Below are 56,138 nucleotides of genomic sequence, written 5' to 3' on the forward strand. Positions count from 1 at the left end.
ACGCCATGCGCGAGCTTGCGCTGTCGGCCAGCGCCAAGCACAAGAAATCCGCGCGCACCGTGGGCGACGTGCTGGGCAAGTTTCATCCCCACGGCGACAGCGCCTGCTACGAAGCCATGGTGCTGATGGCCCAGCCGTTTTCCTACCGCTATCCGCTGGTGGACGGCCAGGGCAACTGGGGCAGCCCGGACGATCCCAAATCGTTCGCCGCCATGCGCTACACCGAGGCCAAGCTGTCGAAGTTCGCCGAGGTGCTGCTCGCCGAGCTTGGCCAGGGCACCGTGGACTGGTCGCCCAACTTCGACGGCACCATGCAAGAGCCGGACGTGCTGCCCGCGCGGCTGCCGCACATTCTATTGAACGGCGGCACCGGCATCGCCGTGGGTATGGCCACGGATATCCCGCCGCACAACGTGTCTGAGGTGGTCGAGGCGACCTGCCATCTGCTGCGCCACCCCGAGGCGACCACCGCAGACCTGCTGGACTACCTGCCGGCGCCGGATTTTCCCACCGAGGCGGAAATCATCACCCCGCGGGCGGAGCTGGCCAAGCTTTACGAGGCCGGGCGCGGCTCGGTGAAAATGCGTGCGCGCTTTGCGCGGGAAGATGCCAGCATCGTGGTTACCGCGCTGCCCTATCAGGTCAGCGGGGCCCGGGTGCTGGAGCAGATTGCCTCTCAGATGCAGGCCAAAAAGCTGCCCATGGTCGCCGACCTGCGCGACGAGTCCACCCACGAAGAGCCCACGCGGCTGGTGATCGAGCCGCGCTCGGCCCGAGTGGACGTCGAGGCGCTGATGGCGCATCTGTTTGCCACCACGGATCTGGAAAAAAACGTCCGCGTCAATTTCAACGTCATCGGCCTGGACGGTCGCCCCCAGGTGATGGCGCTGCCGGAGATTTTGGGCCAGTGGCTTGCGTTTCGCCGGGCCACGGTGCGCCGTCGGCTGGAGCACCGACTGTCCAAGGTAAATGACCGCCTGCACCTGCTGGAAGGGCTGCTGGCTGCCTTTCTCAACCTGGACGAAGTGATTCGCATTATCCGCGAAGAGGATGCGCCCAAGCCGGCGCTGATCGCCGCGTTCCGGCTTTCCGAGCCCCAGGCCGAGGCGATTTTAGAGCTGCGCCTGCGCCATTTGGCCAAGCTCGAAGAGATGAAGATTCGCGGCGAGCAAGACGAGCTGGACAAAGAGCGCAAGCGCCTTGAAGGGCTTTTGGGCAGCGAGGCCAGACTGACCACCCTGATGGAAAAAGAGCTCCGGGCGGCAGGTAAAGAGCACGGCGATGCGCGCCGCTCGCCGCTGGTGGAGCGCAAGGAAGCCCGGGCGCTTTCCGAGGTGGAGCTGCTCGGTGCTGATCCGATCACCGTGGTGCTGTCCGAGAAAGGCTGGATCCGCGCCGCCAAGGGCCACGAGATCGACCCGGCGGGGCTTTCCTACAAGGCCGGCGACCGCTTTGCCCTGGCCGCACGGGGCAAGACCAACCAGCCGCTGGTGCTGCTGGACGACACCGGGCGCGCCTATACGCTGGCCGCACACAATTTGCCCAGCGCCCGGGGCCAGGGCGAGCCGGTGACCGGCCGGGTCAACGTGGCCGCCGGTGCACAGATGGCCGGCGTGCTGCTGGCGCCGCCGGCGCAGCGTTTTTTGCTGGCCTCGGACGGCGGCTACGGTTTTATCACCGAGCTTGAGCGTTTGACCAGTAAAAGCAAAGCCGGCAAGGCCGCGCTGACGCTGCCCAAGGGCTGTAGCGTGCTGGCGCCGGTGGCGCTGCCGGCAAGCGAGGCGCCGTGCTGGGTGGCAGCGGTTTCCAACGAAGGGCGGCTTTTGCTGTTTGCGCTCGACCAGCTGCCGGAGATGACCCGGGGCAAGGGCAACAAGATGCTCGATATTCCCGCTGCCCGGGCGGCCAGCCGAGAAGAGTTCGTCCGCGATATCGCCGTGCTCACCGAAGGTGACGCCCTTGTTGCCTATGCCGGCAAGCGCAAGCTCACGCTCAAGCCCGCCGATCTTGACTACTACCGCGGCGAGCGCGGCCGGCGCGGCAACAAACTGCCCCGAGGCCTGCAGCGCGTCGACCGCCTGCAGCGCCAGCCAGCCGATCAACCCAAAGGATAACCCCATGAACCGTAATGCACTGGTGTTAACGCTGCTGGGCGAGTCGCTGCCCGAGGCGCTGATGGCCCGAGTAGACACGCTGGTCAGCCGCTACGCGCTATACGCCTCGGCGCACCGCTGGCTACGCCATGACACCGCCGCCGCCCCGGGCCGCGCCGCCTGCCTCGCCGTTGAGCTTAGCGGGCCGGCGCTTGCCGGCGGCCGCGTGGACGTAGAGGCGCTGCGGGAAGAGGCGCTGGCGCTGGGTCGCGAAGAGGGCGTCGACATCGCCATCCAGGCGGCGGACGAATGGCGCGGGCACCGCCGACTGGTGTGCTTTGACATGGACTCCACGCTGATCAAGACCGAAGTCATCGACGAGCTGGCACGCCGCCACGGGGTAGGCGATGAAGTGGCGGCCATTACCGAGCGTGCGATGCGCGGCGAGCTGGATTTTCAGCAGAGCTTTCGCGCGCGCATGGCCCGGCTTGAAGGGCTGGATGAGGCAGTGCTTGAAGACATTGCCGCTACCCTGCCGCTGATGGACGGGCTGGAGACGCTGATGGAAGGCCTTGCGCGCTACGGCTACCGCACAGCGATTATCTCCGGCGGCTTTAGCTACTTTGCCCGGCACCTGCAAAAGCGCTTCGGCTTTGATGAGGTGCACGCCAACGAGCTGATCATCGCAGACGGCCGGGTGACCGGTGAGGTGCGCGAGCCGATTGTAGACGCGGCGCGCAAGGCTGAGCTGCTCCAGGAGGTCGCCGCGCGCCACGATCTCAAGCTAAGCCAGACCGTGGCCGTGGGCGACGGCGCCAACGATCTGGAAATGCTCGCCCGTGCCGGGCTTGGCATTGCCTTTCGTGCCAAGCCGCTGGTGCGCCAACAGGCCCGCCAGTCGATCACAACGCTGGGGCTGGACGCCGTGCTGTTTCTTATGGGCCACGGTTGCGCGGAGCGGGCGGATACGCCGGCCGGTTAGCTGTCGCCTTTGCCCGGGTGCGGTACGGGGTTGTCGCCGACTTCTTCGTCGCGCAGCTCAAGCGGCTCGCCTCGGGTTTTATCGGCGCGTTCAAGCTTCATGTGCAGCCCGGTTTTGGCCAGCAGGTGGGCGCTGACCGGGGCTGTGATAAACAAAAACAGCGTAATCAGCATTTCTTGAACGTCCGGTGCGCCGTGGCGATGCCAGAAATACAGCATCGAGGCCATCAGCATGCAGCCGATGCCGATTGTGGTGGCCTTGGTCGGGCCGTGCAGGCGCATGTAGAAATCCCGAAGGTGCGCCATGCCCAGCGAGCCGATAAAGGCGAACACGCCGCCGGCGACCAGCAGCAAAGATGCGGTAAATTCGACCAGAGTGCTCATTCGATGATGTCTCCGCGCAGAATGTACTTGCAAACCGCCACGGTGCTGACAAAACCCAGCATGGCGATCAAAAGCGCCGACTCAAAGTACGTTTTGCTGTCCAGCCACAGCCCAAGCAGGACGATCAGCGCAATGGAGTTGACGTACATGGTGTCCAGCGCCAGCACGCGATCGGGCAGGCTTGGCCCCACCGCCAGCCGATACAGGTTCATCAGCAGGGCCATGATCACCAGCGCCAGCGTAACGGGAAGCGCGATGCTCAGCATTCGTAGATCTCCTTGAGCGGTGCTTCGTAGCGCGTGCGAATCTGTGCCACCAGGGCCTCCGGATCGTCGATGTCAAGGGCATGGATCAAAAGCGACTTGCCGTCCAGGCGCAGGTTGGCCGACACCGTCCCCGGCGTCAGGCTGATGGTGCTGGCCAGCAGGGTGATGGTAAAGCGCTCTTCCAGCATCAGCGGGTATTCCACAAAGTGCGGGCGCATCTTGCGCCACGGGTTGATGATCAGATAGGCGACCTGGAAGTTGGCAACGACGATATCGCCCAGTACCCGCAGCACAAAGCGCAGCAGCCGCCAGGGCTTTTGAATATGCGGCCGGCGATCCATGAAGCGATAACACACCAGCGGAATCACCACGGCCAGCCCGCCGCCCAGCAGTATGTGCCCCAAAGCGATGCTGCGCGTCAGCAGCAGCCAGACGACCAGCAAAAGCATAGAGAGAAAAGGCGTAGGTAGAAAGCGGCGTGACCGGATCATGGGCGATCTCCTGTGGCGGGCAGCAGCGTATGAATAAGAACGTCGGGATTGGCCAGCTGCTGGGCGGCGGCCCGGGTGTAGTCGCTTACCGGCCCGGCAAACGCCACCAGCACCACCGGCGCGACGGCCACCAGCAGGATAACGCCGGCCCACTGGGCTCGGTGCAGAGCCTCGCCGCCGGGCGTGCCGCGGTGGCTGGCCCAGAAAAACGTCGACCCGGCGCGGGAAAGTGCCACCAGAGAGGCAAGCCCCGCCAGCAGCAAAAGCGGCCACAGCCACAGCCGCTCACTGCCTTCGGCGGCGTTGAGCAAAAGCGCCTTGCCCAGCGCGCCGGAGAGCGGAGGAATGCCGGCCACGGTTACCCCGCCGATGAAAAACAGCAGGGCCAGTCCGCCGCCGGCCGCCATGGGCCGGCCCTTGACCAGCCGGGTGCCGGCTTTGCCGCGCTGGGTGCCGATCATCGCGGCCAGCAAAAACAGCCCGCCGGTGACCAGGGTGGTGTGGACCAAGTAGTACAGCAGGGCAGAAACGGCCTCTGGCGTACTCATGCCCACGCCGGCCAGCAGCGTGCCGACCGAGATGAGCACCAGATAGGCCACCATCAAGCGCAAGTCCCGGGTGGCAAGCACGCCCATGGCGGCCACCACCAGCGTGCCCAGGCCCAGCCACCAGACCCAGGGCTGCTCCAGGGCGGCAAGCCCGCCGGCCTGCTCGCTGAAGATCAGCGTATACACGCGCAGAATGGCGTAAATGCCCACCTTGGTCATGATGGTAAACAGCGCCGCCACCGGCGCCGGCGCGTAGCCGTAGGCGCGCGGCAGCCAGAAATACAGCGGCAGCATGGCCGCCTTTAGCCCGAACACCACCAGCAGCATTAGCGCGCCGGCGGTGACCAGCCCTTCGCGCTCGGCGGGCAGCTCGGCTATGCGCAGCGCCATATCAGCCATGTTGAGCGTGCCCGTGGCGCCGTAGAGAAGGCCCACGGCAATAAGGAAAAGCGACGAGCCGGCCAGGTTGAGCACCACATAGTGCACGCTTGCCTGAATCTTGGCCTTGCCGCCGCCGTGGAGCAGCAGCGCGTAAGAGGCCAGCAGCAGCACCTCGAAAAACACAAACAGGTTGAACAGATCCCCGGTTAAAAAGGCGCCGTTCAGGCCCATCAGCTGCCACTGGAAAAGGCCGTGGAAATTGCTGCCCTTTTCATCGTCGCCGCCGCAGGAATACACCACAGCACCCAGGGCAAGCACAGAGGTGGTCGCCACCATCAGCGCCGAAAGGCGGTCAAGTACCAGCACGATGCCAAAGGGCGGCTGCCAGCTGCCCAGCGCGTAATAGGTCACCCCGTCCGTGGCTGCCCGGTAGAGCAGCATGGCGGATACCAGCACAAGCGCCGCCGTGGCCGCCACGCTAATGAGGCGCTTGACCTGGCTTACCCGGCCCAAACGCTTGTAGAGCAAGAGTATCCCCGCCACCAGCGGCAGCACCACGGGCAGAATAATCAGATGCTGGGTCATTCGTGATCGTCCTTTTTACCGTCAACGTGGTCGTTACCCACTTCGCTGCGCGCCCGCATGGCCAGAATGACCACAAAGGCGGTCATGGCAAAACCGATGACGATCGCGGTGAGCACCAGCGCCTGGGGCAGGGGGTCGGCATAGTCTTTGGCCCCGTTGATAATCACCGCGCCGTGCGTTGTCAGCCCGCCCATGGAAAAAAGAAACAGGTTGACCGCATAGGAAAGCAGCGTCAGCCCCACCACCACGGGAAAGGTGCGTCCGCGCAGGGTCAAATAAAGGCCACAGGCGGTGAGAATGCCGGTGGCAATGGCGTACAGCGCTTCCATCAGGAATCCTCCTTGCCCTGGGCGGGCGTGGTGGCATCGGTATGTCGTGCCGGGGCATCGGGCACCGGGCGATAGGGCGTGGTGACCTTGCCCAGATTGGCCAGAATCATCAGCGTGGCGCCGACCACGGCCAGATACACCCCAAGATCAAACAGCAGCGCTGTGGCCAGCTCGAACCCGCCGATCAGCGGCAGCGAAAAGTGGCCGAACGCCGAGGTGAGAAACGGCTGGCCAAAGGCCCAGCTGCCAAGCCCGGTCAACGTTGCCGTGGCAACGCCGATCACCGCGACGGGCTGGAAGGGGAAGTCCAGACGGTGCTGGGCCCAGTCCACGCCGCGCGCGATGTAGATCAAAATCAGCGCCACGGCGGTTACCAGTCCGGCAATAAAGCCCCCGCCGGGCTGGTTGTGGCCGCGCAGAAAGATAAACGCAGAGACCAGCAGCGCCAGCGGCAGCAGCGTCATGGCAATGGAGGTGAGAATCGGCGGGTAGCGATCCGGCGACCACAGCCGGCCTTCCACGTCGCTGTGGGGCATGAACAGCCGCAGGCGGTTGAGCAGCTTGAAAATCGCAAGCCCGGCCAGCGCCAGCACGGTAATTTCGCCCAGGGTATCGAAGCCGCGGAAATCCACCAGAATCACGTTGACCGCGTTGTGGCCGCCTCCGCCGGGCACGCTGTTGTGGAGGAAAAAATCAGAAATCGATGCCGTAGCCCGGGTCAGCACCGCGTAGTTGAGGCTCGCCACCACCAGCCCCAAAGCGCTTGCCAGCAGAATATCGCGGACGTTGCGCATCGGGGTTGAATCACGCGGGGTGCGCTGGGGCAGAAAAAACAGCGCCAGCATCAGCAGAATCATGGTGACCACTTCTACCGACAGCTGGGTCAAGGCCAGATCCGGCGCCGAGAAGCGAGCAAACGTCAGCGCCACAAACAGCCCGACAATGGACAGCATCAAAAGCGAAATCAGCCGGAAGCGATGGGTCGCGGCGGTGGCGATGCCGCCAAAGATCAGCATGGCCGCGCCAAACAGCACCACGCCGTCCACCGGCTGGTTGCCAAGCGCGCCGGTCAGCGGGGCAATTTTTGCCAGCCCGATGACCCCGCCGACCACCGCGGACAGCAGCAGAAACGCCATATAGCGCTGCAAAGAATGGCCTTCCAGCCAGTCAAGCGTGCGCTCTGAGCCGTGCTTGCAGGCCAGTATCCCGCGTTCGAATACAAAGCGTGCGTCCAGGCTGCCAAACTGGCCAAGAAAACGGCGCATGTCGTCGTGACGCCAGTACATCAGCCCGCCGCCGGCCAGCGCCACCGCGCTCATCGCCAGGGGCAGATTGAAGCCGTGCCACACGGCCAGATGGAAATTCAGCGGCTCAAGCAGCACCGCCCGGGTAGCCAAATCCAGCAGGCCGCCGGCGAAAAACGACGGAAAAATCCCCACCAGCACGCACAGCGCCACCAAAAACTCCACAGGCACGCGCATCAGCCGCGGCGGCTCGTGGGGCGGTTTGGGCGGCATCTTGCGCGGGGGTTTGAAAAACACCGCCCAGGCCAGGCGCAGCGAATACGCCACCGAAAGCACCCCGCCCAGGGTGGCCAGCACCGGCATAAGCCAGCTCAGCCCGGCGAGAACCGGCGTGTTGAGCGCCTCGGCAAAGAGCATTTCCTTGGAGAGAAAGCCGTTGAGCAGCGGCACGCCCGCCATGGCCGCGGCGGCCACCGACGTCAGCACCGCCATTACCGGCATGGTGGTGCGCAGCCCGCCCAGGCGCTTGAGCTCTCGGGTGCCGGTTTCGTGGTCGATAATCCCCGCGCTCATGAACAGCGCCGCTTTGAAAGTGGCGTGGTTGACGATGTGAAACAGCGCGGCAAGGATCGCCATGGGACTGCCGATGCCCAGCAGCATGGTGACAAGCCCCAGATGGCTTACGGTAGAAAACGCCAGAATGCCCTTGAGATCGGTTTTGAACAGGGCAAACCAGGCCCCGTATAGCAAGGTGACGGCACCGGTGAGCGAGACCAGCACGGTCCACAGCGCGTCATCACCGATGGCCGGGTGCAGCCGCGCCATGAGAAATATGCCGGCTTTTACCATGGTGGCCGAGTGCAGGTACGCCGACACCGGCGTGGGCGCGGCCATGGCGTGGGGCAGCCAGAACTGGAAGGGGAACTGCGCCGATTTGGTAAACGCGCCCAGCAGCACCAGCACCAGCATGGCCGGATAGCGCGGGTCGGCGGTGATGACCGCCCCACGGCTGAGCACTACGTTCATGTCGAAACTGCCGGCAATATGTCCCAGCAGCAGCACCCCGGCAAGCAGGGCAAGCCCGCCGGCGCCGGTTACCGTCAGCGCCATGCGCGCGCCTTTGCGCGCCGCGCTCTGGGTGGTCCAAAAGCCGATCAGCAGAAAAGACGCCAGGCTGGTGAGCTCCCAGTAAAGCCACAGCAAAATCAGATTGTCGGCCATGGCGATGCCCACCATGGACGCCATGAACAGCACCATAAAGGCGTAAAAGCGCCCGAACGGCTCGTTCTGATCAAGGTAGAAATGGGCGTAAAGCAAAATCAACAGCCCAATGCCTAAAATCAGCAGGTTGAACAAAAGCGTCAAGCCGTCCAGCCGCAGCGCCAGATCAAGCCCCAGCTGGGGCAGCCAGCTTGCACTAAAGCGCAGCGACTCACCGTCGGCAAGCGCGGGCACCTGTAAAAGCGTCAAGGCAAGTGCAAGGGCGGGTAGAAGGGCAGTGGCAAGCGTGCAGGCCGTACGCCCGTAGCGCGCGGTGAGCACAGGCGCCAGCACGCCGGCAAGCGGCAGTAAAGCGATCCATAGCAGTGTCATGAGGTAATCCAGCGGTTAAGTATCATCGTGGCGGCCGGGTATAGGGCGTGGTGACATGGAATAGATGACATAGATCGATAACCTGACGTTAGTGACAGAGCCAAAGGGCCTTGTCAGCGGCTTTATGGCGCAAACCCTTAAGCGTATCAGCTGAGCTACGTTTGGGGAATTTTAGGCGCAGGGTTTGTTCTGCACGGGGCGAACGCCCGAGCCGCGGACAGCCGCGGGCCACAGGCGTTGACAAAATCTGCCGGGGCTGATTGTCTAAGGATATGCACACTGCCATGACGCCTATCTTACTGGACCTACGACTACTGCGCGCTCGTCTCTGACGATATCGGAGGCGGGCCGCGCCGCGTGCGCTTTTTACACGCACTGTTTACACGCACTGTTTACACGCACTGTCGTTGGTGGTTACAAGGTAAAATCGTCATGGAGTTCAAAACGTTGCACCCCTGTCCGAGTACGTCTTCCTGCACGCGCCGTAAAAAAGCAGCCCACGCCTTTTGGCGGCGCGCTGCAGCCGCTGTATCCGCCCTTGCCGAAAGCGTCGCGCAGGCAAATGCACGCCTTAACGCCTCTTCAGCCTTCGCGTTGAAGAGGCGTTTTGCGTGGACACTCGCCCGCACCGGCTATACTTGCGGTGCCGTTTTTCGTTTGTTTTTCTTCCAGGAGAGCCGCCATGATGTTGTCTGATCCCGCGCAAAAATACCGCCCGTTCGTCGCCGTCGACCTGCCGGATCGCCGGTGGCCGTCCCGGCGCATTGAGCACCCGCCCATCTGGACAAGCGTCGATCTGCGCGACGGCAACCAGTCGCTGATTGACCCCATGGATCACGAGCGCAAGCAGCGGCTGTTCGATACGCTGGTCAAAATCGGCTTCAAGGAAATCGAGGTGGGGTTTCCCTCGGCTTCGCAGACCGACTTTGACTTCGTGCGCTCGCTGATCGACGAGGGCAAGGTGCCTGACGACGTGACCATCCAGGTCCTCACCCCGGCGCGCCCGCATCTGATCGAGCGCACCTTTGAGGCGCTCAAGGGCGCGAAAAGCGCCATCGTCCACGTGTATAACGCCACCGATCCGGTGTTTCGTCGCGTGGTGTTCAACGTCGACAAGGAAAACTGCGTCAAGATCGCCCGGCAGGCGACCCGCCAGATCCGCGATGCCATGAACGCCGCGCCGGAAACGAACTGGACGTTTCAGTACTCGCCGGAACTTTTCACCACCACGGAGCTGGATTTTGCCGTGGAAATCGTCGAGGCGGTCATGGACGAATACCGGCCGACCACGGCCCAGCGTATGATCGTCAACCTGCCGGCCACGGTGGAGTGCGCCACGCCCAACCACTACGCCGACCAGATCGAGTGGTTCTGCCGCGAGGTGAAAAACCGCGACGCGCTTATTATCAGCCTGCACCCGCACAACGACCGCGGCACCGGCATTGCCGCCGCCGAACTTGGCCTGATGGCCGGCGCCGACCGGGTGGAAGGCACGCTGTTCGGCAACGGCGAGCGCACCGGCAACGTGGATCTGGTCACCGTGGCCATGAACATGTACACCCAGGGCGTGCACCCGGGGCTGGATTTTTCCAATATTACGCCGATCATGCGCGAAGTGGAGCACTGCAACCAGCTGCCGGTGCACCCGCGCCACCCCTACGTGGGCGATCTGGTGTTTACCGCGTTTTCCGGCTCCCACCAGGACGCGATCAAGAAGGGCATGGCCGAACGCCGGGCCAACCCCGACGCCGTCTGGGAAGTGCCGTACCTGCCCATCGACCCGCTGGACGTGGGCCGCAGCTACGAGGCGGTGATCCGCGTCAACAGCCAGTCGGGCAAGGGCGGGGTGTCCTACCTGCTGGAAGAGGAGCACGGCGTGGTGCTGCCGCGCCGGCTGTCCATGGAGTTCAGCCAGGTGGTGCAGGAAGTCGCCGAGCGCACCGGCCGCGAGATCACTTCCCAGATGATCTACCAGGCCTTCAGCGACGAATACCTGGAGCGCAGCGCGCCGTTTGCGCTGGCCAGCCACAGCATGGCCTCCGAGCCGGACAGCCCCCGGGTCACGCTGCAGGCCACGGTGGACCTTGACGGCGAGCGCAAGACCCTGGCCGGCGAAGGCAACGGCCCGCTGGCCGCCTTCGTGCATGCCCTGGCCGGTGCCGGCCACGAGGTGGAAATCATCGACTATCACGAGCACTCCCGGGGGCAGGGCACCGACGCCGAGGCCGTGGCCTATGTGGAAGTGCGCGTGGGCGGCAGCGCCGTGTTCGGCGTGGGCATTGATGAAAGCATCACCAGCGCTTCGATGAAGGGCGTGCTCAGCGCCATCAACCGCCACCGCTCGACCAGCGCGCCGGCGGCCAACGTTACCGCGGAAACCCTGGTGTAGCTCAGACTCGCCGGGCCTGCCATATCAACCGGTGCTCGTTAGCGGGCGCCGGTTTTTGTATGTTTACCGTGTAGTTGGCTACTGCTGTTTGCCTGCGGGCTACAGCGGCGTTTTGCTGGGCTCGCCGGGGATCTCGCGCACCAGCCTGGGCATTAAAAAGCCCGGCAGGCGCTCGCGCAGTTTATCCACGAGTTCGCGGGCCTCGTTGTCGCTGACGTCAAAGTGCGCCGCTCCGGCCACCGGATCGAGCACGTGCAGGTAGTAGGGCAGAATGCGCGCGTCGAACAAACGCTCAGAGAGCGCTTCCAGGGCGGCCACGCTGTCGTTGACTCCGCGCAGCAGCACGCTCTGGTTCAAAAGCGTCACCCCGGCGCGCTGCAGCCGGGCGCAGGCGTCGATCACCGCACTGTCGATTTCTTTGGCATGGTTGATGTGCAGCACCATTACGGTTTGCAGCCGGGTGCTGCCAAGCCAGCCGAGCAGGGCGTCGTCGACGCGGTCGGGGATGACCACCGGCAGGCGGGTGTGAATCCGCAGCCGCTTGATGTGGCGGATGCTTTCCAGTTCGCCCACCAGCCACGCAAGCTGTTTGTCATTGGCCGCCAGCGGATCGCCGCCGGAGAAAATCGCCTCGCGGATGGAGGCGTCTTCGCGCAGATAATCCAGCGCATCCTGCCACTGGGCCCGGGACGGGGCGTTATCGGCATAGGGAAAATGCCGGCGAAAGCAGTAGCGGCAGTTCACCGCGCAGGTAGGGCTTGCAATCAGCAGCGCGCGGCCGCGGTATTTATGGATCAGCCCTTGGGCCGGGCGCTGCTCGGCTTCTGCCAGCGGATCGGTGACAAAGCCCGGCGCGGCGCGCGCTTCTTCGCCCAGGGGCAGCACCTGGCGCAGCAGCGGATCACCCGGGTTGCCGGGCGCCATGCGGGATAAAAACGCCTCGGGCACGCAGGTTGCAAACAGCGCATCCCCGGCCCCGGCGCCGGCCAGCCAGGCGTCATCCAGCGCAAGCCGGCGGCACAGCTCGGCGGGGTCGCGCACGGCCTGAGAAAGCTGGCGCTGCCAGGTGCTGCTCGCCGCCAAAGCCTCGGCGCTTTCGTGGGCAATCAAGGTGTTGTCCTGCAAAAAATCCCTCCTTCGGGTTATCATGCAAACGCCGGTCAGGCAATCGCGCTGACGCTTTCATTCATACGTAAAACGCAACTCAAGAGGCACCATGGCCAACTATTCTACCAACGAATTCAAGGGCGGTTTAAAAGTAATGCTTGACGGCGATCCGTGCTCGATCGTCTCCAATGAGCTGGTCAAGCCCGGCAAGGGCCAGGCGTTCAATCGCGTCAAGCTGCGCAACCTGATGACCGGGCGCGTCTGGGAGCGCACGTTCAAGTCAGGTGAGTCTCTGGAAGGCGCCGACGTCATGGAGCTGGAAATGGAATACCTCTACACCGACGGTGATATGTGGTATTTCATGCAGACCGACGGCTCCTTTGAGCAATACGCAGTAGAGAAGCGCGCGCTGGGCGACGACGAGAAATGGCTCAAAGAGCAGGTGGTCTACACCGTGACGCTGTGGAATGACAACGCCATTCAGGTAACGCCGCCCAACTTTATCGCACTGGAAGTGGTGGAAACCGATCCCGGCCTCAAAGGCGATACCGCCCAGGGCGGCTCTAAGCCGGCCAAGCTGTCGTCGGGCGCGGTGGTGCGCGTGCCGCTGTTCATCAACGAAGGCGAAGTGCTCAAGGTGGATACCCGCACCGGCGAGTACGTATCGCGCGCCTGATGGGCGATGCGTTGCCCTGTGCCCGCTGGCAGCCCACGGCGGATATGGCCACGCTTCGCGCCCGCGCCCGGCTGATGGCCCGGGTGCGGGCGTTTTTTGCCGAGCGCGACGTGCTGGAAGTCGAGACCCCCATACTCGGCCAGGGCGGCAGTACCGATGTGCATCTGGCTTCGCTTTGTACACAGGCGCGCACCCCGGCCGGCCGTCAGCGCCTGTGGCTGCGGACTTCGCCGGAGTTTCACATGAAGCGCCTGCTCGCCGCCGGCAGCGGGCCGATCTACCAGCTGGCGAAAAGTTTTCGCGACGGTGAGGTGGGCGGGCGCCACAACATCGAATTCACCATGTTGGAGTGGTACCGTCCGGGCTTTAGCCTTCCGGCCCTGATGGAGGAAACCGCAGCGCTGATCCGGGAGCTTTTGCCCGATACCTTGCTGCCCGACGGGCAGGGGCTGCTGCGCTGCTGCGCCTACCGCTCGCTGTTTCATGAGCACCTGCAAATTGATCCGTTCAGCGCGCCGCTGACGTGCCTGCGCCGGCTCGCCGCCGAGCGCGGCGGGATGCCCGAAGGCGCGCTTGACGACGAGCCGCGCGATACCTGTCTGGATCTGCTGATGAGCCTGGTCATCGAGCCTGCCCTGGGCCGAGGCGCGCTCACCGCGGTGGTGGACTACCCGGCCAGCCAGGCCGCTCTTGCCCGACGTCATACAGATGCTTTGGGTGACGAGGTGGCCTCGCGCTTTGAGCTTTATTTCAACGGCGTGGAGCTTGCCAACGGCTACGATGAGCTCACCGACGCCGCCGAGCAGCAGGCTCGCTTTGACGAAGACAACGCCGCGCGGCGCCGGCTTGGCTTTGCCCCGGTTGACGTGGATACGCGCCTGGTCGCCGCGCTTGCCCACGGCCTGCCCGAAGGCAGCGGCGTGGCGCTGGGGCTTGACCGGCTGCTTCAGCTGGCACTTGGCAAACCTCGGCTAAGCGATGTGCTGAGCTTTGCCACGCCAAGCTGCTGAATCACTTTGTATCCTCTGCGGATTCATCACAGGCGTCGTCGGGCGATGCGCTTTTCAATTCGAACGCTCGTCTGTCGTCGGGCAGGCGTACGATATCGTCAAGTGCCAGCTTGCCGTGCTGCGTTAATCGCTTGCCGTGGGGGTCGATAATGGCGGCGACCGTGCCGATGCTGACCCGGTCTTTATAGGCCTCGACCTTCACTCGCACGTTAACGCCCTGATAGTGGCCGGAAACGATGCTGCCGGGGTGCGGTTCGCTATAGCTTTCGGGGTGCTGGGTATAGTAGGCGATAACGCTTTGCGCCTCGGGCGCGTCCCATTCGATATGTTTGTGCACGGGTTTCTCCTGCTATGCGTTTTCGGATGTTTCAACCTGTATCAGCGCCGGATCGTCGGCGTGGTCAATCAGCATACGGCGTACGCGCGCCTGCCACAGCCGGGCAAATTCGCTCTGCTGGGCGGGCGTTTCGCTTCCCTGAACGATCGCCTGGAGGCGTTCGCGCTGCGTCGGGTCGGCTGGGATGTAGCGGTGGTTAAACGTGACGCGAACGCTTTGGCCGGTATCCAGTCGGGTAAAGCGTATGGCACCGTGCCGGTCCGGGGTGTCGGCAAAGTGTAGCCGGCCGTGGCGGGCGAAGCGCTCGCCGATGCCCTTGAACCCGCCGTCGCCGGCAGCGCCGGTCATCAGCGTGAGCACCTGCGCGGTAACGCCGACGGTGCCCTCGTGCTCCGGGTGGGGCATGTGCACGGCGATGTTGCCGCGTTCAGGCAGCGAGGCGGGGTAGAGCGCCTTCAGCGCGGCGCGGGCGGTGAGAAAGGCACCGGCCACGGTGGGGCAGGAGTGCCCGGTCAGGCGAACCGCATCAGCGTAGCGGTAGTCCATGATGCCGTCGTCGGCACTGCCCAAAAGCGCGGCCAGCGGGTCGCGCAGCCGAACGGTTGGCGCCTGGTCGAAAAAGTCGGGAAAAGCCATGGTTGTTTCCTGGGCCCGCGTAGAGCGGGCATAGCGTCAAGTGTCAGCGCCCGATTTCAGCACAAACAAACAGCGCGGCTTCGTCGCCGCCGGGCGCCAGCGGTCAGGCTAGGCAAAAACGCCGATGGGGCTAAACGATACCGCGCAATAAAGCCCCACGCCGGCCAGGGCAAAGCCGGCCGCTCCGGCGGGGCGGGCAAACATTGCCGGCAGCCCGGGCCATATCGCTTCGCTGTGCACAACCTTGCGATAGTAGTCGTGGTTGGCGATCCGGGTGCAGATAATCGGCGTTGGCAGCCAAAACACTACCCCGGGAATATGCCCGCCGGTCAGCGCATCAAGCACCGTCACCAGGGTATAAAACGAGAAAGTGGCGCCGATGATAAACGCGCCCTTGAGCCACATACCCTTGCACAGGTAGTACACCCAGTCGAAGAAAAAAGCCCAGGGATTCAGCGAGACCCTGAGTTTGTCCCGGAGGCCCAGCGCCCTGTATTCGGGCGAGCGTATGAGGGCATACACGCTGCGGCTGTCGGCGCCCAGCTTGTGCAGCAGGGCAAATCGAGCCTGCCAGGCGTGGCTCAGGGAGCGGTGAGTGCGGTGCGTCATGGCTATGGCCTCGTGTCAGGAAGGGGCGTGGCCCAGGGTTTCCCCCATCTGCACCTTGGCGCCGGCTGCAAAGGCGCTGAAGTCGATCGCGCCGGCGCTGCACATCACCACCGTAGAGCCGAGCTTGAAGCGGCCGAGCTCCGCGCCTTTTGCAAGCGTTACGGGCTTGTCCAGCCGGGTGCGCTGGGGCGTGCCGGCAAGCGGGGTGACCTGCCCGGCCCAGACGGTTTCAATGGCGGCGACGATCATCGCGCCGACGAGCACCACGGCCAGCGGGCCGTGCTCGGTGTCAAAAATACACGCCAGCCGCTCGTTGCGGGCAAACAGCCCCGGCACGTGGTTCGCCGTTGCCTGATTGACCGAAAACAGCCGCCCGGGCACGTAGATGGTCTCGCGCAGGGTGCCGGTGACCGGCATGTGCACGCGGTGATAGTCCCGGGGCGAGAGGTATATCGTGGCGAAACTGCCGCCGCTGAAGGTGTCGGCCAGGGCGGCGTCGCCGCCCAGCAGCGCCCGGGTGGAATAGCGATGCCCCTTGGCCTGAACGAGCTCGCCGGCGGCCATGCGGCCGAACTGGGAAAGCGCGCCGTCGGCGGGGCTGATAACCCCTTCGCCGACGGGCCGGGCGTCGTCTTTCAGCGCTCGGGTAAAAAAGTCGTTGAAGGTGGCGTAGGCGCGGTAGTCGGGCTCTTGGGCCTGGCGCATGTCCACCTGGAAGCGCTGAATAAAAGCGCGGATCAGCGCGTTTTTAAGCCCCGGGGCGCGGCATTCGGCCAGCTGCCCCACCAGCCGCGAAATGGCGCGGTGGGGCAGCGGGTACTGCATGAGCGCAAAGGCTTTTTGGGAAAGCGTCACGTATGTTGGTTCCGTCAGGTGTTGTCGGGTCAGGTCTCAACCGGCGTGTCGTCGCGGTTGCCCCACTCGTTCCAGGAGCCGGCGTAGCCGCGAATGTTGAAGCCCAGCGCTCGGCCCACCAGCCAGGTAAAAGCGCTGCGGTGGTGGCCCTGGCAGTGGGTCACAACGTCCATGTCCTGGGTGATGCCCAGCGTATCCAGCTCGTTGACCAGCTCGGCGTAGCCGCGGATGCGCAGGTTGCGCTCAGGGTCCATAGCACGGGTCCATTCCATGTTGACCGCGCCGGGAATATGACCCAGGCGTTTGTTCTGGCCTGTCTCGCCGCGGTATTCCGCCGGCGAGCGGGCGTCCCAGATGGCAAGATTTTTCTCACCCAGGCGCTCTTTGATTTCATCGGCGGTAATGCGCGTTTCCGGGTTCAGGATCTCGGCGTGATACGTGGACGGCGTGGGCGTGTTGGGCTCGGTTTGCACGGCCAGACCGGCGGCGCGCCAGGCGTGAATGCCGCCGTTAAGATAGGAATAGCGGGGGTGGCCGATCAGCTCCAGCGTCCACAAAAGCCGCGCGGCAAAGCCGCCGCCTTCGTCGTCGTAAGCTACTACGTGGGTGTCTCGGGTCAGGCCCAGCTCGCTGAACAGGGCAGAAAGTGCGGCCACGTCCGGCGCCTCGCTGGGAAGCGGCGCCTGGCCGTTCATCAGCCGGCGGCTTTCCAGAAATATCGCCCCCGGCACGTGCCCTTGGGTATAGCTGCCGGAATCCTTGGGCACGTCAATGATCAGCAGCTGCGGGTCGTCAAGGTGTTCCTGCAGCGTTTCCGGCTCAACGATCAGCGGCAGTATATTGGCTTCCGAGCTTTGCTGTGGGGTGCGCATGACAACTCCTTGCGTTGGCGTGGCGTTTAGGTGTCCAGGCTGGCGAGAATCCGCCGATAGCTGGCAAAACGTTGAGGGTGGATATTGCCTGCCTCCACCGCGGCAAGTAAAGCGCAGCCCGGCTCTGCCCGATGGCGGCAGTCGCGAAAGCGACAAAGGCCCAGATGCGGGCGGAATTCGACAAAGCCGTCGGTGACGGTGTCGGCGTCCAGATGGGTCAGGCCGAATTCGCGTATGCCGGGCGAGTCGATGAGTACGCCGTCGGCGTCCGGCATGGCGTAGAGCCGGGCGGTGGTGGTGGTGTGGGTGCCCTTGCGCATGTCTTCGGACAGCGCGCCGATGCGCAGAGTTTCATCGGGCAGCAGACGGTCGATCAGCGACGACTTGCCCACCCCGCTCTGGCCGACGAGCACCGAGGTGCGCCCGGCAAGCTGGCGGTTGAGCGCATCAAGCCCTGCGGGCTGTTCGGTTGAGGCGCGGACCACCGGGTAGCCCAGCGCCCGGTAGCGCTCCAGCAGCTGGCCAAGCTCGCCGTCGTGGTCGGCCAACAGGTCTACCTTGTTGAGCACCAGCACCGGCGCGATGCCGGTGGCCTCGGCGGCGACCAGGTAGCGGTCGATGAGGTTGGCGTGGGGCGTGGGTTCCACGGCAAAGACGATCAGGATCTGATCGACGTTGGCGGCCACGGGCTTGAGCCGCCCCTGCGGGTCCGGGCGGGAAAGCACGCTTGCCCGCTCGGCGGCGGCGACCACCACGCCGGAGCCGTCTTCGCCCTTGCGCCAGATCACCGTATCGCCGGTGACCAGCCCCTGCAGGTTGGCGCGCAGATGGCAGCGCACCGCGGCGCCGTCGGCCCCGCGCACTTCCAGCGTGCGGCCGAAATGCGCGATGACCCGGCCGCTCTGTTCGGCGCCGTATTCCCCGGCGGCCAGCTGCTCGGTCTGGCGGGCGCTGTGTTTGGCGGCGCGCTTTTCGCGCTCGGCCTGGACTTTCTCCACGCGCCAGCGCTGCTGACGGGTCAGTTTACGTTTGCTCATGGCACCTGTCGGTTGCAACGGTTGAACGGTACACTGGCGTATTTGCCGTAGCGTTATGGCATCGCCTGTGATGAGGCTGCCCAGTGTAACGGGTTTGGCGTCGGCAGGTGAGCGGCCTGACGCTACGGTGGCAAGGCAACCAAGGAGCCACCATGAGCGAAACCTCGCCACGCAGCGACCTGCTGATCTGGATTGATCTGGAAATGACCGGGCTGGACCCCAACAAGGAGCGCATCATCGAGGTGGCCACGCTGGTCACCGACGGCGAGCTCAACACCGTGGCCGAAGGCCCGGTGATTGCGGTCAAACAGCCGGATAGCCTGCTTGAGCAGATGGACGACTGGAACCGGAAAACCCACGGCGAGTCCGGGCTGGTCAAGCGGGTGCAGCAAAGCCGCACGGATACGGCGGCCGCGGAGGCGAAAACGCTGGACTTTCTGCGCGAATACGTAGTGCCGGGCACCTCGCCGATGTGCGGCAACAGCATTCATCAGGACCGGCGTTTTCTGGAGCGCGAAATGCCCGAGCTGTGGGCGTTTTTCCACTACCGCAATCTCGACGTGTCCACGGTCAAGGAGCTGGCCAAGCGCTGGAACCCGGAGGCCATCAAGGGCTTTAAAAAGCGCAACGTACACCTGGCCATGGACGATATCAAAGAGTCCATCGGCGAGCTTGCCCACTATCGCCGCACGTTTTTGCAGGCGGCCACCAGCGCTGAAGACCTCTACGGCGAGGAGGAATAGCCAAGGGTGAGGCGTTAGCCGGCGGTGGCAATGCGCTGCCGGCCTTTTTCGCGCTGCTCGCCAAGCGCCCAGGCGACGTGTTCGCGCACCAGCGCGCTGGGGTAGGCGCGCCGGGCCATCAGCGCGGCGATCACCGCCTCGCTGTACGGCGCGTTGCCCAGCGCCACGGCAATGTTGCGCAGCCAGCGGACGTAGCCGATGCGGCGAATGGCGCTGCCGGCGGTCTTGTCGAGAAACTCCTGCTCGCCCCAGCCGAACAGCGTCACAAGCTCGGCGCGGTCGAGATCGTGGCGCGGGTAAAAATCGTCTTCCCGGGTGGGCTGGGCAAAGCGGGTGAAGGGGCAGAAAAGCTGGCAGTCGTCGCAGCCGTAGATGCGGTTGCCCATGGCGCGGCGATGCTCTTCGGGAATCGCACCGAAAAGCTCGATGGTGAGATACGAAATGCACTTGCGCGCGTCCACCACGCCGTCGTCCACAATCGCCCCAGTGGGGCAAACGGTCTGGCAGCGGTTGCAGCTGCCGCAGTGGTCGCGCTCGAAAGGCGCATCCACGGGCAGCGGCAGGTCGGTGTAGAGCTCGCCGAGAAAAAACAGCGAGCCGGCCCTGGGGTTGAGCAGCATGGCATTTTTGCCAAACCAGCCAAGCCCGGCCTTTTGTGCCAGAGCGCGCTCCATGACCGGGGCGGAGTCGACAAAGGCGCGATAGCCGATCTGGCCGGCCCGCGTCTCGATGCGCTTGGCCAGCGCGGCCAGGCGCTTGCGCATCAGCTTGTGGTAGTCCCGGCCCAGCGCGTAGCGTGATACGTAGGCGCTGTGCGGGTTTTGTAACACCTCCATGCTTGCCGTGTCCGCCGGCAGGTAGTCCATGCGCACGCTGATGACGCGCACGGTGCCGGGCTCAAGCTCCGCCGGGCGGGTGCGCTTGGTGCCGTGCTTGGCCATAAAGCCCATTTCGCCGTGGTAGCCGTTATCCAGCCACTCGTTCAGCCGCTGTTCATGGAAGGCAAGGTCGGTATCGGTAATGCCGAGCTGCTGAAAGCCCAGCGCCTCGCCCCAGGTCTTGATGTCCTTGGCCAGCGTGGCCAGCTCAGGCGTTGGGGCGGTATCGGGAACGGAGCGGGACATGACAGGTCAACTTAAAGGCGAAAGAAAACCGCTATGCTACCGTATCCTCTATCCGGGCCAAAACGTTCAGCCGCGCCGTCCCGTGTTCAAGCCGGAACGCGCCCATGCCAGAAGGAGACACCGTGACCGCTGCAACTCAGCCCCAGCATCACCCGCTGTATACGGCGCGCCAGGTACGCGAGCTTGACCGGCGCACCGTCGCTGCCGATATCGCCGGCTTTGCGCTGATGCAGCGCGCCGCTGCCAGCGCCTGGCGTTGCCTGGGCGAACGCTGGCCTCGCGCGCGCAGCCTGAGCGTGCTGTGCGGCGGCGGCAACAACGGCGGCGACGGCTACGTTATTGCCGCGCTGGCCGCCCAGGCCGGTTTGCAGGTGCAGTGCCTGGCGCTCAAGCCGATAGCCGAGCTGACCGGTGATGTCGCCCGCGCCGCGGCGCTTGCAGCCGCGGCAGGCGTGGACGGTAAAGCGTGGGAAGACGACACCCGTCTGACCGGCGAGGTGATTGTCGATGCGCTGCTGGGCACCGGCCTTTCCGGCGAGGTGACGGGGGCCTATCGTCAAGCGATCGCCACGGTGAATCGCGCCGGCCGGCCGGTGCTGGCGGTGGATATTCCTTCAGGGCTTGCCGCGGATACCGGCGCGCGGCTGGGCTGCGCGGTGCGCGCTGACGCGACGATCACGTTTATCGGCGACAAGCTCGGACTCCATACCGGCAGGGCGCCTGAGCATACCGGCGAGGTAACGTTTTGCCCGCTGGGCGTTGACGCCGAGGCGTTTGACGATATTGCGCCGCGCGGCGTTTTGCTGCACAAAAGCGCGCTCAGCGGCGCCTTTGGCCCGCGCCGGCGCACCGCCCACAAGGGGGATATGGGCCACCTGCTGGTGCTGGGCGGCGCCCCGGGCATGGGCGGTGCTGCGCTGATTGCCACCCAGGCCGCCGCGCGGCTGGGGGCGGGCAAGGTAAGCCTTGCCACCGCGCCGGAACACGTCAGCGCAAGCCTGATCCGCTGCCCGGAAGTCATGGCCTGCGGGGTACGCGGCAGTGCCGACGTTGCTGAACGGGTGGAGCAAAGCGACGTCATCGTTGCCGGCCCCGGCATCGGCTGCGGCGCCTGGGGCCAGGCCATGCTGGCCGCAGCGCTGGAAAGCGGCCGGCCGCTGGTGCTCGATGCCGACGCGCTCAACCTGCTGGCCGAGCGCTTTACCGGCGAACGCCGGGACAGCTGGGTGCTGACGCCGCACCCGGGCGAGGCAGGCCGCCTGCTGGGGATCACCGCCGCCGAAGTGGAAGCCGACCGCCCGGCCGCAGCGCTGGCGCTGCGCGAGCGCTACGGCGGCTGCGCGGTGCTCAAGGGGGCGGGCACGCTGGTGGCCGGCCCTCAAGGTCTGGCCGTGTGCCCCTACGGCAATCCCGGCATGGCAAGCGGCGGCATGGGCGATGCGCTGGCCGGCATGCTGGGCTCGCTTGCCGGCCAGCGCGGCCTGAGCGAGCAGACCGTGCGGCTGGGCGTGCTGGTTCACGCGCTGGCCGCGGACGCCGCCGCCGCCGAGCACGGCGAACGTGGTTTGCTGGCTGGCGATCTGGCATCCTGTGCGCGCCGGCTGGTCAACCCCGGGTTTGAATAATTTGTCATCAAGGTAATAGCCGCCCATGCAGATGCAACCCATGCAGGTGCAACTTCCCGACGAGCACACCCACGTCGCGTTTGGCGAAACGCTTGGCCGCCTGCTTCAGGGCCGCGGCCGTCTTTATCTTCACGGTGATCTGGGCGCGGGAAAAACCACGCTGACGCGCGGCATACTGCGCGCCTACGGCCACCGGGGCGCGGTGAAAAGCCCCACCTATACCCTGATTGAGCCCTACGCGCTTGCCGGCAAGCGCGTCTATCATCTGGATCTGTACCGGCTGGGTGATCCCGAAGAGCTTGAGTTTATCGGCGGGCGCGACGTGTTCGCCGACGACGCCCTGTGCGTGGTCGAATGGCCCAGCCGCGGCGCGGGCTGGCTGCCCCCGGCCGATATCAATCTGACGCTTGAAGTAGCCGAGCCGGGCCGGCGTGCCCGCCTGGCCAGCGCCACACCCCGCGGCGCGGCGCTGCTGGCCGCCCTGTTTGAAAACGCCCCGGGGAGCGGCAGATGAGGGCGGCGCGGGGCGCTCGACCCGGGCGGCGCCTGGCCGTTGCGCTGGCGGCGGGGCTGGCCTGGCTGGCAACGACCGGCACGGCAGCGGCGGCCACGGTTGACAGCATGCGCCTGTGGGCTGCGCCGGATCACGCCCGGCTGGTATTTGATCTCTCCGCGCCGGCCACGGCCAAGGTTTTTTCGCTGGAGTCGCCGTCGCGGCTGGTGATTGATCTGGCCGACAGCCGCCTGGAAGCCAACGCTCAGGACCTGCCCCTGGAAGGCAGCGCGATTTCGGCGGTGCGCACCGGCGTACGCAAAGGCGACGACCTGCGCGTGGTGCTGGAACTCAGCCGCGAGATCGAGCCCCGCCACTTTAGTCTGGCGCCCAACCAGGAGTACGGCCATCGGCTGGTGGTGGATCTGGAGTACCCCGGCGAAAGCGCGGTGGAAAACCCCATTGATCCTATCGAATCGATGATCCGCGAGCAGGAAATCGCCGCTGCGCGGGCCACAGCCAAGGCCAAGGCGCTGGGCAAGACGCCGGAGAAAACCTCCGTTGTCGAACAGGCCGAACCGCACCCCAAACGCGATATCATCATTGCCGTGGATGCCGGCCACGGCGGCGAAGACAGCGGCGCCATCGGCCCCGGCGGCACCCGGGAAAAAGACGTGGTGCTGGCTATCAGCCAGCGGCTGGCCGGCCGCATCAATGCCGCTGAGGGGTTCAAGGCGGTGCTGATCCGCGACGGTGACTACTATCTGGGCCTGCGCCAGCGTACCCGGCTGGCCCGGGAACAGAAGGTTGACTTTTTTGTCTCGATCCACGCCGATGCCTTCACCAGCCCGCGGCCCAAGGGCAGCTCGGTCTACGCGCTGTCCCAGCGCGGGGCCACCTCGGAAACCGCCCAGTGGCTGGCCGACAGCGAAAACCGTTCGGATTTGATCGGCGGGGTGGACGGCAATCTGTCGCTGCGCGACAAAGATCAGGTGCTGCGCGGGGTGCTGCTGGATTTGACCATGACCGCCACGCTCAACGACTCGCTGACCATCGGCGGGCAGGTGCTCGACCAGCTGGGGCGGATCAACCATCTGCACAAGTCCCGGGTGGAGCAGGCCGGCTTTGTGGTGCTCAAGTCGCCGGATATTCCCTCGCTGCTGGTGGAAACCGGGTTTATTTCCAACCCGACCGAAGAGCAGCGCCTGGCGGCACCCTCGCACCAGGAAAGCCTGGCCAAAGCCGTGTTTACCGGCATTCGCAAGCACTTTGAGCGCAACCCGCCGCCTGCCAGCCTGCTGGCCTGGCTGCGCGATCACGACCGCCGCCCCGGCAGCGACGAATACCGCATCCGCGCCGGCGATACGCTGTCTGCCATTGCCACGCGCCACAACGTCTCGGTGAACCGGCTGCGCCGGGCCAACGAGCTCAGCGGCGATGTGATTCGCGTCGGCCAGGTGCTGCACATTCCCTAATGCTGACGAGGTGACCTTTGGACGATAACGCGGCGGCGAGCGCAAAAATTCACGTGCTGGACCCGCGCCTGGCCAACCAGATTGCCGCAGGCGAAGTGGTCGAGCGCCCGGCGGCGGTGGCCAAAGAGCTGATGGAGAACGCCATTGATGCCGCTGCCCGGCGCATCGAGGTGGAAACAGAGCAGGGCGGTGCCCGGCTGATCAAGGTGCGTGACGACGGCACCGGCATCGCCGAGAGCGATATGGCGCTGGCGCTTTCCCGCCACGCCACCAGCAAAATCGAGACATTGGATGACCTTGAGGGCGTAAGCTCGCTGGGTTTTCGCGGCGAGGCGCTGGCCTCGATCAGCTCGGTGTCCAGGCTTTCGCTGACGTCCAATGCCCTGGACGACCCGCGCGCCGGTTTTCGCGTGACGGCCGAAGGCCGCGGCATGGAGGCCCACGTGACGCCGGCGCCGCATCCGCGCGGCACCAGCGTGGAAGTGCGCGATCTGTTCTTTAATACGCCGGCCCGGCGCAAGTTTCTGCGCACCGAAAAAACCGAGTTTGCCCATCTGGAAGAGGCGTTTCGCCGCCAGGCGCTGTCCCGCTACGACGTGGCCTGGACGCTGCGCCACAATGGCAAGACCGTCCACCGGCTGCCGCCGGGCGATTCTCCCGCCGCCCGGGAGCGGCGCATTGCTTCGCTGCTGGGCAAGACGTTTATCGAGCACGCCCGCTATATCGAACGTCAGGTAGGCGCGCTGCGCCTGTCCGGCTGGGTGGGGCTGCCCACCCACTCCCGGGCCCAGGCCGACCAGCAGTATTTCTTCGTCAACGGCCGGGTGGTGCGCGATCGCCTGGTGGCGCATGCCGTGCGCCAGGCCTACCGCGACGTGCTGTACAACGGGCGTCATCCGGTGTTTGTGCTCTATCTCGACGTTGATCCGGAAGTGGTGGATGTCAACGTTCATCCGACCAAGCACGAAGTGCGTTTTCGCGACGGGCGCACGGTGCACGACTTTTTGTTTTCCAGCCTGCACCGCTGCCTGGCCGACACGCGTCCCGACGCGGTGGCCGAGCCGCCGGCTGACGCCGCGCTGAGTGACGGCCCGCACGCCTCGCCCGGCAGAGAGGCAGAAGAAAACGGGCGCTTCGAGCAGCAGGGCATGGCGCTTGCGCCGACGCCTGATCACGGCGGCGGGCCGCAGCCGGCAGGCGGCCATCCCGGCGCGGCCAAGGTGCGCCGCTTCATGCAGGGCTATCAGGCCCTGCATCCCGACCACGAAGACATGCTGCTCACCCCGCGCTCGCCGGAAAACGACGCCGGAGAGGTGCAGGAAGTGCCGCCGTCATCCGGCCGTTGGGCCGCGCCGCAGCCCGCCATGCCCGCCGACGACCCTACCGCCGCGCCGCCGCTGGGCTATGCCCTGGGCCAGCTGCACGGGGTGTTCATTCTGGCGCAGAACGCCGCCGGGCTGGTGATCGTGGATATGCACGCCGCCCACGAGCGCATTGTCTACGAGCGCATGAAGCGCCAGCTGGAAGCCGCCGGCGTTGCCACGCAGCCGCTGCTGGTGCCGGTTTCGATTGCCGCCAGCCGCCACGAGGTGGCCACCGCCGAAAGCGAGGCCGAAGCCATCCGCCGGCTGGGCGTTGAGCTGGACATGGCCGGGCCGGAAACGTTGCTGGTGCGCCAGCTGCCGGCGCTTCTGGCCGGCGCCGACCCGGAGGCGCTGGTGCGCGCCATGCTCGAAGAGCTGGAGCGCTACGGCCGCACCCGCCAGGTCGAGGCGCGCATTCATGCGCTGTTGTCCACCATGGCCTGCCACAGCAGCGTGCGCGCCAACCGCCGCCTGACCGTTGACGAAATGAACGCGCTGCTGCGCGATATGGAGCGCACCGAGCGCAGTGACCAGTGCAACCACGGCCGCCCGACCTGGACCCAGATGGACATGCAGGCGCTGGATCGACTGTTTTTGCGCGGCCAGTAAACGGCCAGCCGCCCCGAGAAAAAGGAGCTCGCCCGACCCATGAGCGATTCACGCCCGCCGGCCATTTTTTTGATGGGGCCCACCGCCTCCGGCAAAACCGATGCGGCGATTGCCCTGCACGAGCGGCTGGGCTGCGAGATCGTAAGCGTCGATTCCGCCATGGTCTACCGCGGGCTGGACATCGGCAGCGCCAAGCCCGATGCCTGTGAGCTTGCCCGGGCGCCGCACCGGCTGATCGATATTCGCGACCCGGCGGACCCGTACTCGGCGGCGGACTTTCGCCGGGATGCGCTGGCCGCGATGCGTGAGATCACCGCCCGAGGCAAGGTGCCGCTGCTGACCGGCGGCACCATGCTGTACTACAAGCAGCTGGTGGACGGCGCCGATAACCTGCCGCCGTCCGATCCGGCGATTCGCGCACGGCTTGAGGCCGAACAGGCCCGGGACGGCCTGGCCGCGCTGCATGCCCGCCTGGGCGAGGTAGACCCGGCGACGGCGGCGCGCCTGCACGTTAACGATACCCAGCGCATACTGCGCGCGCTGGAAGTCTTTGCGACGAGCGGGCGCACGCTCACCGAGCTTTGGGCCGAACAGCGCCGGGAAACCTTTCCCTGGCGGGCGGTGTCCATAGCCTTGGCGCCTGCAGACCGCGCCGTGCTGCACCGGCGAATTGCCGAGCGTTTCACGGCCATGCTCAACAAGGGGTTGATTGATGAGGTCGCCGCCCTCAGAAAGCGGGGTGATCTGCATGCCGAGCTGCCGTCGATGAAAAGCGTAGGCTATCGTCAGGTATGGGCCTATCTGGACGGCGACTACGACCGTGAAACCCTGAGCCAGCGGGGTATTATCGCCACGCGCCAGCTGGCCAAGCGCCAGCTGACCTGGCTGCGCCGCTGGCCGGAGCTGCACTGGGTCGAGGCGGCGTCTGCCGATGCGCTCAGCCATGTGCTGGCGCTGGCCGAGCACAGGGCCTTTTAAGCCCGTGCGTGAGCGCGACGCTTAGCGTAAGATAAGCGTCTTACAGCGAGGCCGTCGTCATTGGCCTTTGCGATCAGTTTTACCGTCAGTGTTTTCGAGCGGCCGACAATCGGTCTTTCGGGTACCCTCTGCTGCAGGGCGCAAGCGGCGCACTTTTAATAACCAACTCTAACGACAGTTTAGGGAGAGCACCATGTCCAAAGGGCAGTCCCTTCAAGACCCGTACTTGAACATTCTGCGCAAGGAGCGCATTCCGGTTTCCATTTTTCTGGTGAACGGCATCAAACTGCAAGGCCAGGTCGAATCGTTCGACCAGTTCGTCATTTTGCTGCGCAACACCGTCAGCCAGATGGTTTACAAGCACGCGATCTCGACCGTTGTGCCCTCGCGCAACGTGCGCCTGCCGGCCGCGGATGCCGATGACGCCGAGGCCTGATGCCGTGCACACGCTAAGTCATGAGGTTTTGATTGTTTTTTGAGCGCCCCGATGCCGGTGAAACGGCCGTTCTTGTTCACGTTGACTTCCCCGACGAGCACGCCCGTGAAGATCCGGGCGAGTTTCTCGAACTGGTGCGCTCGGCCGGTGCCGTTGCGGCCACGCTGCTGACGGCCAGCCGCAGCCGCCCGGATACCCGTACCTTTATCGGTTCGGGCAAGCTTGTAGAGCTGCGTGCCATGCTGGTGGCGCACCAGGCCGAACTGGTGATTTTCAACCACGGGCTTAGCCCGTCTCAGCAGCGCAACCTGGAAGGCGAGCTCAACTGCCGGGTGCTGGATCGTACCGGCTTGATTCTGGATATCTTCGCTCAGCGCGCCAGAACCCACGAAGGCAAGCTGCAGGTGGAGCTGGCCCAGCTTGAGTACGTCTCGACGCGGCTGGTGCGCGGCTGGACGCACCTGGAGCGCCAGGCCGGCGGTATCGGCGCGCGCGGTCCCGGTGAAACCCAGCTGGAAACCGACCGCCGGCTGCTGCGCGGCCGGATCAAGGCGATTCACAAGCAGCTCAGCAAGGTGCGCCGCCAGCGCGAGCAAAATCGCCGTGCCAGAGCGCGGGCAGAAATCAACAGCGTCTCGCTGGTCGGCTATACCAACGCCGGCAAGTCAACGCTATTCAACGCATTGACGACCGCTGAGGTGTATGCCGCCGATCAGCTTTTTGCGACACTGGACCCGACGCTGCGGCGTCTTGAGGTTGACGACGTGGGGCCGGTGGTCATGGCCGATACCGTCGGCTTTATTCGCCATCTGCCGCACAAGCTGGTCGAAGCGTTTCAGGCCACGCTGCAAGAGGCGGTAGACGCGGCACTGCTGGTTCACGTCATTGACGCCGCCGACCCCGACCGGGAGCTTAACGTCGGCCAGGTCAACGACGTGCTTGAAGAAATCGGTGCAGATCGAGTGCCCATGCTCAAGGTCATGAACAAGATTGACCGGCTGGACAGCGCGCCGCGCATTGACCGCGACGGTAACGGCATGCCCGAAACCGTTTGGCTGTCTGCCAAGGACGGCCGCGGGCTGGATCTTTTGCACCAGGCGCTGAGTGAACGCCTGGCCGATGATGTGATCGATTTTTCATTGAGCCTGGAGCCGCAGCAGGGCAAGCTGCGCGCCGGGCTGCACGAGCTTAACGCCGTGCGCGCCGAGCATTTTGACGAAAACGGACGCCCGATACTTGACGTACGCCTGCCGCGACGCGACTTTAATCAGCTGATGGCAAGGCTCGGCGAACGCGCCGATACCTACTTGCCCGAGGCGCTGCAGGTGCCGGCCGAGTGGTAGGCGTCTCGGCCGGCCACAACGCAAGCCAGACACGGCAAACACAACGGGATGAACCAGCGCGGCGTCGCGATCAAGCGTCTCGACCCGGCGCGGCGATCAATACCCTGAGGGAGACGAAGTATTATGGCCTGGAATGAGCCTGGTGGTGGCAACCAGCATGACCCCTGGAGCGGGGGCGGTCGGCGCAAGGGCGGCGACAGCGGCGGCAACCGCGGTGGCGGTGGCAATAACGGCGGGCCGCCGGATCTGGACGAGGCGCTGAAAAAGTTTCAGCAAAAGATCAACGGCATGCTGGGCAAGAAAAAAGGCGGCGGCCGCAGCGGCGGTAACGGGGGCGGCGGCGACAAGTCGCGCAGCGCCTTCACCCTGCCGGGGCTGCTGCTTGTCGTGGCGCTTGCGGTCTGGGCGGCGTCGGGCTTTTACCTGGTCGACCAGTCCGAGCGCGGCGTGGTGCTGCGCTTTGGCAAGTTTCAGGAAATCGTCACGCCCGGTTTGCAGTGGAATCCGCCGCTGATCGATGACGTGCGCATGGTCAACGTGACCCGGGTGCGCTCCTTGACGCAAACCCAGTCGATGCTGACCCGCGACGAAAATATCGTCAGAGTCGAGATTTCGGCCCAGTACCGCGTGTCTGATCCGGCCAACTACATGCTCAACGTGCGCGACCCGAACCTGTCGATCGAAAACGCGCTGGATTCGTCGCTGCGTCACGTGGTTGGCGGTACCGACATGATCGATATTTTGACGTCCGGCCGTGAAATTCTCGGTAGTTCCGTGGCCAGCCGGCTGCAGACCTACCTGAACAACTACGACGTGGGTATTCAGCTGCAGACCATCAACATCGAGTCGACCTCGGCACCCGAGCCGGTTATTGACGCCTTTGACGACGTTATCCGCGCCCGGGAAGACCGCCAGCGTACGATCAACAAAGGCATCGCCTACGCCAACGCGATTATTCCCGAGGCCCAGGGCCAGGCTCAGCGCCTGATCGAACAGGGGCAGGGCTATCGCGAATCGGTTGTCGCCGAGGCGCAAGGTCAGGCCAACCGCTTTTTGTCGCTGCTTTCCGAGTATCAGAACTCGCCGGAAACCATGCGCGAGCGGATGTATATCGAGGCCATCGAGGATGTCTTCGGTGCCACACCGAAGGTGCTGCTGGATAGCGGCGACAACGCACCGCTGATGTATTTGCCCCTGGACAAGCTGGGCGGCAAGAAAAGCGGTGCGTCCGCCGACGGCGGCGACGCGGAAAGCCTCAATCCGCGCGTGCTGAATAACCTGCCGTCAACGTCTTCGAGCAGCAGCGCCAACAATCGCTCCAGTAATCGAACGTCCATCCGCAGGGAGGGCCGGTAAATGATCAATAATCGATCCCTGCTGATTGTCGGTGGCCTGGCCGTGGTGGCCTGGCTGGCGAGTAACAGCCTGTACGTCGTGGATGAAACCGAGCGCGCAGTCAAGCTGCGCTTCGGTGAAGTCATCGAAGAAAATATCGAGCCTGGGCTGCACGTCAAGGTGCCGATCACCAACACCATCCGCAAGTTTGATACGCGTCTTTTGACCTTGGATACCGACACCAGCCGCTATCTGACCCGGGAGCAGAAGGCGGTCATCGTCGACTCGTACGTCAAATGGCAGGTGGTCAATCCGACGCTTTACTACGAGGCCACCGCCGGCGATGAAATGATGGCCGTGCGCCTGATTCAGCCGCGGGTGGATGAAAGCCTGCGTAACGCCTTTGGCCGGCTGAACCTGCAGCAGATCATCGCCGAGCGCCGCGACGATCTGATGACCGGCCCCACCAAGGAGCTCGACAAGCTCATGCGCGACGAGCTCGGCGTGGCGATTCGCGATATCCGTATCAAGCGTATCGACCTGCCCGAAGACGTCTCCGCGGCGGTATTCGAGCGGATGCGCTCCGAGCGTGAACGCGAGGCCCGCGAGTGGCGTGCCCAGGGTCAGGAAGAGGCCGAGCGGATTCGCGCCAATGCCGATCGCCGCCGCCAGGTGCTGCTGGCGCAGGCCCGGGAGCGGGCGGAAACCCTGCGCGGTGAAGGCGACGCCGAAGCGGCACGGATCTATTCCAACGCCTACGAGCAGGACGCTGAGTTTTTCGCTTTCTGGCGCAGCCTCAACGCGTACCGCAAAAGCTTCGACAACGGCGAAAACCTGATGGTGCTCAAGCCGGACAGCGAGTTTTTCCGCTATCTCAACAGCGCCATGCCCGGCGCCGATAGCGCAGCGGGCGCAGACGCCGCCGGCGCACAATAAGCACGGCGCGCCGGATGGACAGGGTTCATCCGGCGGCCAAACATGATAGACTCGATAAACCGGGCGTTGCCCGGTTTTTTTGTGGCCTCACGCCGGCGGATTTGTCGCTATGCCGGTAGATCTTCGGCCGAGGCTTTCACCGTCGTCTCGCAGGATTGTTGACATGACCATCGCTGACCGCTGGCTGCTGCCCGACGGCATGGATGAAGTGCTGCCGCCGCAGGCAAGCCGCATGGAAGAGCTTCGTCGTAGGCTGCTGGATCTTTATTACCGCTGGGGATATGACCAGGTAATGCCGCCGCCCGCTGAGTTTCTCGACTCGCTTTTGACCGGCACCGGCACCGACCTCGACTTGCAAACCTTCAAGCTCACCGATCAGCTGACCGGGCGCATGATGGGCGCGACCGCCGACGTAACGCCCCAGGTGGCGCGGATGGATGCCCACTCGCTGCGCCGGGAAGGGCCTGTGCGGCTTTGCTACTGCACCAGCGTCATGCGGGCCAGCGCCGACCCCTATCAGGGCGGGCGCAGCCCGGTGCAGGTGGGCGTGGAGCTTTTTGGCCACGCCGGGCTGGGTGCCGACAGCGAAATCATTCATCTGGCGCTTGCAAGCCTTGCCGCCGCCGGCGCCGATGAAATGCATCTGGCGCTTGGCCACATTGGTATCTACCGCAGCCTGGTGGAAGCGGCCGCGCTGGATCGCGACCAAGAGCGCGCGCTGTTTGCCGCGCTGGCGCTGAAATCCCCCGGTGAGATCGAGCGGGTGGTGACGGCCAGCGTCAGCGACCCCGCCCTGGCTGCCATGCTCATGGCGCTGGGCGAGCTGCACGGCGACGTGAACGTGCTGGAGCGGGCCCGCGACGTTCTGGCCGGCGCGCCGGCCACGGTGACGGCCGCACTCGACGAGCTCGATGCGCTGCAGCGAGGCGTACGCGCGCGCTTTGCGGTATCGCTGTACGTCGATCTGGCCGAGCTGCGCGGCTATCAGTACCACACCGGCATGATGTTTGCCGCCTACGTACCGGGCTACGGCCACGCGCTGGCCAAGGGCGGGCGCTATGACGATACCGGCCGCGCTTTCGGCCGCGCTCGCCCGGCCACCGGCTTCTCCATGGATTTGAAACAGCTGGCGACGCTGGCCGAGGCAACGCCCGCGCCGGGGGCGATTCTGGCACCGGCCGTGGCCGACGACGCCCTGCGCGATGCGGTAAGTGCGCTGCGCCAGCAGGGCGAACGGGTGATCCAGGCGCTGCCCGGGCAGCGCACCGGGCCGGCGGCGCACGGCTGTGATCGCCGGCTTGAGCTTATCGACGGTCGTTGGCAGCCAACGGCCCTGACACAAGAGACGAGTGCATAATGGGTAAGAATGTCGTAGTACTGGGCACCCAGTGGGGTGACGAAGGCAAGGGCAAGATCGTGGATCTGCTCACCGAATCGGCGTCAGCGGTGGTGCGCTTTCAGGGCGGCCACAACGCCGGGCATACGCTGGTGATCGACGGCGAAAAAACTGTCCTGCACCTGATTCCTTCGGGCATCCTGCGTGACGACAAGACCTGCGTGATCGGCAACGGCGTGGTGCTCTCGCCCGACGCCTTGCTTGACGAAATTCACGAGCTGGAAGCCAAGGGCGTACCGGTGCGCCAGCGCCTGCGCCTGTCGCCGGCCTGCCCGCTGATTTTGCCGTACCACGTGCGTCTGGATCAGGCCCGGGAGAAGGCGCGGGGCGTGGCCAAGATCGGCACCACCGGCCGCGGCATCGGCCCGGCCTACGAGGACAAGGTGGCCCGCCGCGGTCTGCGCCTGGGTGATATGCTGCATCGCGAACGCTTTGCCGCCAAGCTCGGTGAAGTGCTGGACTACCATAATTTCGTGCTCACGCGCTATCACGGCGAGCCGGCGGTAGATTTCCAGGAAGTGCTGGACAGCGCCATGGCCATGGCCGACGAGCTGCGCCCGATGGTCAGCGACACCGTAAGCCTGGTGCACGGCCTGCGCAAAAACGGCGAGAATATTCTCTTCGAGGGTGCTCAGGGCTCGCTGCTGGACATCGACCACGGCACCTACCCGTTTGTTACCAGCTCCAACACCACCGCCGGCGGCACCGCAACCGGCTCCGGGGTGGGGCCTTTGTACCTGGACTACGTGCTGGGCATTACCAAGGCCTACACCACGCGGGTGGGGTCCGGCCCGTTTCCCACGGAGCTGTTTGACGATTACGGCCGTCACCTGGCAGAGAAAGGCCACGAGTTCGGTGCCACCACCGGGCGCGCACGGCGCTGCGGCTGGTTTGACGCCGTGGCGCTGCGCCATTCCGTGCAGATCAACTCGATTTCCGGGCTGTGCCTGACCAAGCTTGACGTGCTGGACGGGCTGGAAACCATTCGGGTGTGCGTGGGCTATCGCAGCAAGGACGGCGACGTGCTGGATAACCCGGTGGACTGCGAGGGCTATGAGGCCATTGAGCCTTTGTATCAGGATCTGCCGGGCTGGCAGGCGTCGACCCTGGGCGTCAAGCGCGTCGAAGACCTGCCGGCCAACGCCCGGTCCTACATCAGCTTTCTGGAAGAGCAGATCGGCACCAGTATTGATGTGATCTCCACCGGCCCGGACCGCGTGGAAACCATCGTGCTGCGTAACCCTTTCGGCGAGTAGGCGACACGGCGCCGGACAGCCGCGGCCCATCAGAAAAGCCGGCCTCGCAAGAGGCCGGCGGCGTATGGGGCGACCAGCGAGGCGCGTCTGCCGGTTTAGAAGTCAATGCCTCGCCGGGCCTGAATACCGTCGCTAAAGGCATGGCGTACTTCCTGCATGTCGGTGACGGTATCGGCCATGGCGACAATATCGCGGTGGGCGTTGCGCCCGGTGACGATCACGGTTTGTTCACGGGGGCGGTTTTTTAGCGCCTCCCTGACGGTGTCGATATCCAGATAGCCGAACTTGAGCATGTAGGTAATCTCATCGAGCACCACCAGATAGACTTCGGGGTCGGCCAGCATCCGCGCGGCGTCCTCCCAGACTTCCTTACAGGCCTGGGTGTCGGCGGCGCGATTCTGGGTATCCCAGGTAAACCCCGTGGCCATGATGGCGATGTCAAGATTGGGGTCGTCTTCCAGGCGGTTGCGCTCGCCGCACTCCCAAAGCCCTTTGATGAACTGCACCACGCCCACCCTGTAGCCATAGCCCAGTGCCCGGGTCACGGTGCCCCAGGCGGCGGTGGTCTTGCCCTTGCCGTTGCCGGTGTTGACGATGATCAGGCCGCGCTGCTCGGTGGCGTTGGCGACTTTTTCGTCCACCCGCGCCTTGAGTTTTTGCATCGAGGCTTTATGGCGCGTATCGCGATCGCTCATGGTGTCTCCAGGTGATGGTGGTTGGGCGCCGTAGCCTAGGCCATGCACGCGTGCTGGACAAGGTTTGTATAATCGCTGCCGGCCAACCGATAGACAGCTAACGAAATTGGCAGGCAGCAGGGCGGCTGCTCTAGAATGTGAAGCCGCCTCTTTTCAGGAATACCGTATGCCCTCGTTTGATATCGTATCTGAGTTTGACCGCCACGAAGCCACCAACGCCGTGGACCAGGCCAATCGCGAAGTCCAGACCCGCTTTGATTTTCGCGGCGTGGACGCCCACTTCACCCTTGAAGGGGAAAGCGTGGCGCTTGAGGCCGAAGCCGACTTTCAGCTCCAGCAGATGCTGGATATGCTGCGCGGCCGGCTGATTGCCCGCGGCATTGACGCGCGCTGCATGGACGTCAAGGAGCCGGAGCTGTCCGGCGTCAAGGCGCGCCAGACTGTCGAGCTCAAACAAGGGCTTGAGCAGGCCGATGCCAAGGATATCGTCAAGCGCATCAAAGCAACCAAAGCCAAGGTGCAGGCCCAGATTCAGGGCGAGAAAATCCGCGTGACGGGCAAAAAGCGCGACGATTTGCAGGGCGTCATGGCGCTTCTGCGCAGCGAGGAAGGCCCCGATTTGCCGCTGCAGTTCGACAACTTTCGTGACTGAGACCTGCCCGCTGCTGCCGCGCTGTCAGCGGCGGCGCTTTTGTTTGCCGATTTTTTTCACTACCACTGCATTGCCGTCGGCTATCTTTGGTCGGTGCCAACAAGGAGTCATTCGCTATGTCACAGCCGCAGCCGGTTTATTTAAGCGACTATCAGCCGCCCGCCTATCGCGTAACCCACACCGCGCTGACGTTTGACCTTGACCCTGCCCGCACCTGCGTAGAGGCGCGCCTGACCGTTGAACGCCACCCGGATGCCGAGGCCGGCACGCCGCTTTATCTCCACGGCGAGCAGCTCACGCTTGAAGCCGTATCCATCGACGGCGAACCTCTGGCCGACGACGCGTACCGCCAAAACGACAAAGGCCTGACCATTGATGCGGTGCCCGCGGCGTTTACCCTGGAAACCCGGGTGCGCATAGCCCCCGAGGCCAACACCGCCCTGGAAGGGCTCTATCAGTCAAACGGCATGTACTGCACCCAGTGCGAGGCCGAGGGCTTTCGCCGGATTACTTTCTATCCCGACCGCCCGGATGTGATGGCCGTGTTTCGCGTGACCGTGATCGGCGACGCCCGCCGCGAGCCGGTGCTGCTGGCCAACGGCAACCCGGTGGAGCGCGGCGAGCTTGACGGCGGGCGCCACTTTGTCACCTGGGAAGACCCGCACCCCAAGCCTGCGTACCTGTTTGCCTTGGTGGCGGGGGATCTTGCATGCGTGGAAGACCGCTTTACCACCATGAGCGGGCGCGACGTGACGCTGCAGATCTGGGTGGAAGAAGAAAACCTGGGCAAGACCGACCACGCCATGGCCTCGCTCAAGCGCGCCATGCGCTGGGACGAAGAGCGCTACGGCCGTGAATACGATCTGGACCGCTTCATGATCGTCGCCGTCAACGACTTCAACATGGGCGCCATGGAAAACAAGGGGCTCAATATCTTCAACGCCGCGGCGGTGCTGACCCACCCGGACACCGCCACCGACGGTGCTTTTCAGCAGGTCGAAGGCATTGTCGCCCACGAGTATTTCCACAACTGGTCGGGTAACCGGGTAACCTGCCGCGACTGGTTCCAGCTGTCGCTGAAAGAAGGCTTTACCGTCTTCCGCGATCAGAGCTTTACCGCGGACAGCAACTCGTCCGCGCTCAAGCGCATTCAGGACGTGGCGTTTTTCCGCACCGCCCAGTTTGCCGAGGACGCCGGCCCCACGGCGCACCCGGTACGCCCGGAAAGCTATATCGAGATTACCAACTTCTACACCCTGACCGTGTACGAAAAAGGGGCAGAAGTGGTACGCATGCTGAAAAACCTGGTGGGCTGGGACGCCTTCCGCCGGGGCAGCGACCTGTATTTCGAGCGCTTTGACGGCCAGGCCGTGACCATCGAGGACTTCGTCGGCTGCATGGCGGAAACCTCGGGCCAGGATTTATCCCAGTTCATGCGCTGGTATCAGCAGGCCGGCACGCCGGAAATCGACGCCCACGGCGAGTACGACTACGTCAACGCCGAGTACCGCCTGACCCTGCGCCAGCGCACGCCGGCAACGGCCGGGCAGCAGGCGCCGGAGCCGCTGCACATTCCCGTGCGCATGGGGCTGATCGGCACCAAGTCGGGCCATGATCTGACGCTCACCCTGGACGGCGAAAAGCGCGGCTGCGATACGGTGCTTCATCTGCGTGAGCCCGAGCAGACCTTTGTCTTTACCGACGTGGCGGAGGCGCCCACGCCGTCGCTGCTGCGCCATTTTTCAGCGCCGGTGAAGCTGCACTTTCCCTACTCCCGGGAAGACCTGGCGTTTTTGCTCACCCAGGACAGCGACGGCTTCAACCGCTGGGAAGCCAGCCAGCGGTTGGCCATGCTGGCGCTCAACGACTTGATTGCCGCCCATCGCAACGGCGTGGAAAAGGTCATGGACAGCCGGGTGGTTGACGCCTACCGAACGCTGCTTGACGCGCCGGCCGCTGACAAGGCGGTGCTGGCCGAAATGCTGCGGCTGCCGTCCGAGGCCTACATTGCCGAGCATCAGCCGCTGGTGGACGTGGACGCCATCCACGCCGCCCGAGAGTTTGTGCGCCAGTCGTTGGGCTTTGCCCTGCGCGACGCGTTCGAGACGCTGTACCGGGCCAACCAGTCGGATGAGCCCTACGCGCCGACGCCCGAGCAGATCGGCCGGCGCAGCCTGAAAAACGTAGCGCTTGGCTATCTGATGGCCGTTGAAGACGAGGCGGGCATCGCGCTTTGTCAGGCCCAGTTTGACGCCGGGCACAACATGACCGACGTGCGCCAGGCGCTGACGCTGCTGGTGCACTCCGGCCGCGACGACCTGTCCGCCCCGGCGCTCAAGGCATTCGGCGACAAGTGGGCCCACGACCCGCTGGTCATGGATCAATGGTTCAGCCTGCAGGTATCGCGCCCTCAGGCTGAGGTGCTGGATCGGGTCAAGTACCTGATGGCGCATCCGGCGTTCTCGCTGAGAAACCCCAACAAGGTGCGCGCGCTGCTGGGCACCTTTGCGCAAAACCGCGTCAACTTTCACCGCCTGGACGGCGCGGGCTACACGTTGCTGGCCGATGCGGTGATCGAGCTTGACCGGCTGAATCCGGAAATGGCCGCCGGGCTGATGACCCCGCTGACGCGCTGGCGTCGCTTTGACGATACGCGCCAGTCGCTGATGCGAGCCGAGCTTGAACGCATCAAGGACCGCCCGCTGTCGGCCAACGTCTTTGAGATGGTGAGCAAAGCGCTGGGCTGAAGGCCAAAAGCCGCAGGCGGCAGGGCACAACAAGAACACAAAGGTGAAACAGGCCACCGTGAGTGATATCAATCGGCGTTACGTACTGGTAGTAAACGGCAAGTCTGCCGGTGACCCGGCGCTGCGTGCCGCCGTCGCGAAAAAGCGCCGGGCGGGCATGGCGCTGATTGTTTATGCCACCTGGGAGGCCGGCGACGCGGGGCTGTTTGCCGAGGCCTCGGTAGACCACGGCGCCACCCACGTGATTGCCGGCGGCGGCGACGGGACGGTGAACGAAGTGGTTAACGGCCTGATGCGCCTGCCCCGGGAAAAGCGTCCGGCGCTGGGCATTGTACCGCTGGGCAGCGCCAACGATTTTGCCCGCTCGCTGGGGCTTCCGCTGGAACCCTACGCGGCGCTGCAAAAAATCTGCCGCTGGGATACCCAGCCGGTGGACGTTGTGCGGATTTCGGCTGCCGGCCGGGGCAAGGGCGTTGACCAGTACTACCTCAATATGGCCACCGGCGGCTTTGGCGCCGAAGTGACCTCAAGCACGCCCAAGCTGCTCAAAAAACTGCTGGGCGGGGCGGCCTACTCGGTCATGGGCGCTTTCAAGACCTGGCGCCACCGCAGCTATGAGGGCACGCTGAACTGGGACACCTGCGAAGAGAAGGCGGCTTTTTTGCTGGTAGCGCTGGGCAATGCGCGTCAGTCCGGCGGCGGCCAGGTGCTGGCCCCCCGGGCGAAAATCAACGACGGCTATCTGGATATGCTGCTGGTCAAGAACTTTACCTCGTTTCAGGATCTGCCGCAGCTGATCCGCGAGCTGCGCCAATTCCCTGCCCGGGGGCGGTTTGTGCGCTATCTGCCGGTGTCCAAGCTTTCGGTCAGCACCGACCCCAGCCATCCCGCCTGGCCGCTGACGCTGGACGGCGAAGCACACCGCTTCGACGCTTTTTCTGCTGAGGTGGTGCCGCTGGCGCTGCGCCTGGCCATGCCCGAAGACTCTTCGCTGCTGGTAGCACGCACGCCGGCTTCTCTGGCCGATAACGACGACGGCGACGATAGGCCACAAAAGCCAATGCCGGATACGCAAACGGATGCCAGCCTTGACCATAGCGCGGCAGATACGCAGCGCGACCCCTCTTCACTTTTCGCACGGTAAGGAGAATACCGCCATGTCAAACCGTTTTTGGATGCCTGCGCTGATCACCGCGGCGCTGCTGCTGAGCGCCTGCAGCGATGAGCAAGCGCCCGCGCCCGGCGCCGGCGACGAGACGCCGGCGCAGACAAGGTCCGATAAGGCCACAAAAGCCAGCGACGCTGCGCAAAAAAGCGACGCGGCGCAGGCCGGCGACGCATCAGCCCCCCAGAAAGGCGCTGTAGCAAAAGCCAACGAAGCCGGCGATGCCGGCCGCGGCGCTGAAATGCCGGCAGAAGACGTCAGCGCCGATGACGACACGCTGTCGGCGGATCCGGACGCCGTGCTCAACGATGAAGACGCCACCCTGCCGGGCGAAGTCACGGCGTCTGACGTAGACGAGGTCATCAGCGATATTGACCGGCGCTTTGAACAGGCCGAGCAGGAGCTGAAAGCGCAGTTCGAACAGGCCGAACAGCAGGCGCCGACGGTGGAACCACTGCCCGGCGAAGCCGGCGCTGCGGGTGACAGCGGCATGCCCGTGGAAAAGGACGTCACCCTGCCCGATGAAGAGCTCAGCATCGAGCCGACAACCGCGCCGGGCACGCTTGACGGCGAGCTGGGGACCTCCGAGGTGGACAAGCTGATCGAAGACGCCGAGCGGCGCTTTGAAAAAACCCAGAAGGAGCTGCAAAAGCAGTACGAGCAGCTAGAGCAGCAGGACGTGGAAACGGCCAAGGATCCGGCCACGCCGACCGTTGGAGACGGCGCGCGCAGGGCCGAGTGACGTGAATGGGAAACGGTAAAAAAAAGCCCGCCGGAAAGGCGGGCTTGTGCAATGTCGGGGCGTTTGCAGGCGCTTTGTTTCTCAGGCGTCAGCCCGGGAATCAGTGGGCCTGAATGTTTGAGGCCTGCAGGCCTTTTTTGCCCTGGGTGACTTCAAAGCTGACTTTCTGGCCGTCCTGCAAGGACTTGAAGCCTTCAGCCTGAATTTCAGAAAAGTGGGCGAACAGATCGTCACCGCCGTCATCCGGAGAGATGAAGCCGTAACCTTTGGTGTCGTTGAACCACTTTACAGTACCGGTTGCCATTATCGATTTCCTTGCATGCTGAGTTATCCGGCGAAGGCGCTTTTGCCTTATCGCCAAATCCAATGTAGAGGTAAAAGGCCAAGACGTAAAGTGCCTGCAAAACGATTTTGGCATGCCACACGGGAGGCGTTGAGATGGCGAGTTGGGGGCTGATTGACGGGCAGTTCGGCGCTTTTGTGGTGGCCATCACCTTGCTGTCGCTGACGCCCGGCGTGGATACGCTGCTGGTCATCCGCAATACCGCCCGCGGCGGCGTCGGGGACGGGGTGGTGACCAGTCTGGCCATTTGCTGCGGGCTGTTTATTCACGCGGCGGTGTCGGCGCTGGGCATTTCCCTTGTGTTGCTGCAGTCGGCGACGGCGTTTGCCGCGCTGAAATGGGCCGGGGCGGCGTATCTGGTGTGGCTGGGCATGAACAGCCTGCGTGCCGTGCGCCGAGGGCAGGCCCTGGCGCCGGCCGGCAGCGTCGGTATGCAGGGGTCGGCCAAACGCCGGCAGTCAGCGCGCGAAGGGTTTGTGTCCAACGTCTTGAACCCCAAGACCGTGGTGTTTTACATGGCGTTTTTACCGCAGTTCATCGCGCCTGAAGACCCGGCGCTGGCCAAGTCGCTGTGGCTTGCCGGCGTGCACTTTATGATTGCCAACGCCTGGCAGATTACCGTGGCGCTGCTGGTGGGCCGCGCCGGGCGCTTTCTGGCAAGCGCGCGCGTGGCGCGCATGCTTAACGGGCTGACCGGCAGCGTGCTGATCGCCTTTGGCATCAAGCTGGCGCTTGAGCGGCGCCCGGTGTGAGCCGGGCGTCACAGGCTAGCCGTTGTCGGCGGCGATGAGCGAGGGGTGATAGCGCGCCTGTTTTTCTGCCGGATGCAGCAGGGTCGCGCCGTCGTCAGCGTCCTGGGCTAAGTGCTGAAAAATGACCCGGTAGGTCAGCACGGCCTGAACGTAATGGCGCGTTTCGCGATACGGAATGGCCTCGACAAACAGATCAAACGACTCGGCGCGGTGTTCATCCAGCCAGAGATCCACCCGGCCGGGGCCGGCATTGTACGCAGCGATTGCTGCCAGCCGGTTGCCCCGGTAGCGGGCAAGCGTCTCGCTGAAGTAGGCGCTGCCCAGGCGCACGTTGAGGGCCGGGTCGAGCACATCGTAGGTATCCGGGGCGTCAAGGCCCAAAGCGCGGCTAACGTCCCGGGCGGTGCCGGGCATCAGCTGCATCAGGCCCAGCGCCCCGGCCGGCGAGCGCACGCGAGGGTTATAGGCGCTTTCGCGCCGGGCAATGGCCATCAGCAGGTAGGCATCCACGTTGTTGTGGCGGGCTGCGCGGGTGAAGGCGTCGTTGTATGCCCGGGGAAAGCGCCATGCCAGCGCGTCCCACATCTCGCCGGCGATGGTGGTCTGCACCAGCCGCGCCGGCCAGCTCTCGTGGCCCGTGCGCGCCTGCTGCGCGGCGTAGGCCCCAAGCGCTCGGGCGCGCTGTGGCGAGGCGCGGCGTACGGCGTGCAGCCACTCGCTGGTGGCAAGGCCCGGCTCGCTAATGTCCATCAGCGCGTGGGTGCGCTGCACCATCGGCAGGGCGGCGATGCGTTCGCGGGTGGCGTCGTCAACGTCGTAGCGCGCCATATTGAAAGCGTAGGGCTGGCCCAGCCGGTCGGCGGCGGCAAAGCCGTAAAAGTTGCGCTCGCCGGCGGCACGTCGGTAGTGCGCTTGCGCCGCGGCGTTATCGCCGAGCTGTTCGCCGGCCCGGGCCAGCCAGTACTGCCAGCGGCTTTTTTCTCGCTCGTCGGCGGGCATTGAGTCGATCCAGCGGCGCACGTCGCGCCAGGCGCGCTCGGCCAGCGCCCGGCGTACGCGCAGTTCGCGCAGCCGTTCGCTGTCCAGGGTGGGCAGCACGCTATCTACCCAGTCAAGCGTGCCGGGCGTTTCGCGCACCAGCGCATAAAACGCCAGCTCTTCTTCAATGGTGCGCCGTGCGGCGGATGTGACGGTGATGCGCGAGGCGATGCTGTGCCAGCCGTCAAAGGCGGCCTGGGTGTCGTCACGGATCAGACGCGCCATGGCGGCGCGATAAAAGCCGTCCGTGGCCGCGCAGCGAGGCCCCAGGCAGTCCGGCGCCTGGCGCAGGCGTCGGGGCGTTTCCCGCGCCTTTTCTGCCGTGGTGACGGCGGTGTGCCAGCGCTTGTCGAGCATGGCCAGCAGGTAGTCCATCAATCGGCTGTTGCCGGCCTGCCAGGCTAGCATGGCGCGTTCCCAAACGGCTCGGGCGTCGATCACGCCGCGCGCGCGCAGGCGGTCAAACAGCGGGTCACAGGCGGCCGGGCGCGAGTGGCCGGTATGCCACAGGGTGCGGCCGCCTTCATGGGCCCGGGTCGCGTCGTTTTCCAGCAGCGCGGTATAGTAGTGGCAGCGCCGGGTTGCGCCGGCCGGCTCGCCGTCGGCCACGGCAAGCAGCGCGTCGAACTGCTCGGCCTCGCCGTAGGCGGTAATGGCCCGGCCGCGCATCCATTCAGCCAGCGGCGAGTCGGCGTTATCCGCAATAAAACGGTTGACCCGCTCGGGAGAAGCACCGGGCAGGGCGGCGCGCAGCCGGTGATAGTCGATGTAGCTGCGCAGCCTGTGCCCGGCCACGGCGCTGGCATCAATGGCGTCAAACCGCTCTTCCCGGGCAGCCGCCAGCGCTTCGCGCATGGCGGCGTCAGAGGTAGCCTGCGCCGGTGCGGCTAAGCCGGCCAGCAGTAGGGCGGCAAGCCCGACAATCGGGGCGCGGTCGGAAAGGCAGCGTCGTAAAGCGTGCATGGGGCTCCTTGCATCAAAAACCGGGGCTTGCGGTGACGTTAAAAGCCACCGAGGCACAGCCGGCAAGTTGGCGGGTAGGCTACCCGGATCATACGGCGAGACGCGCCGGCATGCGAAGGCCGGCCGTCGTCGATTACCACCAGGAGATGGCAGATGGCATTTTTATCCCCCAACCGCTGGCGCCGGCTGAAGTCCCGGGCCTGGATACTGCCACGCATTGCCCGCGGGCTGCGGCTTTTCATGCCCATGACCTGCGACGTGCTGGCCGGGCGCTACCGTCCGGTGCCGTGGAAGGCGTTCGCGCTGATGCTCGGTGCGGCGGGCTACCTGCTGATGCCGTTTGACCTGGTTCCGGATTTCATCCTGCCGTTTGGCCTGGTGGATGACGCGCTCATCGTCAGCTGGCTGCTGGCGCGTATCGATGAGCAGCTGGAAGCGTATCGCGCCTGGCAAGCGCGGTCATAGGCAAACCGGGCACGCAGCGAAAAGTGTCTTGAAAACCGGCTGGCCAGCCCCATATCTGCGTCACACCTTTTCCATGCCGTGCGCCAATCGCGCGGCCGGTTGAAACGACAGCGATCCGAGGGCTGACAATGACCACCGCAACCAGAGAAGAAACGCTGGGCTTTCAGACAGAAGTCAAGCAGCTGCTGAACCTGATGATCAACTCGCTTTACTCCAACCGCGAGATTTTTTTGCGCGAGCTGATTTCCAACGCTGCCGATGCCTGCGACAAGCTGCGCTACGCCGCGCTTGACAACGATGCGCTGTACGAAGGCGACAGCGAGCTGCGCATCGAAATCGAGCACGACAGCAACGCCGGCACCGTCACCGTGCGCGACAACGGTATCGGCATGGATCGCGACGACGTGATCAATAACCTGGGCACCATTGCCAAAAGCGGCACCGCGGAGTTTTTACAGCAGCTTTCCGGCGAACAGCAAAAAGACGCGCGGCTGATCGGCCAGTTCGGCGTGGGCTTTTATTCCAGCTTCATCGTCGCCGATGAAGTGACCGTGCGTACCCGCAAGGCCGGCACCGACGCTGCAAAAGGCGTGGAGTGGCGCTCGGCCGGTGAGGGCGAGTTCACCATCGGTGAGCTTGAGCGCGAAGCGCACGGCACCGAAATTGTCCTGCACCTGAAAGACAACGCCCGGGAATTTGCCGACGATTCCCGCCTGCAGCACCTGGTACGCACCTACTCCGATCACATCGAAGTGCCGGTGAAAATGCCCAAAACGGAAACCGCCAAGGACGACGACGGCAACGACGTCGAGGGCAGCGAAGTCACCACCTGGGAAACCGTCAACGAAGCCACCGCGCTGTGGGTACGGCCCAAAGGCGAGATCACCGACGACGAGTACAAGGCGTTTTACAAGCACGTCGCCCACGACTTCTCCGATCCGCTGACCTGGAGCCACAACAAGGTCGAAGGCAAGCTGGAATATACCAGCCTTCTGTACGTGCCCGGTCGCGCGCCGTTTGACCTCTACGAGCGTGACGGCGCCCGCGGGGTGAAGCTCTACGTTCAGCGCGTGTTCATCATGGACGACGCCGAGCAGTTCCTGCCGCTGTACCTGCGCTTTATCAAGGGCGTGCTGGACACGCGCGATCTGTCGCTCAACGTCTCCCGGGAGATCCTCCAGCAGGACCCCCAGGTCGACAAGATCAAAAGCGCGCTGACCAAGCGCAGCCTGGACATGCTGAAAAAGCTGGCCAAGGATAGCAAGGATAGCGAGGCCTACCAGACGTTCTGGAACACCTTTGGCAGCGTGCTCAAGGAAGGGCCCGGCGAGGACCCGAGCAACCGCGAAAAAATCGCCGGCCTGCTGCGCTTTTCTTCCACCCATACCGACAGCGCCACTCAGGATCAGTCCCTTGCCGACTACGTTGAGCGCATGAAGGAAGGCCAGCAGAAGATCTACTACATTGTCGCCGACGGCTTTAACGCGGCGAAAAACAGCCCGCACCTGGAAATCTTCCGCAAAAAGGGCATTGAGGTGCTGCTGCTTTCCGATCGCGTTGACGAGTGGCTGATGAGCCATCTCACCGAGTTTGACGGCAAGTCGCTGACCGACGTGGCCAAAGGCGAGCTGGATCTGGGCGAGGTGGAAGACGAAGAGGAAAAGAAAGCCCAGGAAGAAACCGCCAAGGCCAAGGAAGAGCTGGTCAAGCGCGTGCAGGAAGCGCTGGGCGAAAGCGTCCAGGAGGTCAAGGTCACCCATCGCCTGACCGCCTCGCCGGCCTGCGTGGTGCTGCCCGAGCACGAGATGGGCTTTCAGATGCGTCGCATCATGGAAGCCGCCGGCCAGCCGCTGCCCGAGGTCAAGCCCATCCTTGAGCTCAACCCGGATCATACGCTGGTAACGCGTCTGGAAGGCGCTGACGGCGATACCTTTAACGACTTGGCGCATATCCTGCTGGATCAAGCGATTATCGCCGAAGGCGGCCACCTGGATGACCCGGCGGCCTACGTGAAGCGGCTCAACGCAGTGCTGACCGCGTAAACTGCTTGATGCTAAACGCGGCCCGTCAGGTGTTCCTGGCGGGCCGTTTTTTTGCCGACGCGCCGGCTCGGCGCGTTTGTTACAGTGTTGAGCCACGACAACTGCGCTAGGACACCTTTATGGCAGAACAGCAAATCAAGGTCGCGGTGCTGGGCGGCGGCAGCTTCGGCACCGCGCTATCAAGCATCGCGGCGGACAACGGCGCCGCGGTGCGCCAGTGGATGCGCGACGCTGCACTGGTCGAGCAGATCAATCGCGAACACCGCAACGGGCGCTATTTGCCCGACTATGCCATCAACCCGGCGGTGCAGGCGTCCACCGACATGCAGGCGGTGCTGGAAGGGGCCGAGCTGGTGCTGATCGCGATTCCTTCCAAGGCGTTTCGCCAGGTGGTGCAAACCGCCAAACAGTGGCTGCGCCCGGAGCAGATTCTGGTGAGCACCACCAAAGGCATCGAATCTGACAGCTTCATGCTCATGAGCCAGGTGCTGGAGCAGGAAACCGGCTTTGCCCACATCGGCGTGATTGCCGGGCCCAACCTGGCCTCGGAGATTGCCGACAAGCAGCTTACCGCCACGGTGGTAGCCAGCGCCGACGCCCAGACGCGCACCCGGGTGCAGCAGGTGCTCAGCTGCGGGTATTTTCGCGTCTACGCCAGCAGCGACCGCCACGGCGTGGAGCTTGGCGGGGCGCTGAAAAACATCTACGCCATTGCCGCGGGCATGGCGGCGGCACTGGGCATGGGCGAAAACACCCGCAGCATGCTGATGACCCGGGCGCTGGCGGAAATGAGCCGCTTTGCCGTGGCCCAGGGCGCCAACCCCATGACGTTTCTCGGCCTTTCCGGCGTGGGTGATTTGATCGTGACGTGCTCGTCGAGTTTGTCGCGCAACTATCGCGTGGGCTACGCCATGGGCGAAGGCCGCACGCTGGAAGAAGCCGTGGATGCTCTGGGCCAGGTAGCCGAAGGGGTTAACACCGTGCGCCTGGTGTGTGCCAAGGCCGCGGAAATCGGCGTGTATATGCCGCTGGCCGAAGGGCTGGAGCGCGTGCTGTTTCAGGGCGTGCCGGCCAAGCAGATGGCCGTGGGGCTGATGACCGGCGAGCAAAGCTCTGATGTGGAGTTTGTGCTGCCGCGCTCAGAAGTGAAAAAAGCGCATCAGCGTTCGGCCGGCAGCGAACATAAAGGAGAGAGACCATGAGTCGACTATGGATCATGCGCCACGGCGAAGCCGGCGATACAGCGCCGGACAGCGCCCGCGAGCTGACGCCGCACGGCAAAAGGCAAGTAGCGGATATGGCAGACCGGCTGGCCCGGCGCTGTGAGACACAGGCCTTGCCGGTGACGCGCATCGTCACCAGCCCCTACGTCAGAGCGCGGCAAACGGCCGCCGTGATGGGGCAGGCCCTTGGCGTGGCCGTGGAAACCCTGTCCGGGATTACCCCGGAAGATTCGCCCCGGGCGTTTTGTGACTGGCTGGCCAACCAGCCGGGCAATCTGCTGGTGGTAAGCCACATGCCGCTGGTCGGCGCGCTGGCCGGGCTTTTGGTGGAAGGCCGTGAAGATCAGGGCCGGGCGTTTCCCACCGCCGGCATCGCCGAGCTTGATGCCGACGTCTGGGCCGCCGGCTGCGCCCGGCAGGTGACGTTCAGCGCGCCGTAAGGGTTATCGCCGCGCGTCGAGCTTTTCGGTCAGCCGCTGGTTGACCTGCTGAGGGTTGGCCGTGCCGCGCGAGGCCTTCATGACCTGGCCGACAAAGTAGCCGATCATCTTGCCGCGCTTGTCAGGCTCGGCCTCGACGTACTGGGCCACCTGTTTGGGGCTTGAAGCGATCACCTCGTCGATCATTTTGTCTATCGCGCCGGTGTCGGTGACTTGCTTGAGCCCTTTGGCGTCAATGATGTCATCGGCGCTTTGGCCCTGGCCGTCCCACAGCGCCTGAAACACCTGCTTGGCGGCCTTGCCGCTGACGGTGGCGTCTTTCACCCGGGCGATCAGCTCGCCGAGCTGGCGGGCGGTTACCGGGCTTTGGGCCACGTCCAGATGTTCGCGCTTGAGCGCGGCGGAAAGCTCGCCCTGCACCCAGTTGGCCGCCTGTTTGGCATCGCCGCAGACGTGCATGGCCTCTTCAAAGTAGTCGGCCATGGCCCGGCTTGAGGCAATGACCCCGGCATCGTAGGCGGAAAGCCCAAGTTCGCCTTCAAAACGCGCGCGCTTGGCGGCGGGAAGCTCCGGCAGGGTGTCGCGCAGCCGGTCGATATAGGCCTGATCGAGCACCACGGGCAAAAGGTCCGGGCAGGGGAAGTAGCGATAGTCGTTGGCTTCTTCCTTGGTGCGCATGCTGCGGGTTTCGTGGCGGTCGGGGTCAAACAGGCGGGTTTCCTGTACGACCTCGCCGCCGTCCTCGATCAGCTCGATCTGGCGCTCCGCTTCAAAGGCGATGGCCTGCTCGACAAAGCGGAAAGAGTTGACGTTTTTGATTTCCGCCCGGGTGCCGAAGGTGGCTTGACCCTTGGGGCGCACCGAGACGTTGACGTCGCAGCGCATGGAGCCTTCGGCCATGTTGCCGTCGGAAATGCCCAGATAGGTCACAATGGCGTGGATGGCTCGCAGATAGGCCGAAGCCTCTTTCGCCGAGCGCATGTCCGGCTCGGAGACGATTTCCAAAAGCGGCGTGCCGGCGCGGTTTAAATCGATGCCGGTCATTTCCCGGCCGGTCTCGTCGCTGAAGCTTTCATGCAGCGACTTGCCGGCGTCTTCTTCCAGATGCGCGTGATGAATGCCGATGCGCCGGGTGACGTCGTTATCCAGGGTGATCTCCACCTCGCCGGAACCGACGATGGGGTGATACATCTGGCTGGTCTGATAGCCCTTGGGCAGATCGGCATAGAAGTAGTTCTTGCGGTCAAACACCGACGTCTCGGCGATCTCGGCGTTGATGCCCAGGCCAAACTGCACGGCCATGGCCACGGCCTGTTCGTTGAGCACCGGCAGGGTGCCGGGCAGCCCCAGATCCACGGCCGAGGCCTGGCGGTTGGGCTCGGCGCCGAAGGCGGTGGAGGCGCCGGAGAAAATCTTCGAGCGCGTGGCGAGCTGGACGTGGACCTCAAGTCCAATCACGGTTTCCCATTGCATCAGACGATCTCCTTGGCGAAAGCGGGACGCTGCCGGTGCCAGTCGGTGGCCTGCTGAAACCGATGGGCGACGTTGAGCAGCCGGGCTTCACTAAAGTGGGCCCCGAGAATCTGCAGGCCTACCGGGCGGGCGCCGGAAAAGCCGGCCGGCACGCTGATGCCGGGAATGCCCGCAAGGTTGACAGCGATGGTGTAGATATCCTGCAAGTACATGGATACCGGGTCTTTCTGCGCGCCGAGATCAAACGCCGGGGTGGGCGACGTCGGCCCCATGAGCACGTCGACCTGGTCAAAGGCGTCGAGAAAATCCTGGCGGATCAGTCGGCGGACTTTCTGCGCTTTAATGTAGTAGGCGTCGAAGAAACCCTCGGACAGCGTATGCGTGCCGATGAGGATGCGCCGCTTGACCTCTTCGCCGAAGCCTTCGGCCCGAGAGCGCTTGTACAGATCGATCAGGTCTTCCGGGCTGTCGCAGCGGTGGCCGAAGCGCACGCCGTCAAAGCGTGCCAGGTTCGACGACGCCTCCGCCGGGGCGATGACGTAGTAGGCCGAGGTGGCGTAGCGGGTGTGGGGCAGGCTCACGTCGCGCACCGTTGCCCCCAGCGATTCATAGACCTTGACCGCCTCGTTCACCGCATGAGCGGCCGCCGGGTCCAGCCCGTCACCGAAGTATTCCCGGGGCAGGCCGATTTTCAGCCCGGTAAGCGGGGCGTCAAGCTCGGCGGCGTAGTCGGGTACCGCGTGGGGCGCGCTGGTGGAGTCGCGCGGGTCGTGGCCGGCGATGGCGCCGAGCAGGTGGGCGCAGTCCTCGGCGGTGCGGGCCATGGGCCCGGCCTGATCCAGACTCGAAGCGTAGGCGATGATGCCGTAGCGCGAGATGCGCCCGTAGGTGGGTTTGAGCCCGGTAATGCCGCAAAACGCCGCCGGCTGGCGGATCGAGCCGCCGGTGTCGGTGCCAAGCGTTGCCGGGACAAGCCCCGCCGCCACGGCCGCGGCGCTGCCGCCGGAGGAGCCGCCGGGAACGGCGGTGAGATCCCAGGGGTTTTTCACCGCACCGTAATAGCTGGATTCGTTGGACGAGCCCATGGCGAACTCGTCCATGTTGGTCTTGCCAAGGCTGACACAGCCGGCAGCGTCAAGCTTTTGTACTGCGGTGGCGCTGTAGGGGGCGATAAAGTTGTCGAGCATCTTCGAGCCGCAGGAGGTTTTGACGTCTCGGGTACAAAAGATGTCCTTGAACGCCAGCGGCACGCCGGTAAGAAAGCCGGCGCGACCGTCGGCCCGGGCCCGGTCGGCGGCATCGGCGGCGGCCAGCGCCTGCTCGGCGGTGACGCTGATGAAGCTGTTCAGCGCAGGCTCGGCCCGCTCGATACGCTTGAGGCAGTCGGTGGCAAGCTCGCGGCTTGAGACGTCACCGCGCTTGAGTGCGGCGGCAAGCGAGGTGACGGTAGGCGCAAAGGGGTCAGCAGTGTGGTCAGACATGGCCCACAAACTCCGTTGAGAAAAAGGTAACGGGGTGACAAACGGGGTGCAGCAGGGCTATTCCACCACCCGCGGCACCAGATAAAGGCCGTTTTCCGTGGCCGGTGCCAGGCGCTGGAAGCGCTCGCGCTGGTCGCTTTCGGTAACGTCGTCGGCGCGCAGGCGCTGCGTGGCGTCAAGCGGATGCAGCAGCGGGGCGACGCCTTCGGTGTCGATGCTTTGCAGCTGATCGACCATGTCAAGCATGCGGCTCAGGTCGTCTACAAAGCGCTCGGCCTGAGCGTCGCTTATATCGAGCCGGGCCAGGTGGGCCGCTCGGCGTACATGGGTGTGTTGCAGTGCCATGATCAAGGTGTCCTCATGCAACGAGATGACGGCGCGCGGCTGCGCGGCCGGATGGCGAAGCGGTATTGCCCGGGCGGCAAGCACGTCTCGCCCGGGTACCGAAGTGGCGCAAAAGGTAGCATATCTGGGGGCCGGCGGGCAGTGGCGGGACGCTGCGCTGTTGCCGCCACGGGGATGCGGTGATACCGTTTGCCCCCGCACAGGGTTCCCGGTCAGCACTAGGTAATAACATTCATGTTCAAACGTTTGAGGGGGCTGTTTTCCAGCGATCTGTCGATCGACCTGGGTACGGCCAACACACTGATTTATGTACGCGGGCGCGGCATCGTTCTCGATGAGCCATCCGTCGTCGCCATTCGCCAGGCCGGCACGATGCGCAGCGTGGCCTCCGTCGGCGCCGATGCCAAGCGCATGCTGGGGCGTACGCCGGGCAATATTACCGCAATCCGTCCGATGAAGGACGGCGTCATTGCCGATTTTACCGTCACCGAGCAGATGCTCCAGCACTTTATTCGCAAGGTGCACCAGAGCACGTTTTTGACGCCGAGCCCGCGGGTGCTGGTATGCGTGCCGTGCATGTCGACCCAGGTGGAGCGTCGCGCCATTCGCGAATCCGCCGAAGGCGCCGGCGCCCGGGAAGTGTTTCTGATCGAGGAGCCCATGGCGGCGGCTATCGGTGCCGGGCTGCCCATTGAAGAGGCCCAGGGCTCGATGGTGGTCGACGTCGGCGGCGGCACGACCGAAATTGCCATCATCTCGCTTAACGGCGTGGTGTATTCAGAGTCCATTCGCGTGGGCGGCGACCGCTTCGACGAGGCGATTACCGGGCATGTGCGCCGCTACTACGGCAGCCTCATCGGTGAAGCGACCGCTGAGCGTATCAAAGAAGAAATCGGCTGCGCCTATCCCGGCAGCGAGCAGCGCGAAATCGACGTGCGCGGGCGCAACCTGGCCGAAGGCGTGCCGCGCAGCTTTACGCTGAACTCCCACGAAATCCTCGAAGCGCTACAGGACACCCTGGTGGCGATTGTCTCGGCGATCAAAAGTGCGCTGGAGCAGTCCCCGCCGGAGCTGGCCTCGGATATCGCCGAGCACGGCCTGGTGCTCACCGGCGGCGGCGCCATGCTGCGCGATCTGGATAAACTGATTGCCGAAGAGACCGGCCTGCCGGTGATTATTGCCGAAGACCCGCTATCCTGTGTGGCACGCGGCGGCGGCAAGGCGCTGGAAATGATCGACCAGCACACCTTCGAGCTGTTGTCGAGCGACTAGTCGCGTCGGCGTCTGCGCGGAGGGCTGTTTTATCAAACCGCTGTTTTCCGACGGGTACATACCGGGCTACCGGCTGTTTTTTTGCGTGCTGGCGGCAAGCGCGCTGATGTTCGCCGATCAGCACTTTACCCGTATGGAAACCCTGCGCGCCCAGCTTTCTACCGTGGTGGCACCGGTGCAGTGGGTTGTAAGCGTGCCAAGCGATCTGCTCAGCTGGGGCACCGTGGCGTTTTCTGAACAGCAGGCGCTGATGGAGGAAAATCGCCGGCTGCGAGAAAACATGCTGACTTTGTCGCGTCGCGCCCAGCGCATGGCGAGCCTCCAGGCGGAAAACGCCGAGCTGCGCCGTTTGCTGGACGCCGCGCAAAAGCGCGACATCGCCTATATGACCGCTGAGCTTATATCGCTGGACAGTGACCCGTTCAGCCAGCGCATGGTGGTCGATCGCGGGCGGCGCAACGGGGCCTATGTGGGCCAGCCGGTGATTGATGCCACCGGCGTGGTCGGCCAGGTGACCTCGGTATCGGCGTATTCCAGCCGGGTCATCCTGCTTGCCGATGCCAGCCATGCGCTGCCGATACGGGTCAATCGCAACGGGCTGCGTTTTATCGTTCAGGGCACCGGCCGCTACGGTACGGTCAAGGTGCTGCACGTGCCCGATACCGCCGATATCCGCGAAGGGGACCTGCTGACCACGTCGGGTTTGGCCGAGCGTTTTCCCAAAGGCTACCCGGTAGCGCGGGTAACCGAGGTGTTTCATGACCCGGGCCAGCCTTTTGCCCGGGTGACGGCGCGCCCGCTGGCGCGCCTGGAGCGCTCCCGCCATTTTCTGATGCTGTTTCCGCCGCCGCCGAAAAGCCGGCTGCCAAGCCTTGGGGGCGATGGCCTGGCCATCAGCGAGACGGCGCTGGGCAGCGCCTACCGGGTGGCCGCCGCGCTGGAGTCGGCGGACGCTTTGAGGAGACCTTGATGGCGCGCGCCTTTGACGTATCGCTCCCTGTGATCTGGCTTTTTCTGCTGCTGGCGCTATGCCTGCAGGTCATGCCGCTGGCGGAAGGCTGGCAGCTGTACCGGCCGGACTGGGTGGGCCTGATGCTGATCTACGGCTGCATGTACGCCCCGGGGCGCGTGGGCGTGCTGCACGGGTTTGTGCTGGGTATTTTACTGGATTTGATGCAGGGCAGCGTGCTGGGCCAAAGTGCGCTGGTGTTGTCGCTGCTGGGCTTTCTATGTGCGCTGGTCTACGCGCGTTTTCGCGCGTATTCGCTTTTGCAGCAGGCCGTGCTGATTTTGGTGCTGCTGGGCATTGTGCAGCTGGTGGACCAGTGGATCAGAACCCTTTGGGGCGACTTTGCCATTCATCTGGCTTTCTTGCTGCCGGCGCTGTCCAGCGCTTTGCTGTGGCCCTGGCTTGCCACGCTGCTGGACGCTGTTACCGGCCGCAGGAGAACGCCATGAGCGCCGCTGACGCTGTGCTGTGCTTGGCCTCGGCATCGCCGCGCCGGCGTGAGCTGCTGGCATCGCTGGGCGTGCCGGTCACGGTGATACCCTGTGATATTGACGAGACAGCCCGGCCCGGAGAGGCGCCGGACGCCTACGTGCGCCGCCTGGCGATGGCCAAGGCCGAAGCCGCCAGCGGCCGGAGCGCGCTGCCCACGCTGGGATCAGACACGGCCGTGGTGCTGGACGGCGCCATTCTGGGCAAGCCCCGGGATGAGCGCCACGCCGCCGACATGCTCAGTGCTCTGGCCGGCCGCGAGCATCAGGTGCTGACGGCGGTTGCCGTGAACGGCCCGGCCGGCAGGCACAGCGCGTGCGTGAGCACCCGGGTGGCACTGCGCGACATCAGCCCGGCGGAGATAGCCGCCTATTGGCGCACCGGCGAGCCCGCCGACAAGGCCGGCGGCTATGCCATCCAGGGATATGCGGCGATATTTGTCAGCGGCATTCACGGCAGCTATTCCGCGGTAGTGGGGCTGCCGCTATACGAAACGGCGACGCTTTTGCGCCGCCAGGGCGTGGCGCTTTGGCACGGGGCCCTGGCGTAATCCCGGCTTTGCCCCAGACTTGCGGTAACGACATTAAGGAAAGCTGCATGAGTGCTGAAGTTCTCATTAATTTAACGCCGATGGAAACCCGCGTGGCGCTGGTGGAAAACGGCGTGCTCCAGGAGGCGCTGATCGAGCGCTCCTGCCGCCGGGGCATTGTCGGCAACATTTATAAAGGCCGGGTGGTGCGCGTGCTGCCGGGCATGCAGGCGGCGTTTATCGATATTGGCCTGGAGCGGGCGGCTTTCATCCACGCCCACGAGGTCATGCCGGCCGGCACGCCGGCCGACGAGCAGCTGACCATCGGCCAGCTGCTCCACGAAGGCCAGGCGCTGGTGGTGCAGGTCACCAAAGACCCCATCGGTACCAAGGGCGCACGGCTGACCACCCATCTGTCGATTCCTTCACGCTATCTGGTCTATATGCCGGACTCGCCGCACGGCGGCGTCTCCCAGCGCATTGAAGACGAGCGCGAGCGTGAGCGGCTGCGCGGGCTGCTGGAAACTACCGTGGCCGGCCAGCCGCTGGAGGCCACCGGCGGCTTTATCGTGCGCACGGCCGCCGAAGGCGTCGGCGAAGAGGAGCTGGCAAGCGATATCCACTTTCTGCTGCGTCTGTGGCAGCGAGTGGGCGAGCGCAAGATCACCGCCGCGCCGCCCTCGGTGATCTATGACGATCTGCCGCTTTTTATCCGCACCCTGCGCGATGTCATGCGTGACGATATCGAAAAGGTGCGCATTGATTCCCGGGAAAACTTTGCCCGCCTCAAGGAGTTTGCCCGGGAGTTCATGCCCGCCGTGGCCGAGCGCATCGAGTACTATCCCGGCGAGCGCCCGCTGTTTGATCTGTACAGCGTCGAAGACGAGGTCCAAAAAGCGCTCAGCCGCCGGGTGCAGCTGAAATCCGGCGGCTATCTGATCATCGACCCTACCGAGGCGATGACCACTGTGGATGTCAATACCGGCGGTTTTGTCGGCCATCGCAACCTCGAAGAAACCATTTTCAAGACCAATCTGGAAGCGGCCAACTCGATTGCCCGCCAGCTCAGGCTGCGCAACCTGGGCGGCATTATCATTATCGACTTTATCGATATGGAAGATGTCGAGCATCAGCGCCAGGTGCTGCGCCTGCTGGAAAAAAACCTGGAGCGCGACCATGCCAAGACCAAAAGTACCGGCGTCACCGAGCTGGGTCTTGTGCAGCTGACGCGCAAACGCACCCGGGAAAGCCTGGCCCAGACGCTGTGCGAGGCCTGCCCCACCTGCCAGGGCCGGGGCATGCTGAAAACGCCGGAAACGGTGTGCTATGAGATTTTTCGCGAAATTCTGCGCGAAGAGCGGGCGTACAACGCCGAAACCTACATGGTGCTGGCCGCCCAGCCGGTGGTGGACCGGCTGCTGGACGAAGAGTCCACCTCGGTGGCCGATCTGGAAGCCTTCATCTGTAAAACCATTCGCTTTCAAGTCGAACAGCACTATTCACAAGAGCAGTACGACATCGTACTGATGTAGCCCATGTCCCTGCTTGCGCTGCGAAAAGCGGGCCTGCTGGCGCTGGCCTGGTGTCTGGGCACGCTGGCCGTGCTGCTGTTGGCGCTGCGCCTGCTGGCCGGCCAGGTGGATGCGCTGACGCCGCGCCTGGAGGCTGTGCTGCAGGAAAGCCTTGGCGCACCGGTGAGCATTGCCTCGCTGTCGCTGGACATCGAACGCGACGGCCTGCGCCTGGAGCTGCGCGACGTGGACGCCGCGCTGCCCGATGCGGCGCTGTTTTCCCTGGATACGCTGCGCCTGCGGCTGGATCTGCGGCGTTCGCTGCAGGCGCTGACGCCGGTATTTCGCCAGACCCACGTTGACGGCTTTTCCCTGCACCTGTACCGCGGCGAAGGGGCGGGCTGGGGATGGCCGGCCCGGGCAACGCTGCCGCTGTACTGGGCGCCGGATACCCGCGTAGACCTTGACGCCGTCGATGCCTGGACGCGGCTGATCCTGCATCAGCGCCTGCAAATCACCGATACCCGCCTATTGATGCACGGCGACGACGGCAATGCCACCGTGCATGCGCCAGCGCTGCAGCTGGACGGCAGCGACAAGCGCATTCGCCTGGCCGGAGACGTCACGGTGGCCTCTTCGCTGATGCCGCAGACGCCGCCGGACTTGCCGGCTGCCACCCTCAAGGCCGACGTGCGCCCGGGCCGCGACGGGCTGAAGGACTATTCCGCGGCCCTGCAGCTGGACATGCAGCTGGAGCAGCTCTCGGCGCTGGTCGAGGTCGTGCGCCCTGACTATGTGCCAAAGCTGGCGCTTTCCGGCGGCCACTCTCGGCTCTGGGGGCGCTGGCAGGCCGGCCGGCTGGAAGATATCCGCCTGCAGTTCGGCCTGCCCGAGCTCAAGCTCACCCAGGCGGACAAGCAGGTCGTGCTCAAAGGGCTTGAGGCCCGGGGCCAGTGGCGCCGCGACGGCGACGGCGGTAATGCCTGGCTCAGCGGCGATGTGGCCAAGGCAGAACGCGTGGCGACGTCAGGCGAACGGGCACCGACGCTGCCCCGGCACTGGCAGCTGACCCACCACCAGCGCGACTGGCAGCTGCGCACCAGCACTTTTGAGCTGGATTCGCTGGCCGCCTGGGGCGATTACGTGGTGCTGCCCGAATCGCTCAAGCGCCCGCTGGCCGCCCTCGCCCCCGAAGGCACCGTGAGCGGGCTGCAGGTAGGCCAGCA

The 56,138-nt window shown here is 64.7% G+C and carries 52 protein-coding genes (2 of these 52 cut by a window edge); 32 read left to right on the top strand and 20 right to left on the bottom strand.

What is annotated here, in order from left to right; genetic code table 11:
* Together parC and serB are read left to right on the top strand one after the other, a co-directional pair.
* On the top strand, window positions 1-2,114 hold the 3' portion of the coding sequence (gene parC / locus ACZ415_RS09235; RefSeq protein WP_344702167.1) for a DNA topoisomerase IV subunit A. The gene continues 160 nt to the left of window position 1, outside the view; only the last 2,114 of its 2,274 coding nucleotides appear in the window; its start codon lies off the left edge, out of view; it ends in the stop codon at window positions 2,112-2,114.
* A 4-nt stretch (window positions 2,115-2,118) separates the two neighbouring features.
* Complete coding sequence (gene serB / locus ACZ415_RS09240; RefSeq protein ID WP_344702165.1) at window positions 2,119-3,075, top strand: phosphoserine phosphatase SerB; 957 nt, start codon at window positions 2,119-2,121, stop codon at window positions 3,073-3,075.
* On the opposite strand, the gene ACZ415_RS09245 is transcribed toward serB, so the two are convergent.
* The 6 genes from ACZ415_RS09245 to ACZ415_RS09270 are packed head-to-tail and all read right to left on the bottom strand — an operon-like array spanning window position 3,072 to window position 8,895.
* The gene (locus tag ACZ415_RS09245; RefSeq protein ID WP_344702163.1) at window positions 3,072-3,458 is read right to left on the bottom strand and encodes a Na+/H+ antiporter subunit G; all 387 of its coding nucleotides are present in this window, start codon (window positions 3,456-3,458) and stop codon (window positions 3,072-3,074) included. The genes serB and ACZ415_RS09245 overlap by 4 nt on opposite strands.
* A complete protein-coding gene (locus ACZ415_RS09250; protein WP_344702161.1) occupies window positions 3,455-3,724 on the bottom strand; it encodes a K+/H+ antiporter subunit F in 270 nt (89 codons plus the stop codon). Before ACZ415_RS09250 ends, ACZ415_RS09245 begins: the two co-directional genes overlap by 4 nt.
* Complete coding sequence (locus ACZ415_RS09255) at window positions 3,718-4,215, bottom strand: Na+/H+ antiporter subunit E (protein ID WP_344702159.1); 498 nt, start codon at window positions 4,213-4,215, stop codon at window positions 3,718-3,720. Before ACZ415_RS09255 ends, ACZ415_RS09250 begins: the two co-directional genes overlap by 7 nt.
* Entirely contained in the window at window positions 4,212-5,729 is a 1,518-nt protein-coding gene (locus ACZ415_RS09260) for a monovalent cation/H+ antiporter subunit D (protein WP_344702157.1), read from the bottom strand. The genes ACZ415_RS09255 and ACZ415_RS09260 overlap by 4 nt, the downstream gene beginning before the upstream one ends.
* Window positions 5,726-6,058, bottom strand: coding sequence for a Na+/H+ antiporter subunit C (locus tag ACZ415_RS09265; protein ID WP_344702155.1), 333 nt, complete (start codon window positions 6,056-6,058; stop codon window positions 5,726-5,728). Before ACZ415_RS09265 ends, ACZ415_RS09260 begins: the two co-directional genes overlap by 4 nt.
* On the bottom strand, window positions 6,058-8,895 hold the full coding sequence (locus ACZ415_RS09270) for a monovalent cation/H+ antiporter subunit A (protein ID WP_344702153.1): 2,838 nt from the start codon (window positions 8,893-8,895) through the stop codon (window positions 6,058-6,060). The genes ACZ415_RS09265 and ACZ415_RS09270 overlap by 1 nt, the downstream gene beginning before the upstream one ends.
* Window positions 8,896-9,577: 682 nt before the next feature.
* Here ACZ415_RS09270 and leuA point away from each other — a divergent pair.
* Window positions 9,578-11,284 (top strand): 2-isopropylmalate synthase, encoded by a 1,707-nt coding sequence (leuA, locus tag ACZ415_RS09275; protein ID WP_344702151.1) that lies wholly within the window; start codon window positions 9,578-9,580, stop codon window positions 11,282-11,284.
* Between the two features lie 99 nt (window positions 11,285-11,383).
* Here the strand turns inward: leuA and epmB are convergent, their stop codons facing one another.
* Window positions 11,384-12,409 carry an EF-P beta-lysylation protein EpmB gene (gene epmB, locus ACZ415_RS09280; protein ID WP_344702149.1) on the bottom strand — a complete coding sequence of 342 codons (1,026 nt, stop codon included), beginning with the start codon at window positions 12,407-12,409 and terminating at the stop codon, window positions 11,384-11,386.
* Between the two features lie 91 nt (window positions 12,410-12,500).
* On the opposite strand from epmB, the gene efp reads away from it, so the two are divergent.
* Entirely contained in the window at window positions 12,501-13,067 is a 567-nt protein-coding gene (efp, locus tag ACZ415_RS09285; protein WP_344702147.1) for an elongation factor P, read from the top strand.
* On the top strand, window positions 13,067-14,077 hold the full coding sequence (epmA, locus tag ACZ415_RS09290) for an EF-P lysine aminoacylase EpmA (protein WP_344702144.1): 1,011 nt from the start codon (window positions 13,067-13,069) through the stop codon (window positions 14,075-14,077). The genes efp and epmA overlap by 1 nt, the downstream gene beginning before the upstream one ends.
* Window position 14,078: 1 nt before the next feature.
* Here epmA and ACZ415_RS09295 read toward each other — a convergent pair whose 3' ends face one another.
* From ACZ415_RS09295 to rsgA, 6 genes are all read right to left on the bottom strand, one after another.
* Window positions 14,079-14,414 (bottom strand): hypothetical protein, encoded by a 336-nt coding sequence (locus ACZ415_RS09295; protein WP_344702142.1) that lies wholly within the window; start codon window positions 14,412-14,414, stop codon window positions 14,079-14,081.
* A gap of 12 nt (window positions 14,415-14,426) precedes the next feature.
* Window positions 14,427-15,050 (bottom strand): hypothetical protein, encoded by a 624-nt coding sequence (locus tag ACZ415_RS09300; RefSeq protein ID WP_344702140.1) that lies wholly within the window; start codon window positions 15,048-15,050, stop codon window positions 14,427-14,429.
* 108 nt (window positions 15,051-15,158) lie between these two features.
* Window positions 15,159-15,659, bottom strand: a complete 501-nt coding sequence (locus ACZ415_RS09305) for a DUF2628 domain-containing protein (RefSeq protein ID WP_344702138.1) — start codon at window positions 15,657-15,659, stop codon at window positions 15,159-15,161.
* Between the two features lie 15 nt (window positions 15,660-15,674).
* Complete coding sequence (gene asd, locus ACZ415_RS09310) at window positions 15,675-16,514, bottom strand: archaetidylserine decarboxylase (RefSeq protein ID WP_344702136.1); 840 nt, start codon at window positions 16,512-16,514, stop codon at window positions 15,675-15,677.
* A 29-nt stretch (window positions 16,515-16,543) separates the two neighbouring features.
* The gene (locus ACZ415_RS09315; RefSeq protein ID WP_344702134.1) at window positions 16,544-17,386 is read right to left on the bottom strand and encodes a sulfurtransferase; all 843 of its coding nucleotides are present in this window, start codon (window positions 17,384-17,386) and stop codon (window positions 16,544-16,546) included.
* Between the two features lie 26 nt (window positions 17,387-17,412).
* On the bottom strand, window positions 17,413-18,423 hold the full coding sequence (rsgA, locus tag ACZ415_RS09320) for a small ribosomal subunit biogenesis GTPase RsgA (protein WP_344702132.1): 1,011 nt from the start codon (window positions 18,421-18,423) through the stop codon (window positions 17,413-17,415).
* A 152-nt stretch (window positions 18,424-18,575) separates the two neighbouring features.
* On the opposite strand from rsgA, the gene orn reads away from it, so the two are divergent.
* Entirely contained in the window at window positions 18,576-19,166 is a 591-nt protein-coding gene (gene orn, locus ACZ415_RS09325; RefSeq protein ID WP_344702129.1) for an oligoribonuclease, read from the top strand.
* A 14-nt stretch (window positions 19,167-19,180) separates the two neighbouring features.
* Here the strand turns inward: orn and queG are convergent, their stop codons facing one another.
* Window positions 19,181-20,290: a tRNA epoxyqueuosine(34) reductase QueG gene (queG, locus tag ACZ415_RS09330; protein ID WP_344702127.1), complete on the bottom strand. Its 1,110-nt coding sequence runs from the start codon at window positions 20,288-20,290 to the stop codon at window positions 19,181-19,183.
* A gap of 122 nt (window positions 20,291-20,412) precedes the next feature.
* Here queG and ACZ415_RS09335 point away from each other — a divergent pair, with 122 nt between their 5' ends.
* The 11 genes from ACZ415_RS09335 to ACZ415_RS09385 all read left to right on the top strand — a co-directional run bounded on the left by ACZ415_RS09335 (window position 20,413) and on the right by ACZ415_RS09385 (window position 33,536).
* Entirely contained in the window at window positions 20,413-21,915 is a 1,503-nt protein-coding gene (locus ACZ415_RS09335; protein ID WP_425552698.1) for an NAD(P)H-hydrate dehydratase, read from the top strand.
* A 40-nt stretch (window positions 21,916-21,955) separates the two neighbouring features.
* Window positions 21,956-22,429: a tRNA (adenosine(37)-N6)-threonylcarbamoyltransferase complex ATPase subunit type 1 TsaE gene (tsaE, locus tag ACZ415_RS09340; protein WP_344702299.1), complete on the top strand. Its 474-nt coding sequence runs from the start codon at window positions 21,956-21,958 to the stop codon at window positions 22,427-22,429.
* Window positions 22,426-23,883 carry an N-acetylmuramoyl-L-alanine amidase gene (locus ACZ415_RS09345; RefSeq protein WP_425552697.1) on the top strand — a complete coding sequence of 486 codons (1,458 nt, stop codon included), beginning with the start codon at window positions 22,426-22,428 and terminating at the stop codon, window positions 23,881-23,883. Before tsaE ends, ACZ415_RS09345 begins: the two co-directional genes overlap by 4 nt.
* A gap of 17 nt (window positions 23,884-23,900) precedes the next feature.
* The gene (gene mutL, locus ACZ415_RS09350; RefSeq protein WP_344702123.1) at window positions 23,901-25,856 is read left to right on the top strand and encodes a DNA mismatch repair endonuclease MutL; all 1,956 of its coding nucleotides are present in this window, start codon (window positions 23,901-23,903) and stop codon (window positions 25,854-25,856) included.
* A 39-nt stretch (window positions 25,857-25,895) separates the two neighbouring features.
* Window positions 25,896-26,834, top strand: coding sequence for a tRNA (adenosine(37)-N6)-dimethylallyltransferase MiaA (gene miaA, locus ACZ415_RS09355; RefSeq protein ID WP_344702121.1), 939 nt, complete (start codon window positions 25,896-25,898; stop codon window positions 26,832-26,834).
* A 193-nt stretch (window positions 26,835-27,027) separates the two neighbouring features.
* On the top strand, window positions 27,028-27,270 hold the full coding sequence (gene hfq, locus ACZ415_RS09360; RefSeq protein ID WP_344702119.1) for an RNA chaperone Hfq: 243 nt from the start codon (window positions 27,028-27,030) through the stop codon (window positions 27,268-27,270).
* A gap of 32 nt (window positions 27,271-27,302) precedes the next feature.
* Window positions 27,303-28,613, top strand: a complete 1,311-nt coding sequence (hflX, locus tag ACZ415_RS09365) for a ribosome rescue GTPase HflX (protein WP_344702117.1) — start codon at window positions 27,303-27,305, stop codon at window positions 28,611-28,613.
* A gap of 123 nt (window positions 28,614-28,736) precedes the next feature.
* A complete protein-coding gene (hflK, locus tag ACZ415_RS09370) occupies window positions 28,737-29,969 on the top strand; it encodes an FtsH protease activity modulator HflK (RefSeq protein WP_344702115.1) in 1,233 nt (410 codons plus the stop codon).
* Window positions 29,970-30,884: a protease modulator HflC gene (gene hflC, locus ACZ415_RS09375; RefSeq protein WP_344702113.1), complete on the top strand. Its 915-nt coding sequence runs from the start codon at window positions 29,970-29,972 to the stop codon at window positions 30,882-30,884.
* A gap of 163 nt (window positions 30,885-31,047) precedes the next feature.
* Window positions 31,048-32,241 (top strand): ATP phosphoribosyltransferase regulatory subunit, encoded by a 1,194-nt coding sequence (locus ACZ415_RS09380; RefSeq protein WP_344702111.1) that lies wholly within the window; start codon window positions 31,048-31,050, stop codon window positions 32,239-32,241.
* A complete protein-coding gene (locus ACZ415_RS09385; protein WP_344702109.1) occupies window positions 32,241-33,536 on the top strand; it encodes an adenylosuccinate synthase in 1,296 nt (431 codons plus the stop codon). The genes ACZ415_RS09380 and ACZ415_RS09385 overlap by 1 nt, the downstream gene beginning before the upstream one ends.
* A gap of 95 nt (window positions 33,537-33,631) precedes the next feature.
* Here the strand turns inward: ACZ415_RS09385 and cobO are convergent, their stop codons facing one another.
* The gene (gene cobO / locus ACZ415_RS09390; RefSeq protein WP_344702107.1) at window positions 33,632-34,231 is read right to left on the bottom strand and encodes a cob(I)yrinic acid a,c-diamide adenosyltransferase; all 600 of its coding nucleotides are present in this window, start codon (window positions 34,229-34,231) and stop codon (window positions 33,632-33,634) included.
* Between the two features lie 166 nt (window positions 34,232-34,397).
* Between cobO and ACZ415_RS09395 the strand changes: the two genes are divergently transcribed.
* From ACZ415_RS09395 to ACZ415_RS09410, 4 genes are all read left to right on the top strand, one after another.
* The gene (locus ACZ415_RS09395) at window positions 34,398-34,883 is read left to right on the top strand and encodes a YajQ family cyclic di-GMP-binding protein (RefSeq protein WP_344702105.1); all 486 of its coding nucleotides are present in this window, start codon (window positions 34,398-34,400) and stop codon (window positions 34,881-34,883) included.
* A gap of 116 nt (window positions 34,884-34,999) precedes the next feature.
* Window positions 35,000-37,630, top strand: coding sequence for an aminopeptidase N (gene pepN / locus ACZ415_RS09400; protein WP_344702103.1), 2,631 nt, complete (start codon window positions 35,000-35,002; stop codon window positions 37,628-37,630).
* Window positions 37,631-37,688: 58 nt separating this feature from the next.
* Window positions 37,689-38,774, top strand: coding sequence for a lipid kinase YegS (gene yegS, locus ACZ415_RS09405; protein ID WP_344702101.1), 1,086 nt, complete (start codon window positions 37,689-37,691; stop codon window positions 38,772-38,774).
* A 13-nt stretch (window positions 38,775-38,787) separates the two neighbouring features.
* Window positions 38,788-39,537, top strand: coding sequence for a hypothetical protein (locus ACZ415_RS09410; protein WP_344702099.1), 750 nt, complete (start codon window positions 38,788-38,790; stop codon window positions 39,535-39,537).
* A gap of 100 nt (window positions 39,538-39,637) precedes the next feature.
* Here ACZ415_RS09410 and ACZ415_RS09415 read toward each other — a convergent pair whose 3' ends face one another.
* Entirely contained in the window at window positions 39,638-39,841 is a 204-nt protein-coding gene (locus ACZ415_RS09415; RefSeq protein WP_311885436.1) for a cold-shock protein, read from the bottom strand.
* Window positions 39,842-39,975: 134 nt separating this feature from the next.
* Here ACZ415_RS09415 and ACZ415_RS09420 point away from each other — a divergent pair, with 134 nt between their 5' ends.
* Window positions 39,976-40,632 carry a LysE family translocator gene (locus ACZ415_RS09420; RefSeq protein WP_344702096.1) on the top strand — a complete coding sequence of 219 codons (657 nt, stop codon included), beginning with the start codon at window positions 39,976-39,978 and terminating at the stop codon, window positions 40,630-40,632.
* 15 nt (window positions 40,633-40,647) lie between these two features.
* On the opposite strand, the gene ACZ415_RS09425 is transcribed toward ACZ415_RS09420, so the two are convergent.
* Entirely contained in the window at window positions 40,648-42,633 is a 1,986-nt protein-coding gene (locus ACZ415_RS09425) for a transglycosylase SLT domain-containing protein (protein WP_344702095.1), read from the bottom strand.
* 153 nt (window positions 42,634-42,786) lie between these two features.
* On the opposite strand from ACZ415_RS09425, the gene ACZ415_RS09430 reads away from it, so the two are divergent.
* The 4 genes from ACZ415_RS09430 (at window position 42,787) to sixA (ending at window position 46,803) form a co-directional block, all read left to right on the top strand.
* Window positions 42,787-43,098 (top strand): YkvA family protein, encoded by a 312-nt coding sequence (locus tag ACZ415_RS09430; RefSeq protein ID WP_344702094.1) that lies wholly within the window; start codon window positions 42,787-42,789, stop codon window positions 43,096-43,098.
* 128 nt (window positions 43,099-43,226) lie between these two features.
* Window positions 43,227-45,140, top strand: a complete 1,914-nt coding sequence (gene htpG, locus ACZ415_RS09435; RefSeq protein ID WP_344702092.1) for a molecular chaperone HtpG — start codon at window positions 43,227-43,229, stop codon at window positions 45,138-45,140.
* Between the two features lie 119 nt (window positions 45,141-45,259).
* A complete protein-coding gene (locus tag ACZ415_RS09440) occupies window positions 45,260-46,342 on the top strand; it encodes an NAD(P)H-dependent glycerol-3-phosphate dehydrogenase (protein ID WP_344702090.1) in 1,083 nt (360 codons plus the stop codon).
* Complete coding sequence (gene sixA / locus ACZ415_RS09445; protein WP_344702088.1) at window positions 46,339-46,803, top strand: phosphohistidine phosphatase SixA; 465 nt, start codon at window positions 46,339-46,341, stop codon at window positions 46,801-46,803. The genes ACZ415_RS09440 and sixA overlap by 4 nt, the downstream gene beginning before the upstream one ends.
* Before the next feature lie 3 nt (window positions 46,804-46,806).
* On the opposite strand, the gene gatB is transcribed toward sixA, so the two are convergent.
* From gatB to gatC, 3 genes are read right to left on the bottom strand one after another with little or no spacing between them, the layout of a single operon-like run.
* Window positions 46,807-48,276 carry an Asp-tRNA(Asn)/Glu-tRNA(Gln) amidotransferase subunit GatB gene (gene gatB / locus ACZ415_RS09450; protein ID WP_344702085.1) on the bottom strand — a complete coding sequence of 490 codons (1,470 nt, stop codon included), beginning with the start codon at window positions 48,274-48,276 and terminating at the stop codon, window positions 46,807-46,809.
* On the bottom strand, window positions 48,276-49,757 hold the full coding sequence (gene gatA / locus ACZ415_RS09455; RefSeq protein ID WP_344702083.1) for an Asp-tRNA(Asn)/Glu-tRNA(Gln) amidotransferase subunit GatA: 1,482 nt from the start codon (window positions 49,755-49,757) through the stop codon (window positions 48,276-48,278). Before gatA ends, gatB begins: the two co-directional genes overlap by 1 nt.
* 57 nt (window positions 49,758-49,814) lie before the next feature.
* Window positions 49,815-50,102 carry an Asp-tRNA(Asn)/Glu-tRNA(Gln) amidotransferase subunit GatC gene (gene gatC / locus ACZ415_RS09460; RefSeq protein WP_344702081.1) on the bottom strand — a complete coding sequence of 96 codons (288 nt, stop codon included), beginning with the start codon at window positions 50,100-50,102 and terminating at the stop codon, window positions 49,815-49,817.
* A 234-nt stretch (window positions 50,103-50,336) separates the two neighbouring features.
* Between gatC and ACZ415_RS09465 the strand changes: the two genes are divergently transcribed.
* The 6 genes from ACZ415_RS09465 to ACZ415_RS09490 all read left to right on the top strand — a co-directional run.
* On the top strand, window positions 50,337-51,374 hold the full coding sequence (locus tag ACZ415_RS09465; protein WP_344702078.1) for a rod shape-determining protein: 1,038 nt from the start codon (window positions 50,337-50,339) through the stop codon (window positions 51,372-51,374).
* Between the two features lie 106 nt (window positions 51,375-51,480).
* Window positions 51,481-52,344, top strand: a complete 864-nt coding sequence (mreC, locus tag ACZ415_RS09470; protein ID WP_425552696.1) for a rod shape-determining protein MreC — start codon at window positions 51,481-51,483, stop codon at window positions 52,342-52,344.
* A complete protein-coding gene (mreD, locus tag ACZ415_RS09475; protein WP_344702076.1) occupies window positions 52,344-52,832 on the top strand; it encodes a rod shape-determining protein MreD in 489 nt (162 codons plus the stop codon). The genes mreC and mreD overlap by 1 nt, the downstream gene beginning before the upstream one ends.
* Entirely contained in the window at window positions 52,829-53,422 is a 594-nt protein-coding gene (locus ACZ415_RS09480) for a Maf family protein (protein ID WP_344702074.1), read from the top strand. The genes mreD and ACZ415_RS09480 overlap by 4 nt, the downstream gene beginning before the upstream one ends.
* 47 nt (window positions 53,423-53,469) lie before the next feature.
* Complete coding sequence (rng, locus tag ACZ415_RS09485; RefSeq protein WP_344702072.1) at window positions 53,470-54,933, top strand: ribonuclease G; 1,464 nt, start codon at window positions 53,470-53,472, stop codon at window positions 54,931-54,933.
* 3 nt (window positions 54,934-54,936) lie between these two features.
* On the top strand, window positions 54,937-56,138 hold the beginning of the coding sequence (locus tag ACZ415_RS09490) for a YhdP family phospholipid transporter (protein WP_344702070.1). The gene runs 2,662 nt beyond the window's last position; the window shows 1,202 of its 3,864 coding nt (coding positions 1-1,202); it begins with the start codon at window positions 54,937-54,939; the stop codon falls past the right edge of the window.

This window comes from Halomonas cibimaris (assembly GCF_055379665.1).

Excerpts from the sequence above, each read along its gene's own strand:
- ACZ415_RS09465 (WP_344702078.1), top strand. The coding sequence starts at position 50,337 with ATGTTCAAACGTTTGAGGGGGCTGTTTTCCAGCGATCTGTCGATCGAC.
- ACZ415_RS09315 (WP_344702134.1), bottom strand. The coding sequence starts at position 17,386 with ATGCGCACCCCACAGCAAAGCTCGGAAGCCAATATACTGCCGCTGATC.
- ACZ415_RS09410 (WP_344702099.1), top strand. The coding sequence starts at position 38,788 with ATGTCAAACCGTTTTTGGATGCCTGCGCTGATCACCGCGGCGCTGCTG.
- gatC (WP_344702081.1), bottom strand. The coding sequence starts at position 50,102 with ATGGCACTGCAACACACCCATGTACGCCGAGCGGCCCACCTGGCCCGG.
- miaA (WP_344702121.1), top strand. The coding sequence starts at position 25,896 with ATGAGCGATTCACGCCCGCCGGCCATTTTTTTGATGGGGCCCACCGCC.
- serB (WP_344702165.1), top strand. The coding sequence starts at position 2,119 with ATGAACCGTAATGCACTGGTGTTAACGCTGCTGGGCGAGTCGCTGCCC.
- ACZ415_RS09300 (WP_344702140.1), bottom strand. The coding sequence starts at position 15,050 with ATGGCTTTTCCCGACTTTTTCGACCAGGCGCCAACCGTTCGGCTGCGC.
- ACZ415_RS09385 (WP_344702109.1), top strand. The coding sequence starts at position 32,241 with ATGGGTAAGAATGTCGTAGTACTGGGCACCCAGTGGGGTGACGAAGGC.
- hfq (WP_344702119.1), top strand. The coding sequence starts at position 27,028 with ATGTCCAAAGGGCAGTCCCTTCAAGACCCGTACTTGAACATTCTGCGC.
- ACZ415_RS09395 (WP_344702105.1), top strand. The coding sequence starts at position 34,398 with ATGCCCTCGTTTGATATCGTATCTGAGTTTGACCGCCACGAAGCCACC.
- ACZ415_RS09305 (WP_344702138.1), bottom strand. The coding sequence starts at position 15,659 with ATGACGCACCGCACTCACCGCTCCCTGAGCCACGCCTGGCAGGCTCGA.
- rng (WP_344702072.1), top strand. The coding sequence starts at position 53,470 with ATGAGTGCTGAAGTTCTCATTAATTTAACGCCGATGGAAACCCGCGTG.
- hflK (WP_344702115.1), top strand. The coding sequence starts at position 28,737 with ATGGCCTGGAATGAGCCTGGTGGTGGCAACCAGCATGACCCCTGGAGC.
- gatA (WP_344702083.1), bottom strand. The coding sequence starts at position 49,757 with ATGTCTGACCACACTGCTGACCCCTTTGCGCCTACCGTCACCTCGCTT.
- ACZ415_RS09260 (WP_344702157.1), bottom strand. The coding sequence starts at position 5,729 with ATGACCCAGCATCTGATTATTCTGCCCGTGGTGCTGCCGCTGGTGGCG.
- cobO (WP_344702107.1), bottom strand. The coding sequence starts at position 34,231 with ATGAGCGATCGCGATACGCGCCATAAAGCCTCGATGCAAAAACTCAAG.
- ACZ415_RS09380 (WP_344702111.1), top strand. The coding sequence starts at position 31,048 with ATGACCATCGCTGACCGCTGGCTGCTGCCCGACGGCATGGATGAAGTG.
- htpG (WP_344702092.1), top strand. The coding sequence starts at position 43,227 with ATGACCACCGCAACCAGAGAAGAAACGCTGGGCTTTCAGACAGAAGTC.
- ACZ415_RS09480 (WP_344702074.1), top strand. The coding sequence starts at position 52,829 with ATGAGCGCCGCTGACGCTGTGCTGTGCTTGGCCTCGGCATCGCCGCGC.
- ACZ415_RS09425 (WP_344702095.1), bottom strand. The coding sequence starts at position 42,633 with ATGCACGCTTTACGACGCTGCCTTTCCGACCGCGCCCCGATTGTCGGG.
- ACZ415_RS09255 (WP_344702159.1), bottom strand. The coding sequence starts at position 4,215 with ATGATCCGGTCACGCCGCTTTCTACCTACGCCTTTTCTCTCTATGCTT.
- ACZ415_RS09430 (WP_344702094.1), top strand. The coding sequence starts at position 42,787 with ATGGCATTTTTATCCCCCAACCGCTGGCGCCGGCTGAAGTCCCGGGCC.
- leuA (WP_344702151.1), top strand. The coding sequence starts at position 9,578 with ATGATGTTGTCTGATCCCGCGCAAAAATACCGCCCGTTCGTCGCCGTC.
- efp (WP_344702147.1), top strand. The coding sequence starts at position 12,501 with ATGGCCAACTATTCTACCAACGAATTCAAGGGCGGTTTAAAAGTAATG.
- ACZ415_RS09265 (WP_344702155.1), bottom strand. The coding sequence starts at position 6,058 with ATGGAAGCGCTGTACGCCATTGCCACCGGCATTCTCACCGCCTGTGGC.
- epmA (WP_344702144.1), top strand. The coding sequence starts at position 13,067 with ATGGGCGATGCGTTGCCCTGTGCCCGCTGGCAGCCCACGGCGGATATG.
- ACZ415_RS09250 (WP_344702161.1), bottom strand. The coding sequence starts at position 3,724 with ATGCTGAGCATCGCGCTTCCCGTTACGCTGGCGCTGGTGATCATGGCC.
- ACZ415_RS09345 (WP_425552697.1), top strand. The coding sequence starts at position 22,426 with ATGAGGGCGGCGCGGGGCGCTCGACCCGGGCGGCGCCTGGCCGTTGCG.
- queG (WP_344702127.1), bottom strand. The coding sequence starts at position 20,290 with ATGTCCCGCTCCGTTCCCGATACCGCCCCAACGCCTGAGCTGGCCACG.
- ACZ415_RS09415 (WP_311885436.1), bottom strand. The coding sequence starts at position 39,841 with ATGGCAACCGGTACTGTAAAGTGGTTCAACGACACCAAAGGTTACGGC.
- sixA (WP_344702088.1), top strand. The coding sequence starts at position 46,339 with ATGAGTCGACTATGGATCATGCGCCACGGCGAAGCCGGCGATACAGCG.
- orn (WP_344702129.1), top strand. The coding sequence starts at position 18,576 with ATGAGCGAAACCTCGCCACGCAGCGACCTGCTGATCTGGATTGATCTG.
- pepN (WP_344702103.1), top strand. The coding sequence starts at position 35,000 with ATGTCACAGCCGCAGCCGGTTTATTTAAGCGACTATCAGCCGCCCGCC.
- mreC (WP_425552696.1), top strand. The coding sequence starts at position 51,481 with ATGTTCGCCGATCAGCACTTTACCCGTATGGAAACCCTGCGCGCCCAG.
- hflC (WP_344702113.1), top strand. The coding sequence starts at position 29,970 with ATGATCAATAATCGATCCCTGCTGATTGTCGGTGGCCTGGCCGTGGTG.
- mreD (WP_344702076.1), top strand. The coding sequence starts at position 52,344 with ATGGCGCGCGCCTTTGACGTATCGCTCCCTGTGATCTGGCTTTTTCTG.
- gatB (WP_344702085.1), bottom strand. The coding sequence starts at position 48,276 with ATGCAATGGGAAACCGTGATTGGACTTGAGGTCCACGTCCAGCTCGCC.
- rsgA (WP_344702132.1), bottom strand. The coding sequence starts at position 18,423 with ATGAGCAAACGTAAACTGACCCGTCAGCAGCGCTGGCGCGTGGAGAAA.
- ACZ415_RS09440 (WP_344702090.1), top strand. The coding sequence starts at position 45,260 with ATGGCAGAACAGCAAATCAAGGTCGCGGTGCTGGGCGGCGGCAGCTTC.
- ACZ415_RS09245 (WP_344702163.1), bottom strand. The coding sequence starts at position 3,458 with ATGAGCACTCTGGTCGAATTTACCGCATCTTTGCTGCTGGTCGCCGGC.
- ACZ415_RS09420 (WP_344702096.1), top strand. The coding sequence starts at position 39,976 with ATGGCGAGTTGGGGGCTGATTGACGGGCAGTTCGGCGCTTTTGTGGTG.
- ACZ415_RS09270 (WP_344702153.1), bottom strand. The coding sequence starts at position 8,895 with ATGACACTGCTATGGATCGCTTTACTGCCGCTTGCCGGCGTGCTGGCG.
- tsaE (WP_344702299.1), top strand. The coding sequence starts at position 21,956 with ATGCAGGTGCAACTTCCCGACGAGCACACCCACGTCGCGTTTGGCGAA.